Source organism: Pseudohaemophilus parahaemolyticus, assembly GCF_938021905.1.
GTDB classification, from domain to species: Bacteria; Pseudomonadota; Gammaproteobacteria; order Enterobacterales; family Pasteurellaceae; genus Haemophilus_A; species Haemophilus_A parahaemolyticus_B.
Genome location: NZ_CALIFA010000020.1, coordinates 1 through 44999, shown reverse-complemented (window position 1 = coordinate 44999; position 44999 = coordinate 1). Strand labels below are relative to the sequence as shown.

Sequence of the window (44999 nt, the reverse complement as noted above, 5' to 3'; positions counted from 1 at the left end):
TTGCAATACCACGATTATTATCAAGCTTTTGCTGATTTCCGCAGTTATGTAGAAACTCAAAAAACCGTAGATGAAAAATACAAACAACGCGACCAATGGATTGAAAGTACCATCCAAAATATCGTGAATATGGGCTTCTTCTCATCTGACCGCACGATTAAAGAGTACGCAGAGAGAATTTGGAAAATATCATCTATCCAAGCGAAATAACGCTTTTTTCATTCTAAAAATTAGCCCTATCTAGGGCTAATTTTTTAGGGAGTATTACTACTCTCTTTCTGACTACATTCCACAGCCGTTAGCATTCCTCTTAACAAATTCAATTCATTGGTTTCTAATTCTGCACGTTGATAAAGGCGACGGAGTTTGAGCATCACTGCATCATTACGGATAAAACCAAGTGCTTTATAAAGCCTTTCCGTGTGTTGGTAAAAATGTTCCAATGCTTCGGCATTTGGGTAATCTTTTTCGGCTTCTGCAAGCGGTCGGTGTTTTGCAAAGTTTTGCGTATTTTCGACCGCTTGTTGATTGCTAAGATAAGCCATTCTCACCTCATAAGCCGCTAATTGCACCGCCATAGCTAAATTGAGCGAGCCATATTCAGGATTGGTAGGAAAGTTTAAGTGATAATGACATTTGAGCAATTCTTCGTTAGTTAGCCCAACGCGTTCGCGTCCGAAAACAAGGGCGACCTTGCCTTGTTCAGCACGTTTTACGACTAATTCACCACAAATACGTGGCTCGATCAAACTACTTTGTAAGTGTCGCAAACGGGCACTGGTGCCAATAACTAATTGGCAATCTGCAACCGCTTCATCAAAAGTAGCAAAGGTTTGTGCATTTTCAAGCAGATCTTTTGCACCTGCTGAAAGGGCAAAGGCATTTTCATCAAGTGGGTGTTTTGGCTCAACTAATCGCAAATGGCTAAGCCCCATGGTTTTCATTGCACGAGCTGCAGAGCCAATATTAGCGGGCAGAGAAGTTTCGACAAGAACAATTTGAATGTGATCTAAAATATTCATTTTGATTTTATTTGAAGCATTTTTTATAGTGGCTTATTCTATCAAATTTCACTTTCATTATAAAATTACAGATTTCGTCAAATAATTAAATTGATAGGCATAATTTTTTTACAAATTTGACAAATTTAGTGATAGAGTTATGGCATTTTTTTAAAACCATAGGGGCTACTTTAAAGTAGCTGAAATTATAACCCCAATCCAATACAGGAGTCTTTATGCTTATTGGTGTACCAAGAGAACTGTTAGATGGTGAAACGCGTGTTGCTGCAACACCAAAAACCGTTGAGCAGATTAAAAAACTGGGCTTTGAGGTGATCGTTGAACACGATGCTGGCTTTAAAGCAAGTTTTGAAGATGATGCCTTTGTGAAAGCAGGTGCGTCTGTTGGCACAACACAAGAAATTTGGAATGCAGACATTATTTTTAAAGTGAATGCACCCACTGAACAGGAAATTGCCCTTATTAAAGAAGGTGCAACCCTTGTGAGCTTTATTTGGCCAGCACAAAATCCACAATTGATGGAAAAATTAAGTGCGAAGAAAATCAATGTGTTAGCAATGGATGCTGTGCCTCGTATCTCTCGTGCACAAGCATTAGATGCCCTTTCTTCTATGGCAAATATTTCAGGTTACCGTGCGGTAATTGAAGCGGCAAATGCGTTTGGTAGCTTCTTTACGGGTCAAATTACGGCAGCGGGTAAAGTTCCGCCTGCGAAAGTGCTTGTAATTGGTGCAGGTGTAGCAGGTTTAGCGGCAATCGGTGCGGCGAATAGCTTAGGGGCGATTGTGCGTGCGTTTGACTCACGCCCTGAAGTAAAAGAGCAAGTAAAATCAATGGGGGCAGACTTCTTAGAAATTGATTTTGAAGAAGAAGGCGGCTCAGGTGATGGTTATGCGAAAGTGATGTCGGAAGAGTTCAACCGTCGTGCGATGGAACTTTACGCAGAGCAAGCGAAAGAAGTGGATATTATTATCACGACAGCGGCAATTCCAGGTAAAGCAGCACCACGCTTAATCACAAAAGAGATGGTAGATTCAATGAAACCAGGCTCAGTGATTGTGGACTTAGCAGCAGCAACAGGCGGTAACTGTGACTACACCAAAGCAGGTGAAGTGGTGGTAACAGACAATCAAGTGAAAGTGATTGGCTACACCGATTTCCCAGCACGTTTACCAACCCAATCATCACAACTTTACGGTACTAACTTAGTGAATTTATTAAAACTATTAGCACCGAACAAAGATGGACAAATCAATATTAACTTTGAAGATGTGGTATTACGTGGCGTAACCGTTATTCGCGAAGGCGAAGTAACCTGGCCTGCTCCACCGATTCAAGTTTCTGCACAACCGCAAAAACAAGCGGCAGCAGCACCAGTTGAGAAAAAAGAAGAGAAACCAACCGATCCACGCGTGAAATATGGTGTGATGGCAGGCGTTGGTGCGTTATTCCTTTGGTTAGCTTCTGTTGCACCAGCGGCATTCTTATCTCACTTTACTGTATTCGTTCTGGCTTGTGTGGTAGGTTACTACGTGGTTTGGAACGTTAGCCACGCATTACACACCCCGTTAATGGCGGTAACCAATGCGGTTTCAGGCATTATTATCGTGGGGGCAGTGTTACAAATTCGCCAGCCAACGGGTAATTTCTTCATTGATATTCTTGCCTTTATTGCGATTTTAGTCGCAAGCATCAATATCTTTGGTGGTTTTAAAGTGACGCAACGTATGCTTGCAATGTTTAGAAAAGGTTAAGGAGAAGCAAGATGTCATTTGGATTTGTTACGGCAGCGTACATTATTGCTGCCATCCTGTTTATTATGAGCTTAGCTGGTCTTTCTAAACACGAAACCGCAAAAGCAGGTTGTTGGTATGGGATCGTGGGTATGGCAATTGCATTAGTTGCAACCATCTTTGGCCCACAATCACAAGGCACACTTTGGATCTTAATTGCAATGGCAATTGGTGGTTTCATCGGTGTGAAAAAAGCCCTTAAAGTAGAAATGACTGAAATGCCAGAGCTTGTGGCAATTCTTCACAGCTTTGTAGGTTTAGCTGCGGTATTAGTGGGCTTCAATAGCTGGGGCTTACATGCAGAAGCCGTTGTACCGACTCACTTAGATGAAGTAGCACTTGCTGCATTCCACGCAGAACAAGCAACTCTTGCGAACATTCACAACGTGGAAGTGTTCTTAGGGATCTTCATCGGTGCAGTAACCTTCTCTGGCTCATTAGTTGCATTTGGCAAATTAAGCGGTAAATTATTTGGTCGCAAAGTAAACTCTGCGGCATTAAACCTTCCGCACAAACATAAATTAAACCTTGCGGCATTAGTGATTTCAGCCCTATTAATGATCTCATTCTTAAACAGCCCAGATAATATCTTCCCTGTGTTAATTATGACAGCAATCGCTCTTGCATTCGGCTGGCACTTAGTCTCATCAATCGGTGGTGCAGATATGCCAGTGGTAGTGTCAATGCTTAACTCATACTCAGGTTGGGCAGCAGCAGCGGCAGGCTTTATGTTAAGCAACGACTTGCTTATCGTAACAGGTGCGTTAGTAGGTTCTTCAGGTGCAATCCTCTCTTACATTATGTGTAAAGCAATGAACCGCTCATTTATCAGCGTAATCGCTGGCGGTTTCGGCACAGAGGTAAAAACAAGCTCAGGCGAAGAAGAACAAGGCGAATACCGCGAAACTTCAGCAGAAGAAGTGGCAGAAATGCTTAAAAATGCAAGCTCTGTGATCATCACACCTGGATACGGTATGGCGGTTGCACAAGCACAATACCCTGTAGCTGAAATCACGGCAAAATTACGCGAAAAAGGCGTAAACGTTCGCTTTGGTATTCACCCTGTTGCGGGTCGTTTACCTGGTCATATGAACGTATTATTAGCGGAAGCGAAAGTACCTTACGATGTGGTATTAGAAATGGACGAAATCAACGATGATTTCGAAGATACTGATGTTGTATTAGTTATCGGTGCAAACGACACCGTAAACCCAGCGGCATTAGACGATCCATCAAGCCCAATCGCAGGTATGCCAGTGCTAGAAGTTTGGAAAGCACAAAATGTGGTAGTATTCAAACGCTCAATGGCAGTAGGCTACGCAGGCGTACAAAACCCACTCTTCTTCAAAGAAAACACGCAAATGTTATTCGGCGATGCAAAAGAACGTGTAGACGATATTTTAAGAGCATTGAATAACTAGCTTTAAATTTAACAAAAGATAAGACTGACTTTGATATAATGCAAATGTCAGTCTTTTTTATTTCTTAATTTTATGAAAAATAACTTAATCAAATATAGCGGTTTAGTGATCCTTTTAGTAAATTTAACCGCTTGTGGCACAATAATTAATTTAGGCAAAGGAGATTATACTGCCTATGGTGGAGTCAGAAATGATTTTAACGTCATTCAAGAGGGTGGAGTGTTAGGCGTTTTAGCGGTGATTGATTTACCACTGAGTTTTGTTTTTGATACATTGATATTGCCCGTCACATTAAGCAAATAATGCTAGTATTATATAGCGGTTGCCCAAGATGATTTTTGCACAGATAAGGATATTAAAATGACTTCACCAATTTATTCTATGCGAAATAGGTGTGTGAACCTTACAGTTCACACAACAATGTAAAATAATTTTGTACTCTTAATCATTATTTCTCGTTCTATTCCACAAATCTGCATATTTCACAAATGTGGAATGTGCAGATAATATAGCGAGCAAAAATCCTTGTTTACCATCTAGGAATCCTGCTTTTAATAAATACATTTTTACAAAACAGCCTAATGCGTGAGTAACACCATCCATTAAAGATGCCTTTTTCCCTACATTAGCTCGTTGAATTGCCCAGGCTTTAGCATAACTCGCTGATTTTACTAAGTAATGGTGAATATCCTTATAGGTAAAATGTAATAAGTCCCCTTTAAGTTTCTTAACTTGTGCATTTTTAGGATAATGCACCTTCTCATGCACTAATTCATCACCATATTGTGCAAAATCTTGACGATATAAACGCACAACATAATCAGGATACCAGCCTGAATGTGTGATTTGACGACCAAAAACTTCACTTAAACGGCTTACTTGATAAACGGTATTTTGTTCATTATTTTCGACCGCTTGTAAAATACTTTGCTTCAGCTCTGGTGTTACTCGCTCATCAGCATCAAGCCATAATACATAATCACTGGTCACATATTGTTGTGCTAACTGGCGTTGCTTGCCAAAGCCTTGCCAATCTGTGTTAATGTAAACTTTCGCATCAAATCGCTCAGCAATTTGTAAGGTTTCATCGGTGCTGCCGCTATCTAAAATTACAATTTCATTTACCCAATCTTTTACTGTTTCAAGACAAGCAGCTAAATCTTGGGCCTCATTTTTAACAATCATTGCAACACTTAATGTTGGCATTTTTTTATTCCTATTCATATTGAGTAATGCAGTTATTTTACGTGATATGAAGCAAAATCGCATCTTAAAAACAAGAAAACCTGATCAAGCATTGCTTAATCAGGTTTTTATCGGTTAAAGAAAATTATGCTTCGGTGTTTTTAACTCTAGGCAGTACTAAATTCATTAGAATCGCAGCAATTGCACAAAGACTGATACCTTTAAGTGAAAATTCGCCTACATTGATAAGCATACCACCAATGCCAAAAGTCATCACGACTGAAACGATGACAAGGTTACGAGCTTCTCCCATATCGACTTTGGCTTTGATTAAGGTACTCATTCCTACCGCAGCGATAGAGCCAAATACAAGCATCATAATGCCTCCCATCACCACACCTGGAATCGTTTGTAAGAATGCCCCCACTTTACCACAGAATGAAATGGCAATTGCCCAACAAGCTGCCCAAGTCATAATCGTTGGGTTGAAGTTTTTAGTCAGCATTACTGCACCTGTTACTTCAGCATAGGTTGTATTTGGTGGCCCACCAAGAAATGAGGCTGCAGAAGTGGCGATACCATCCCCCAATAATGTGCGATGTAAACCTGGTTTTTTCAAAAAGTCGTTACCCGTTACAGAGCTGATTGCCATAATGCCCCCCACATGTTCCACTGCTGGAGCAATCGCAATGGGAAGTAAATATAAAATCGCATCTAAGCGGAACTCAGGGAAAGTAATGGTCGGCACGTCAAACCATGACGCATTTTGCACGGGAGTAAAGTCTACAATACCTAGAAAAAGAGATAACAAATAGCCCACAACAATACCGAACATAATTGGCACAAGTTTCATCAAACCTTTAGCAAAGACGGCAACAATGACAGTAGTGATTAAAGTAACCATTGAGACAAGCATTGCAGTATCTTGTGAAATAGCACCATTTGTATTTTTACCTAATGCCATATCCACTGCAACAGGGGCTAATCCTAAACCAATGATGATGATAACCGGACCAACAACAACAGGCGGAAAAATTCTGTCCATTATTTGAGCTCCTTTCCATTTCACCAGGCTACTTAAACAAAGGTAAACCAAGCCCGTACAAGCTAATCCGCCCATAGTAACAGCAATCCCCCACGCTTGCACACCGTATTGAATTGGAGCGATAAAAGCGAAAGAAGAAGCAAGAAAAATAGGTACTTGACGTTTGGTACAAAGTTGGAAAAGGAGAGTACCGACACCTGCAGTAAGCAGAGCGGTGTTTGGATCAAGCCCCGTGATTAACGGAACTAGCACTAAAGCACCGAAAGCGACAAAGAGCATTTGTAAGCCAACAAAGGCTTGTTTCGGTCTGCTAATGGTTTGATTGTTCATGGAAGTTTCTCAGTTGTGATAATAAAAACAAGTTGGTTATCTTTCGACAACTGAGAGTAAATTATACTGAAAATCAGCTAGCTTGAATAGAACTTATCAATGGCTAATAAAAAAAGCGGTCAATTTTGACCGCTTTTTATCATCTAATTATTAACTATAAAGTTAATAGTGAAATTACCATTGGTAACCTACACCTACAGAGCCACCTACTTCACCACGAGTATTCGCATTACCTTGAAGTTTCAAGATAACTTTACCGTTGTCTGAAGCACGAGAGTAACCTACTGCTACAGCACTTTGACCTTTGAAGGTACCTGCTGCTGCTGCTACCATTGATTTACCTGGAATGTAAACTTGTGGTAAGCCTGCTGCGGCATTCGCACCTGCAATACCTGCACGTAAATCTTTACCCATACGGTTCACTTTGTGATCTAAGTGAGCGATGTTTTGAGCATTTTGATTCACACGAACATTCGTTGCATTTAATTGGCTACCATTCACTGCATCTGTAGACGTTGCAGATACAACACCTGCCGCTACGTTTTGGATCTGAGCTTTGCTTGTTGCATTACCTACAGACACCACACGTGTATTCGCATCTTCAGGGTTACCTGCTACATCTGTTGAACCATCAATGCGGTATGCACCAGTGTTCACTTTACCTGCTGTTGAACCTGCACCAATTGCCACAGAACCTTTCGCAGCATTTGTTTCAACTTTAGCATTATTACCGATTGCTACTGAACCTTCTGTATTTGCTACAGAGTTAGGTCCTACTGCAACAGAATTTGAACCTGCAGCCTTAGCTGCTGTGCTACCAGCTGTTGCATTTGCCTTGAGGTAGTCATTACCTACAGTAATTGTACGAACACCTGCAGCATCTGTTGCACCTTTCACAGTTACACCTGTGCCTGCTTCTGCTTTGAAGTCTACACGGTTAGCATTTTTCACGCTATCTGCGTAGTTATTATCACTTGCAGAAACAACCCAACCTAAGTTCTTCGCATCTTCCACTGTAATCGCATTAGATGGATTTGATGAGCTTAAGTCTGCAATGTTACCCGCAGCTTTAGTCACATTTGTTGCCAATGGAGCATTTGCTTGTGTTGACGTTGCCGGAGTTACCGCTGTTGCTGTTGAAATTGGGTTAATTTCAATCGCACCTGTTTGTGGATTCACCCTTGCCGTCACATCACCTGGGCGATAGTACTTACCATCTGCCGCTTTCACTAATGGATCACCATTAACATCCACGTTATATTTATTTGGATCTGAGTTAAAGTTACCGTCTGTCGCTTTGCTTACATTCGTTAACTGTGCTTTACCCATATCTAACTGTGGATTTGCACCAGTACCTGATGTCGTAATATTCACTTGTGGATTACCTGCCGTACCGTTACCGATAGACAATGTTTGATTCACTTGTGCATTTTCAAATGTTACATCTTTAGTCGTTGCAAAAGTAAAGTTTGCACCATCCTGTTTAATTGCAATGTTCTTACCTGCTGTATAAGTCACGGTAGAACCTGCTTTCACTGTCGCATTTGCTTTACCTGCTTGGTTGACAATCCATGCACCTGAGTTTGCAATAGTTGCATTAAATGACGCACTATTGATTGCATTAGCCACTGTTGATGCATTCACTAAGTTATTTCCGTTTGCCGAATTAAAGGTAATAGTACCATTATTATTCGGATGACGGCTTAACTCAGTGGTATTTGCTGCAATGTTACCTTGGCTATCCACCTTAATCGTTGTGCCATCTACTTTCGCATCATAAGTTACATTGATTGCACCATTAGCATCCTTAGTCACATTTGCAACTGTACCTGTACCGTTTACATAGTTCACGGCTTGACCTGGTTTCACCGGAGCAACTGTACCGTTAGAAAGTTTTGTAGTCCAACCAGAGTTGTTAATAGCACCAGCTACTTCTGATACCGTTGCAAAACGGTTACCCTCTGCACCAATAACAAGCTCACCTTTATCATTAATTGCGCCATATTGTGCTTTATAAGTAATATTACTTGCACCTACGTTACCTTTCGCATTTGTCAGTACCGTATTTGTAACTGAAGTAGTATTCACTTGGAAACTTACATTTGCACCACCTTTGTTATTTGCTACAACAAATGCATTCACTGTCGAGCTATTCACAAAGTTGACTTGTTCATCTGGAGCAATACGTTCAACAACAGAAGTTGTATTACCAATTTTCCAACCCGCATTCACATAAGAGTTCAAGTTCTTAATTGCATCTGCCACATTCGTTGCTGCACTTGGTGCCTGATAGTTCTCAGTTGGTTTCAAGGTAGTTGGTTTCGTATCTACTGATACATTGAAGTTTTCAACTTTACCTGTTGTCGTGTTAAAGGTTGCCCCACCGCCGATAATATTCGCCGTTGAGTTACCTGCATTAAACACCTGACCTGAGTTTGCAGCTTGTGTGCTACCATTTGCTAACGTACCATTTGCTACACCATTGATGTTAGTTGGTTCACCTTTCGCATTTGCAATATTTAAACCTTTATCATCTGATGTAATCGTTGTCGCATTAGTACCGTTGCCTACGGTTAGCGTGCTATTCACATTCGCATTCGTAAACGTTACGTTTTCTGTTGTTGAGAACGTAAAGTTTTGGTTATCTTGCTCAATCGCAATGTTTTTACCTGCAATGTACGTAACATTTCCGCCCGCTTTCACTTTAGCTGTCTTCGTCGTTTGCGTTGCAAACTTATCTTCCGCTTTGGTTGATACGCTAAATGAAGCATTGTTCACTAAGTTCGCTACACTGCTTGCATTTAAGAATGATTTACCATCCGTTACTGATACTGTACCGTTTGGATTTACCGAACCTGTCGTGCTATTTACATCGTAAGAAACTGATACAACATCTTTGCCGTTTGCATCTTTCACTGTTGTTACATTCGCTTTCGTGCCGTTACCATTTACATAGTTAACTTGGTCACCTGGGTTAACATTTAATGTTGTACCGTCACTTAATGTTGTGTTCCAACCCGCGTTGTTAATCGCATTTGCAACTGTTGTGCCATTTACATAGTTATTACCATTCGTTACAGCTGTTGTACCGTTTGCGTTACTTGTTAGAGTCGTTGTATTCAATGAGATATTGATATTACGAACGCCATCCGTTGTGTTACCCGTTACTGAAACACCATTCACGCCGTTGAATTTCACTTCTTTTGCGTTAGTTACAGTATCTTTGTAACTATTGCCGTTCGCTGATACTACCCAACCTAAGTTCGTTAAATCACGTACCGTCGCCACTGAGTTCAACACATTTTCAGATAATGGCTTAGTTGTATTACCTAAATCTAATAATGTCTCTGTTGTTCTCGTTGTATCTGTAATTGGGGTTACATTTACCGTCGTTGTATTCAAGCTTGAACCCACACCTTTAATTTGTGTCGGTTTACCATCTGCTGACGTAATATTTAATGCTGAAGTCGGTGCTTCATTGTTTACATTCGCTTCTGTCGCATTTTCAGTCTTCAAGTTCACTACCGGAGATGATGAACCTGTTGTACCGTTACCCAGTGCTAATGTGTTCGTTACATTCGCATTCGTAAACGTTACGTTTTCTGTTGTTGAGAACGTAAAGTTTTGGTTATCTTGCTCAATCGCAATGTTTTTACCTGCAATGTACGTAACATTTCCGCCCGCTTTCACTTTAGCTGTCTTCGTCGTTTGCGTTGCAAACTTATCTACTGCTTGACCTGTCGTTACGTTAAACGACGCATCGTTAATCGCTTTCGCTACAGTTGATGCATTAACTAAGTTAGCTCCATCCTCACCTGTCGCTACAGAAACTGTACCGTTGTTATTTACAGTCGTTGTTAAATTTGATGTTTTTACTGGCTCTGCTTTCGCGGTAATGGTAATCGTAGACACTTTGTTATCTGCATCAGTTGTCGTAACCACATCTGTTGTTGCGTTATTACCTGATTTGAATACCACTGTGTCATACGGTTTCACAAAATCAACCGCACTTACTTCTGCACCTGCTGCTTTTTGACCACGTAAGTTCCAACCCGCATTTAACACATCATCAATCGTTGATGCACGTGCTTTATCTGCCGCTGTAAATGTTGGAGCCGCTACTTCAGTTGCAGTCACGGCATTACCTTTGTAATTCGCTGTACCTGGTAAGAAACTTTCTACATTGTTAATTGCAACTGGTGCCGTACCATTCGTCAAGTTTAAGCCTGCTGTCGTTGAAGTAATATTCACTTTCGGACTCGTCGTCGTACCATTACCGATCGTTAATGTACTGTTAACTTGTGCATTATTAAACACTACGTTTTCTGTTGTTGAGAACGTAAAGTTTTGGTTGTCTTGCTCAATCGCAATGTTTTTACCTGCAATGTACGTAACATTTCCGCCCGCTTTCACTTTAGCTGTCTTCGTCGTTTGCGTTGCAAACTTATCTTCCGCTTTGGTTGATACGTTAAACGATGCATCGTTAATCGCTTTCGCCACAGTTGATGCATTGACTAAACTTGTACCAGCTTCACCTGTCGGCACAGAAATAGTGCCATTGTTGTTTACTTGAGTCGTTAAACCAGCTGTTTTCGCTTCAACTTTATTTGTCTTCGCATTTACCTGAATTGTCGTGTCATCCGTATTAATGCTAAATGAAACATCATTTTGACCATTCGCTTCTGCTGTTACCGTCGCATTTACACCTGTACCGTTAACAAAGTTTACTTGGTGACCCGCTGATACATTGTGTTTCACCGCTTTCGCGTTGTCGCCTACTTTCCAGTACGCTGCGTTAATTGCTTCTGCAACATTTTTCGTGGTAGCTACGCCATCTGTTGTTGAAGTTACATTTAATGCACCTGGTGATGTCGTATTTACGGTTGTCGTATCAATGGTTTGGTTATTTACATTAAAAGTAACATTAGCACCCGTACCTTTACCTGAAGCATTTGCAGTCACTACGGCTGTAGTAAAGTTACCATTATTAAAGTTCACTACGTCACTTGGTACAATACTGATATTATTCGCTGGTTGGGTATTACCATCTTTATCGACAATAATATTTCCCGGTACATCCTTATCATTATTTTTTACACGGAAACCGGTTTCAACACGATGCATTACCGCATAAAGTTGTGAACCATTGATCGCATCTGTTGAACTTTGGTTAATAGCCCCAGCTGCCAAGTTTTTAATTTGACGCTCGTGACCTACAGCACCAATACTTACATATTGTCCGCTGTTAATTGGTTGACCGGCAAAACCTTCATATGAGAAGAAGCCATTTGTTGCACGCACTGAGGCATTATTTACTTTTTGAACCGGGTCAGAAGCACCACTAAAGGCTAAACTATCTGTAGCTTGTGTTGAACCATCTACATTGGTTGTTACGCCCCCTACCACATCTGATGAGTTAAAGCCTAACACCACAGAGTTATTGGTACGTACTGTCGTAATGTTCGAGCCCAATGCCATAGAGGTAATACCTGTTACGTTAGAGTGTGCCCCTAACACCACAGAAGCTCTACCCGTTACACAAGATTCTGAACCGATGGTAATTGCATTAACCGATTTTGCATGCGCACGCGTACCAAGTGCCGTTGCAGCACGTCCTGTTGCTAACGCATAATAACCAATCGCGTTTGAATTATCTGCGTGAGCTTCTGCCACGGTACCCATAGCAATAGAGTTTGTTCCGTTAGCACGTGAAATAACCCCTTGTGCAATAGAGGATTCCCCTCTCGCTAAAGCGTTAACACCGAGAGCTTGTGAACCTGTACCACCTGCTTGTGATGAGGTACCCAATGCCATAGAAACATCACCAATTGCTGCGGTACGAATGTTATTGTCAGACTTGCCATCGTTAGATAAAATCAATGCCGTCACGTTATGCGTTTTATTAATCACATCATTACGTGCACTTGCTGTACGACCACCAGCCACCCAAGTTTTATATTCCGCGACTTCAGCATCTGTAATCCCTGCTTGCTTATATGCTTGATCTAACAAGTTAGGCAATTTTGCCAAATTAATACCATTTTTGCGAATCTCAGGGATATACTGGGTAAGTTTTGCTTTCGCTTTATCAATGTCGTCACCACCCAATGATACAGACGAGTTACCCATTGCTGTAGAGTCTGCACTTAGTGCACTCGCTTGGTCGCCCCATACGAAAGCACGAGAACCCACTGCGGTAGATTGACCAATTTGGAATTTTTGCCCCAAGTTATTGGTTGCATATGAACCTAGAATAGTATCACCGGAAGTACCTGCAGATTCCGCTTTTGAACCAACTGCTACGGAAGATAAAACCCCCCATTTGCTATCGTTTTTATTTAAGCCGTTATAATTGCTCTGTTTAATGATAGCACCAGAACCAATGGCAATATCTGATGTTTGTTCAACATATGAGTTTCGACCGATAGCAATCGCATCTTGTGCACTTGTCCATGTTACACCACTACGGCTTGTTGCAGTTGCATTATCACCAATAGCGATCTGACCAATTGCCCGAGTATTTGGTGTACCATCTGTTGCACCACGTGAGCCGTTCGAAGATGAAGTAAAGGCTTTAGCACCATTACCAATGGCAATAGCACGATGACCAGCTCTAGCACCATCACCTTGAGCAATCGAATTATTACCTACAGCTGCTGCACCCGAACCAATTGAAATCGTACGAGAACCTGTAGCTTCAGCTTTCTCACCAATTGAAATCGAACGCTCACCAGTACCTTGAGCACCCGCACCAATTGAAATACCAAAGTTACCCGTTCCAGTACCGCCCACATTCACCGTATCATCACTGCTTTTAGAGCCAATGGTAATAGATTTATTCGATCTCGTATTAACCGCTGACTGTACATTATCAGCAACAAGAACGACTGACGTTCCAGTTCCACTGACTAAAACAGCAGCATCTGAACTTGTTGCCCAGAGTGCACTTGATACTGCAAGGGATACCGCAGCAACTTTGTTTGTTTTTGATTTCGTTTTGCCTTTTGCAGACGTTAATTCAGATACTGCCACCCAAGATTGCGTAGCGTGGTTCCAAATTACCTTAAAGACTTTATTCATTCATTTTTTCCTTTTAGATATGCTATATAATGAAAAAGGGGAATACAACGCCTCTCCTCATATTCAATATAGAGATAGGTTTATATTCTCCTTCGTTATACATATTGATTACCTAATAAACAAGATAACCATATTGGTTATAATACATTTTTTCGATAAACAAAAAAACTATATTTACATAACATTACAATAAAGTACGTAAGTTAATCTATTTCTAGATAAACCTTCATCATAATATCATAAAAATAAGATAAGTGATGAAAAAACACTAATTAATTCTCGGTATTATGTCGTCGCTGTACAAGATGATTTTTGCCCCCTCACAAGAACGACTATAAAGACTTATCCTAGCCACGACTCAACAAGTTCATGGGTTGTTTCTTTATGCACCCACATACTGCTTAACTCTGGTTGCGGGAATTTTGTATGGTTGTAGCCAACCAATTGCTGAAAATCAAATACTGCGTGTGGGTAGCCATTAAGCAATAAAAAGGCTTGACAGCCATCTTCAGACCAACAAATTTCTAATCGGCGTGGTTCTTTTAGGCTATTTTGCTCAATATCACTCACGTTGTAAACGAACAAACTATCAACAATCGGTTGCTCGGCTTGGTGTAAATCCATTGCATAGAAATAGCCTGTTTCGCCATCATCTTCAAACATAACGACTAAATGTTCGTGTTGAGTGGAGTGAGCTCCATTACGATAGCCTTCGCCTAATAATATTTGATCAGTTAATACGGAATATAACATTCGGTTTTCCTTACCATAGCAAAAAAAGATAGAAAAAATGCCACAGAAATCTGTGGCATTCTTATAAAGCTAATCAGCTTCAATCATCGCAAAAATTATGCTTGACCTTTCACCGCTTTTAAACCTAAGAATGGTGCTGGCGTACCTGCACGTTCTAATGCTTCTTCAATACGGATTAATTGGTTGTATTTCGCAATACGGTCTGAACGACTCATCGAACCTGTTTTGATTTGACCTGCTGCTGTACCCACCGCTAAGTCAGCAATAGTTGCATCTTCAGTTTCACCAGAACGGTGTGAAATTACTGCTGTGTAACCTGCATCTTTCGCCATTTTGATTGCGGCTAACGTTTCAGTTAATGAACCGATTTGGTTGAATTTGATTAAGATTGAGTTTGCGATACCTTTTTCGATACCTTCTTTTAAGATCTTCGTATTAGTTACGAATAAGTCATCACCCACTAATTGGATTTTATCGCCTAATACTTGAGTTTGGTATGCGAAACCTTCCCAGTCTGATTCATCTTGACCGTCTTCAATAGAGACGATTGGATACTCTTTGGTTAAGCCTTCAAGGTAGTGAGTGAACTCTTGAGAAGTAAAGGTTTTGCCTTCGCCTTTTAACTCATAATTACCCGTTTCTTTGTTGTAGAACTCAGAAGATGCACAGTCCATCGCTAAAGTAACATCTTTACCTAACACATAACCTGCTTTTTCTACTGCTTCTTTAATACATGCTAAAGCGTCTGCGTTAGAAGCTAAGTTTGGAGCGAAACCACCTTCATCACCCACTGCGGTATTTAAACCTTTAGATTTTAATACTTTGGCAAGATTATGGAACACTTCAGCACCGATGCGTAATGCTTCACGTAATGTTTTTGCACCTACTGGCTGGATCATAAATTCTTGGATGTCCACGTTGTTATCTGCGTGTTCACCGCCGTTGATGATGTTCATCATTGGTAATGGCATTGAATATACGCCTGGTGTGCCATTTAATTCCGCAATGTAAGCGTAAAGTGGTAAACCTTTAGATGCTGCGGCTGCTTTCGCTGTTGCTAATGAAACGGCTAAGATTGCGTTTGCACCAAATTTAGATTTGTTTTCTGTACCATCTAAATCGATCATAATTTGGTCGATTTCAGCTTGTGCAGAACCCTCTTTACCAACGATAGCGTTTGCAATTTCATTGTTTACCGCAGAAACCGCTTTTAATACGCCTTTACCTAAGAAACGTGATTTATCGCCATCACGTAATTCTAATGCTTCGCGAGAACCTGTTGATGCACCAGATGGAGCTGCTGCAAGACCGACGAAGCCACCTTCTAAGTGAACTTCAGCTTCAACTGTTGGGTTACCACGAGAGTCGATGATTTCACGACCAATTACTTTTACAATTTTAGCCATTGTTGATATTCCTCTAATTGAGATTGAAAAAATTGAGATTGAAAAAAGCGGTATTATGTAGCAGTTGTACAAATAGATTTCTATATAAATATCGTAGCAACCGTCTTGTGCTTGTGTACTTGTGTACTGCTTGCGTGCTTGTATAGGGGCGGGGTTTATCCCCACCCAATACATTTTACCGATTTCGGGAGGGGATACCCCCTACATCAAGTTAATTATGCAATTGCTACATAATACCGAAAAAGAATTAAAGATATAGTAAAGAGATCTGCTGAATTTGTCTTGCAAAAAGATGATTTAGTTCATTTTATTTGCCACTAATTTGATCTAATACTATAAATCAGCAATATTATAGCAACTTTTCTGCTTTTTCAGTAAGCCTACCAAAAAAGAGTAAGATAAAATTCTACTTTTTAACTAATAACGTTAGCACCTCATAATGGGCTGTGTGTGGGAACATATCAAAGAGTTGTACCTTGCATAATGAATAGTTCGTGAATGCCTCAAAATCTTTTGCCATGGTTTGAGCGTTACAGCTGGAATAGATAACATAGGGCGGAGCAAGTTCATTTAAATATTCACTTAATACTTGTCCAATTCCTCGTCTTGGCGGATTAACAATGACTAAATCGGGGCGGTTTTGTTCTTCACTCGAATGAATCGCAAATTGAGCCGAGTCAAGTGAGGCAAACGTGATGTTGTTCAGCCCTAATTTTTCAGCCGATTTGGTAGCACTCGCAATGGCAGATGCAGAAATTTCAATCCCCGTGAGTGAAACGCTTGGATTTTTTGCTTGCAATGCGTTGGCACAATGCAATCCAAACCCTCCCACACCACAAAACAGATCCCAACAGTGCTGAATCGGCAACTCTTTTACCCACTCTTGAGCCGTTTTATATAATTGGCTTGCAACAAGCGGGTTGGTTTGAAAGAAACCTTGCGGACGAATAAAGAGCGGAATGCCGTTAAAATTTTCTTCAATTGTCGTTTGTTCCGTCAGAAAAATTTCCGTTTCACCTTCTAAAATCGCAGCGTGTTGCGGTTGGATATTTAAACTCACCACTGAATTTGCAGGTAGTTTCGCTAACAATGCAGGTAATTCCCGCTCTACAAGCGGTTGTTTTTGCGTTGAGCGAAGCACAAAACGCAACATAACCGATTGATTAGCCTGGCTTTGCGTAATGAGGATATATTTCAACTCGCCTTTTTTCTTTGCAATGTTATAAGGCACTAATCCCGCCCGCCCGATAAAATCTTTTAACATTGGGAACAGTGTTTCAATTCCTTTGGCATACAAAGGGCAGTCGGTTAAATCTACTCCACTTTGTGGATCGTTCTGATCTTTCAGTAAGCCTAAAATCGGACGTTCTACGCTGCCACTGACGACCATTTTGGCTTTATTACGAAAGTGTGAAATCTCTGACATTACAGGCGGTAGAATTTCCGTCTGATTTTGCAAAATAAAAGGTGAAATCAACCGCTTGAGTGCTTCTTCTTTTAGGAAAATTTGCTCAGATAAATCCTTTTCCAGCGATTGGCAAGAATGGCATTGCTGTTGATTAAAGTGTTGGCAATTTAATTTCATCATCAATGATTGAGTGCTTTCCATTCTAGCCATTTTTGTTGCCATTTGCTCAAACGTGCAGAGGCTTGTAAATAGTCCCGATTTTTCTCTAAATCAGACCAGTTGATATATTTGCGTTTCATCAAACTTAGATGGCGTTCTTTTTGTGCTTGAGTAGGCTGATAGTTTAAATTATCTAACACTTGCACCACACCTTCAGGTTCATTACAAAGCAGTAACAAATCACAACCAGCACGAATCGCTTTTTCTGCACGCTCAACAACATTACCCATAAATCCCGCCCCTTTCATGCCTAAATCGTCAGAGAAAATCACGCCATTAAAACTCAATTGCTGGCGTAAAATCTCTTTTAACCAATAACTTGAACCGCTAGCAGGTTGGCTATCACATTGAGTATAAATCACGTGAGCGGGCATAATCGCAGAGAGTTTATTTTTCGCAATCAGCTGTTTAAATGGCTGAATATCTTGCTCAAAAATCACCGCTTTCGGGCGATCATCAAAGGGAGTTTCTAAATGAGAGTCGGCTAAAACATGTCCGTGTCCTGGAAAATGTTTACCTGTCGTTGCCATTCCAACGGCTCTCATTCCATCAATAAAGCATTCAGCAAGCGGTAGTAATTCATGGAGATGTTGCGAAAAAGCACGATCACCAATTGCCTGACTTTGATGTCCTAAATCCAACACTGGGGCAAAACTTAAATCAATATCTAAAGCAAACATTTCACTCGCCATTACCCAACCTGTTTCATAAGCAAGCTGTTTTGCCTCTTGTTCATTTTGAGCAAGCTGAGCAAAAGATTGCATTGCGGGTAGCGATGTAAACGCCTCACGGAAACGCTGTACTCGCCCGCCTTCTTGATCAACAGTAATCAGCAGTGGCTTTTTTACACGTTGGCGAATTTCTTTAATGAATGCCTGAATTTGCGGTTTATCGTAAAAATTTCGGCTAAACAAAATTACACCCGAGACGAGAGGATGTTCGAGTAATTCGACTTCTTCTTGAGAGAGCACTTTGTCTTTTAAATCAATCAGTAACATAATTTATCTTTAAATGAATTTTAGATCGTCGTTATATTTTTCCAACCTAGTCTGTATTGCTTTTGCGTGGGGGATACTCACCCTTTATATATATTTATATGATTTTGGGCGGGGATAAACCCCGCCCCTACATTCAAGAGATACGACTATTTATATAAATATGGCTTTGTACAATGGCTACATGATGCGAGGAATTCCCCTTCTTAATATGCAAACACCATTAACTTGTCAGCAGAAATTTCTGCAAGATCTGTCGAGTAAATTGCTTTCTTAAATAAAAGCCTAGAGGCAAGGATTGGATTGGCTGCCCTTGTTCATTTACCGCATTGGCAAGTGCCTTGCTATTTCTGCCTTTAGGACGAAGCTGTAGCACTTCTCCCAATGTAGCATTAATTTGATGTAACTGCCCTAATACGATCAACTCCATCAACTCTTCCCAATCTCGTTGGAGTTGTCTCTCTTGCTCTAAAGAGGGTTGCCACAGAATCGGTTGCCCAATATGCCGTTCTGCAAGCGGAATCTGACGACTTCCTTCAATGGGCATCCATAATACTTTTTGCAACTTATGTCGAACGTGCGAGCTTTGCCAGGTAATACCATTATTTTGCACTAGCGGGGCAAGGCTTACAAACGTTGTTTCTAACGGTTCACCTTGCTCGTTAATCGGGAGGGTTTTGAGTTCTATGCCTAAATGAGCAAAATCTTGTTCGGCTTTCGAACCCGCTTTTGCCCCGAGAGCCGTTTCAATCAGCTGCCCAACCCACCCTTTATCGTGCTTTAAATCTTTCGGCACAGGTATGTTTAGCATTTCAGCAATTTCACCTAATCGAAAACCAGCTAACCAATGGGCATTGGCTAATAGTTCAGCTTCAGAAACAGGAAATTTAGCTAAATTCATTTTATCAGAAATAATTAGGGGGAAATTACATCCAAGCGTTGCTACGAATTACCCCTACGGCAATGCCTTCAATCTCAATATATTCAAAACGCGGATCAACGACAATCGATTCTAACTCATCATTTTCAGGATGAAGATAGATTAAATTACCTTTTTTCTCCAAGCGTTTAACGGTTACTTCATCATCCACACGAGCAACAACTACCTGCCCATTTTTGGCAACTTTCGTTTTGTGCACCGCTAATAAATCACCATCTAAAATGCCGATATTTTCCATTGAATTGCCGTTTACGCGAAGCAGATAATCCGCGGTTGGGTTAAACATAGTCCCACTGACAGGATAGTGATCTTCAATGTGTTCGATTGCCTCAATTGGCGTGCCTGCTGCTACGCGACCAACCAACGGCAAGCTGTCTTCATTTGCCGCTTCTTCATCATTCACTAAGATACGAATACCGCGAGATGTACCTGAAAGCATCTCAATATAGCCTTTACGAGCTAAGGCTTTTAAATGCTCTTCTGCCGCATTAGGCGATTTAAAACCGATTTCACGAGCAATTTCCACACGGGTTGGGGGCATACCAGTCGTTGAGATATGATTTTTAACAAAATCAAAGATTTCTTGCTGGCGCTCAGTTAATTGTTTACGTGCCATTTTATCCTCTCTGGTCTTTTATACATAATCTTTGGTATTATATACAGTAAGTTATGATTTGTAACTAATTTTTTCGAAATTTTGTGATACCATATGCCCGTTTGACAAAATAAATAAAGGATAATCCAATGTCAATTTTGCTTAATTTATATCGTAAATTGCTGAATTTACCACTTTCTTTGCTAGTAAAATCACGATCTATCCCGACAGATCCCATTACCGAATTAGCACTTAGTCGCGAACAGCCATTAATTTACGTTTTACCTTATACGTCACAATCAGACCTCCTGATTTTGCAACGAAACTGCCGTAGTTTGAACTTACCTGACCCGTTAGAACAAAATGTGATTAACGGTGTTTCATTGCCTCGTTTTGTCTTTTTAAACGAAGATCGCCGCATTTTTAAATCAAAAGAGGCAAAAAGCGAAACCGTTGCTTCCATTCATCGCTATTTAGATTTACACAAACAAGATCCCAATTTAGATGTGCAACTCATCCCAGTTTCTGTTCTTTGGGGAAGAGCACCAGGTAAAGAGAAAGCCCCCAATTTACGTGCGTTAGGTACATTTTCGCGTATTTTCTCGATCATTTGGTATGGTCGTGATAACTTCGTCCGTTTCTCACAAGCGGTCTCTTTAAATGAAATGGTTGCAAATCACGATGTCGATGAAAAACTCGCACATAAGTTGGCTCGTATTGCTCGTATGCACTTTGCAAAACAACGCTATTCAGCGATGGGTCCACAATTGCCTGATCGCCAAGCAATGTTCAATAAATTGTTAGATTCTGACGTATTGAAAAAAGCGATTGCAGATGAAGCAGAAAATAAAAAAATGCCGCTTGAAAAAGCACGTGCTGAAGCCGCCAAAATACTTGATGAAATTGCAGCCGATGTAAAACACGATAGCTTGCGTATGGCAGATCGTCTGTTAAGCTGGCTTTGGAATAAGCTCTATCAAGGTATCAATGTTGAAAATAGTGAGCGAGTGCGTAAACTCGCCTTGGAAGGACACGAGATTGTCTATGTGCCTTGTCACCGTAGCCATATGGACTATTTGTTACTTTCCTATTTACTTTACCATCAAGGTTTAGTTCCGCCTCATATTGCAGCAGGAATTAATCTAAATTTCTTTCCAGTTGGTTCACTTTTCCGTAGCTGGGGAGCATTTTTCATTCGTCGTACATTCAAAGGCAATCGCTTATATTCCACTATTTTTCGTGAGTATTTAGCCGAACTTTTCTATCGTGGCTATTCAGTTGAGTATTTTATTGAAGGTGGGCGTTCTCGTACAGGTCGTTTACTTGAACCTAAAACGGGCATGATGTCGATGACTATTCAAGCCCTACAACGTGGCTTAGCTCGCCCAATCAGTATTGTGCCTGTTTATATCGGTTATGAACACGTGCTAGAAGTGGATACCTACGCAAAAGAATTACGTGGAGCGACAAAAGAGAAAGAAAACGCAGGCTTAGTGCTTCGCGTGATCAAAAAATTGAAAAACCTAGGGCAAGGCTATGTAAACTTTGGCGAGCCAATCCAAATCAATCACTACCTAAACCAACACTTCCCAGCATGGCGTGAACCAAGCGAAGATGGGCGTGCAAAATGGCTCAATGAAGCGGTGGATAACCTTGCTAAAAAAGTGATGGTTAATATCAACAAAGCAGCAGCGGTCAATGCGAAAAACCTGATTGGCTCGGCATTGCTTGCTTCTCGCCAACGTGCATTAACACGTGAGCAGTTGATTGAACAAGTAGAAAGTTATTTGCAACTTTTCCAAAACGTTCCTTATTCTCAAGAGATGACTCTCCCAACCGTCTCAGCAGAGGCGATGCTTGAACACGTATTGAAATTACCTCGTTCAGGCGTAACCGCTGAAAAAGATAGTTTTGGCGAACTCATCCGTTTAGATCGCGAATCTGCCGTGTTGATGACCTATTATCGCAATAACATTCAACATCTGTTTGTATTGCCTTCACTCGTAGCAAGCGTAATTTTACACTTAGAAGCGGTTTCAAAAGATTTAATTATCAAAATCGTGCAACAGATTTATCCGTTCTTGAAAGCAGAGTTATTTCTACATTTTAATGATACGGAACTTCGTAACCAAATAGAGCTAATTTTAAACGAATTTATTCGCCAGCAATTAGTAAAAAGTGAAAGCGATGTATTCAAACTGAACAATGCTCATCTGCGTTCATTACAGCTACACAGTAATGGCGTGCGTGAATTGTTGCAACGCTATTTTATCGGTTTAAATATCTTACTCGATCGCCCTGATATTTCACGTGGAGAACTTGAAAAAGAGAGCCGTTCAATTGCTCAACGCTTATCTGTTTTGCACGGCATTAATGCACCAGAATTTTTTGATAAAGCATTATTCTCTACCTTCACTTCAACCCTAAGAACCGAAGGTTATTTCGATGATGAAGGAAAAGGCGATCAAACAAAAGTAAAAGTGATTGAAGATTCAATCTCAAGCCTGATTTCAGCAGAGATCAAAATGACGATTCGTAGTGCAGTGAAGTCGATTGAATAGTAATTCATCTGATTAAACATCCAAAACTGAAGTGTATGTGGTTTAACCGCATACACTTTTTTTGTTCTTATTTTAGACTTATTTTTAAAATATACGACTTTAAGATATAATGCAGAAATTTTTAATCTAAATGATTTACGTATACGTGGATTAAAATAGTTTAATTTTAAAGGATAACGAAATGACTCCAGTTGTTGCCCTTGTGGGCAGACCGAATGTGGGTAAATCCACGCTCTTTAACCGCTTAACTCGTACGCGTGATGCGTTAGTGGCAGATTTTCCAGGTTTAACCCGTGACCGTAAATATGGTCACGCTAATATCGCAGGCTATGATTTTATCGTGATTGACACGGGCGGTATTGACGGCACCGAGGAAGGTGTTGAAGAAAAAATGGCGGAACAATCCCTTTTAGCCATTGAGGAAGCTGATGTAGTCCTTTTCTTGGTAGATGCACGTGCAGGACTTGTTCCCGCTGATGTAGGCATTGCACAATACCTACGACAACGTGAAAAAACGACTGTTTTGGTAGCAAACAAAACAGATGGTATTGATGCTGATTCACACTGTGCAGAATTCTATCAATTAGGCTTAGGCGAAGTAGAACAAATTGCTGCAGCACAAGGTCGTGGCGTTACGCAGTTGATTGAGCAAGTATTAGCTCCATTAGGTGAGCAATTAAATGCAGATAAAGCGCTCGAAAATGGTGAAGAATTTGCAGAAGAAGAGGAAACCTCGCAAGACGAATGGGATCACGATTTCGATGTAGATAATGAAGAAGATGCGGCATTATTAGACCAAGCATTGGAAGAAGAAATCGAAGAACGTATTGAAGATAAAAATATTAAAATTGCGATCGTTGGACGTCCGAATGTCGGCAAATCAACGCTAACCAACCGTATTCTCGGCGAAGAGCGTGTGGTGGTTTACGATATGCCAGGCACAACCCGCGATTCTATTTATATCCCGATGGAACGCGATGGTCAGCAATATACCATTATCGACACCGCAGGTGTGCGTAAGCGTGGTAAGGTAAATTTAGCTGTCGAGAAATTCTCGGTAATCAAAACCTTGCAAGCGATTCAAGATGCGAATGTGGTGCTATTGACCATTGATGCCCGTGAAGGGATTTCCGACCAAGATTTATCACTCTTGGGCTTTATTCTCAACGCTGGTCGCTCATTAGTGATCGTGGTGAATAAATGGGACGGCTTATCACAGGATATTAAAGATCAAGTGAAATCAGAGCTTGATCGCCGTTTAGATTTTATCGACTTCGCTCGTGTGCATTTTATTTCGGCATTACACGGCTCTGGCGTGGGTAACTTGTTCGATTCAGTGAAAGAGGCTTACGCTTGTGCAACACAAAAAACATCGACTTCAATGCTGACTCGTATTTTGCGTATGGCAGCAGACGAACATCAACCGCCACTCGTAAATGGTCGTCGTGTGAAATTGAAATATGCCCACCCAGGTGGTTACAACCCGCCAATTATCGTGATTCACGGTAACCAAGTGGAAAAATTAGCGGATTCGTATAAGCGTTATTTATCGAACTATTTCCGTAAGAGCTTGAAAATTATTGGTAGCCCAATTCGCATTCAGTTCCAAGAAGGGAATAACCCATTTGCGGGCAAACGTAATAAACTTACGCCAAGCCAATTGCGTAAACGTAAACGTTTGATGAAGTTTATTAAGAAATCGAAGAGATAGCTTGTGGACTCCCCTCTTTAGCAAAGAGGAGATGGGGGAGATTTGGCAGAAGCTAAAACGGAGTTCATTGTTGAATTTTATATCGCGATCAAATCTCCCCTACCCCCTCTTTTCTAAAGAGGGGGACTAGCTAGTTTTAAATCCCAAATGAAGAATAAAAATTATGATGATGCAATACTCTCCAAAATTTAACCAAGCCAAAGTGTTGGTGTTGGGCGATGTGATGCTTGACCGCTACTGGTTTGGGGCAACTAACCGTATTTCACCAGAAGCACCTGTGCCAGTGGTAAAAGTGCAAGATATTGAAGAGCGTGCAGGCGGTGCGGCAAACGTGGCAATGAACATTGCCAGCCTGAATGTGCCTGTGGCTTTGCACGGTTTAATTGGGCAAGATGATGCAGGCAATGCGTTGGATAAATTATTGAACGCATACAATATCGAAAACCATTGTGTGGCAGTTGATACTCACCCAACCATTACTAAATTGCGTATTCTTTCTCGCCATCAACAATTATTACGCTTAGATTTTGAAGAGGGCTTTCATAACGTGGATAGCCAACCACTTCTTGCAAAACTATCTCAAGAAATCACCGCTTACGGGGCGTTGATTTTATCAGATTACGGCAAAGGCACGTTGGAAAGCGTACAACAGATGATCCAAATCGCACGCCAAGCGAACGTACCTGTGTTAATCGACCCGAAAGGCACAGATTTTGAACGCTACCGTGGAGCAACTTTGCTCACGCCAAATATGTCTGAATTTGAAGCTGTGGTTGGGCATTGCAAAGACGATGAGGACATCGTGGCAAAAGGCTTAAAAATGATCGCTGATTTCGATCTTTCTGCGTTATTGGTGACCCGTTCTGAAAAAGGAATGACCTTGCTTCGTCCAAATCAGGCTCCTTATCACTTACCGACTCAAGCTAAAGAGGTATATGATGTAACGGGTGCAGGCGACACGGTAATTAGCGTGTTGGCAACGGCGATTGCTGATGGTCGCCCTTACGAAGAGGCGTGCTATTTAGCCAATGCCGCTGCAGGCGTGGTTGTGGGTAAACTAGGCACTTCAACCATTACGCCTGTAGAATTAGAAAATGCAATTCACCAACGTGCAACGACAGGTTTTGGTGTGGTCTCTGAAACGGAGTTAAAAGAGATCGTGCATGATGCCAAAAAACGTAGTGAGAAAATTGTGATGACCAACGGTTGCTTTGATATTCTTCACCCAGGACACGTTTCTTACTTAGAAAATGCACGAAAACTGGGCGATCGTTTAATTGTGGCTGTTAATACGGATGAATCAGTAAAACGTTTAAAAGGTGAAGCCCGACCAATTAATCATTTAGCTGCTCGAATGGCTGTACTTGCTGGCTTAGCTTCAGTAGATTGGGTAGTGCCGTTTGATGAAGATACGCCTCAACGCTTAATCAGCGAAATTTTGCCAGATTTGTTAGTGAAAGGTGGCGATTATAAACCTGAAGAGATCGCAGGTAGCCAAGAAGTCTGGGCAAATGGCGGTGAAGTGCAAGTATTGAACTTTGAGAATGGTTGCTCTACCACCAATGTGATTAAGAAAATTCAATCTTTGGCATAGTTGAACCTTTTGTGTTTAGCTTGCTCTAAGATCCCGTTATTTAATGATTATTATAGGGAACATAAAATGAAAATGACTTCCGCAAAATCTATTTTAGTGGCATTGCTTGGTGCGTTATTTGTGGCTCAATCTGCAATGGCTGAAGAGCGTGTTGTGGCAACCGTTGATGGCAATATGATTATGGAAAGCCAAGTGGTACGTGCATTAGGTAAAAAAGCCAACAATGCCGCAAACCGTAAAGCAGCGCTTGAAAGCGTGATTGATGAAATGTTAGTGCAGCAAGCGGTGAAAAAAGCAGGCATTAAAATCGATTACCGCCAGGTTGATCGTGCAATCGAAGACATTGCTGCACGTAATGGCTTAACCTATGGTCAATTATTGGATGCGTTGGATTATCAAGGTATTACCCTTAATCAATATCGCCAACAAATTGCTCAACAAATGATGATGGAAGCTGTACGCCATCAAAGTATTGGTCAAGCCATTCAAGTACAACCAGAGCAAGTACAAGCACAAGCAAAAGCAATGCTTGAAAAAGATAAAGCGGCAGGCAAGGTAAAAGCGGTAACAGGTCAAGAATATCGTATCAGCCATATCCTTATTAAAACCAACCCTGTATTAAATGATGCTCAAGCTAAAGCAAAATTAAACCAACTGGTTGCAGATATCAAAGCAGGAAAAACCACCTTTGAAGAAGCGGCAAAAGCAAATTCGGTTGATTATGTTTCCGCAGCGGATGGCGGGGATTTAGGTTTTCAATTCTTAGATACCTTTGATCCCGCTTTTGCTAACGTGGCAAGCCGTGCGAAAAAAGATCAAATCACTGCACCATTTAAATCACAGTTCGGTTGGCACGTTTTGAAAGTGACTGATACACGTCAAGGCGATAGAACTCAAGATGCCTATGCTCAAAAGGCCTATGAAAATTTAGTGAATAAACAAGCCGAGGAAGCCTCAAAAGATTGGGTAAAAACCTTACGTAAAGGGGCAAATATCCAATATGTAGACGCTAAATAATTCGAGCTATTTCAGAGAACCTCGCTTAAGCGGGGTTCTTTAATTTCAAAAACATTCTTCACATATTTAAATATAATGAGTACAAATTCAAAAAAACATTTAGGTCATACTGCTCGTAAACGTTTCGGGCAAAATTTCTTACACGATATGAATGTAATTCATAATATCGTATCAGCAATTAACCCGAAAAGCGGTCAATTTTTATTAGAAATTGGCCCTGGTTTAGGTGCATTAACAGAGCCTGTTGCCGAATTAGTAGATAAACTCACCGTCGTAGAACTTGACCGTGATTTAGCTGAGCGTTTACGCCATCATCCTTTTATCAACCAAAAACTCACTATCATAGAACAGGATGCGTTACGTTTTAATTTCCGTGAATATTTTGAAAGCCTAAACTTACAAGATAGCGAAGGCGTACGCGTGTTCGGTAACTTACCTTATAACATCTCTACGCCATTAATGTTCCATCTGTTTAAGTTCCACGACTTAATCCAAGATATGCATTTTATGTTGCAAAAAGAGGTAGTAAAACGTTTATGTGCAGCCCCAAATAGCAAGGCTTACGGACGCTTAACCATTATGGCACAATATTATTGTCAAGTCATGCCTGTGCTTGAAGTGCCACCAACAGCATTCAAACCCGCACCCAAAGTAGATTCTGCAGTAGTTCGCTTAGTGCCATACAAAACTTTACCGTACCCAGTAAAAGATATTTACTGGCTTAATCGCGTAACAACTCAAGCATTTAACCAGCGTCGCAAAACCTTACGTAACGCATTATCAACACTCTTCACTGCAGAACAATTAGAAGCATTAGGCGTAGATTTAATTGCTCGAGCCGAAAATCTTAGCATCTCAGATTATGCTCGCTTGGCAAACTGGTTGTGCGATAATCCGCCTGTAGAAGTAAATCGTGAAGAAGTATTAGAAGAATTTTTTGAAGATTAAAATTTAACAAACTGTCATTTAGAAGTAATTACAAATGATTGTTTTGTTATTAAGCACTTAATCAATAAAATTTCATCAAATTGTTTGTTTTTTTATTTTTAGATGTCAGTGCATAGATTAGAATATGCACGACTTTTATTTTATTGATACAAGGAAAACATATGACAACAGTAATTCACACAGAAAACGCACCTGCAGCAATCGGTCCTTACGTACAAGCGGTTGATTTAGGCAACCTTGTTTTCACATCAGGTCAAATTCCAGTTAATCCTAAAACAGGTGAAGTATCTGCAGACATTACCGAACAAGCTCGCCAAGCACTCGAAAATGTTAAAGCGATTTTAGAACAAGCTGGTTTGAGTGTTGCTAACATCATCAAAACAACGGTTTTTGTAAAAGATTTAAATGACTTCGCAACGGTAAATGCTGAATATGAAAAATTCTTCCGTGAAAATAATCATCCTGCATTCCCTGCTCGCTCTTGCGTAGAAGTCGCTCGCTTACCAAAAGATGTTGGCTTAGAAATTGAAGCGATTGCCGTTCGCTCATAAAACTAAAAAGGGAATGGGAATGAACGCAATTTATCCAAATTGGCAAGCACCGAAAAATATTAAAGCCCTTACGACAGTAAGAATGGGAGGCGTGAGTCTTCCACCCTTTGATAGCTTTAATTTAGGTGATCACGTTTGCGATGATCCAAAAGCAGTGCAGCAAAATCGTACTTTACTCGTGGATAAATTTGACTTGCCCCATTCTCCCCTTTTTCTCACGCAAATCCACAGCACGAAAGTTATTGAGCTACCTTTTACGGGAAGCAATATTGAGGCTGATGCGGTTTATACGCAACATTCTTGCCAAGTCTGCTTAGTGATGACTGCAGATTGCTTACCTGTACTATTTTGTAATAGAGAGGGCACAGAAGTTGCTGCAGCCCATGGGGGATGGCGGGGCTTATGTGATGGCATTTTGGAAGAAACTGTTGCAAAATTTAAATGCCCGACTTCCGATATTATTGCTTGGCTAGGCCCAGCCATTGGCCCAACCGCTTTTCAAATAGGTGAAGAGGTCGTCGAGCAATTTTGTGCCTTCGATCCCAATGCAAAACTCGCTTTTACGCCTGATCTCACTACAAACGGTAAATTCCTCGGCAATCTTTACTTACTCGCGACTCAACGCTTAAACAAGCTTGGCATTACAGAAATCTCAGGCGGAAAGCATTGCACTTATACCGAGCAAGATAAGTTTTTCTCTTACCGTCGAGATAAACAGACAGGCAGAATGGCCTCTCTTATTTGGATAGAATAATTGTTTGTTTTTTACACAAACAATCTGGGAAAGATAGACGAAATCAGCACTTTATTCTATAATTTAGCTCTATTTTATCCCCCCTTAGCTCAGTCGGTTAGAGCAGGCGACTCATAATCGCTTGGTCACTGGTTCAAGTCCGGTAGGGGGGACCATTCGACTTGTCAAATAACGTCTTTTCTGTCAAAAAACATCATAAAAACAGCATTTTAGAATCAACCTTATTGTTGTTTTCGTCTTTTATTGTTTGTCATTGTTCGTTTTTATTGTTCCCTTAAATGTTCCCTCTTTATGAAGGAACAAAAACGAGGGAACAGAAGAACGGTAAATTTTTATTTATTAGGGTTTGAACAATGGCTAGAGACTTTTCAAAAAAATTCACTGATTCTTATATTCATGGAATTAAACCAACCGATAAAGAGCAACTATTTTCTGATAGGGATAAGGCTCGTATATGGTGCGGGCTATTGGCACAAGGTATAGATCCTGCTGAAGAAGAATGTATGCAGCAAGAGGAGAAAGAGAAGAAATCTGTGACCTTTAAAGAGCTTGCTATGCTATGGCGTGATAAACGATTAAAGAAGGGTGAGTTAAAAGAAAATAGTATTGAGAAAGTTTATAGAAGAGTAGAGCTTTATTTGTTTGATAGATTTAATTTTTCTAGATTGTTAGCTAAAAATATTAATTTGAGATCTTTTGATAATGCTCTACTTCCCATAGAGGGAACAGGTATATGCGATAAGTTATGCATTGCAATAAAACAAATATTTGATAATGCGATTGATGAAGGCGTGTTAGAAAATAATCCTTTTACAAGATTATCCAAAAGATTTAAAAAGCCAATTACTAAGAATTTTCCATCAATACCGCCTAAGGAATTAATGGCGTTCTAGACAAGAGATTATGCAGACGTGGGGAAATTATGTTGAGCAGTGCATTAGTCAATCTTGATGCGAAACAGCTCAACAGCCAAAACGGCGCGCCAATCACCGCACAAAACCTGATTGGCGGACTCCGTGCAATTTCCGCACCTTTCTTTCCGGCAGACTACATTTTAATTACAACGTTTTCTAACCTTGCGATTTACTTCAAGCAAAACACCGCTCGCTTGTTCTTCAAACAAGAACCGAGACAAAATAACGTGCAAATTTATTTCTCTGTGATGCTTGATTACTTGCTAGAAAATCACCGCCATGCGGTACTAATTGAAGGCATTGATGAGGTGCAATAATGGAACAGATAACTCCTGAAGAATGTGCTAGTAAATTGCTTGAAGCCGTGCATTTATTTATCAATTACAGCGTGCAGGATTATATTTCACGTGGAATCATACAGGCGAATGAAAAGCCTCGATTTATGCGTGAATTATGGGGGCAGCTTGAACAAAGTGCGTTAGAAAACAACCGCACTTTCAACAATAAAGCCACCGCGTCCGCTTGTTTTACGTTTGAATAGGGGGAGCAATGCGACAAACTCACGTAAATAACAAAATGAGAAAAGAAGATATATTCAAGCAGCTGGATTCATTTTCAGACCGAGGGGGCGATATTATGAAGGCGGAATTTATAGCGCACCTTTGCAGCACTTACTGAACGCGAAGCCATAGACCTCACAACTGAATATATCAAACGATGCAAAAAACTCGAACGCAATCACCACTAATCAAGCCCCGAAAAGGGCTTTTTTGTATCTTTTAAAAGGTTTTTAGTGGTGTTATCATATCGTTAAATTAAACACTAAAAGGGGCATTATATGGCATTACATCAAATACTGGCAGAACAAGCGGCAAGCATTACAGACTTAAAACGAAACCCAATGGGCGTAATTCAAGAAAGCGAAAGCGGAATAGTCGCAATATTGAACCGAAACCAACCCGCATTTTATTGCATCACCCCCGAATTATTCTCTCATATGCAAGAATTAATCGAAGATTTAGAGCTCGGCAGAATGGCAAATGAACGGCTAGCCACCCTAGAACCAGTAGAGGTTGATCTAAATGACTTATAAACTCATTTTTGATAAACGCGCATTAAAAGAATGGAATAAATTGGGGGAAACCTTACGCCAACAATTTAAAAATAAATTAGCCGAAAGAATGATAAATCCACGCATTCAAGCCGACAAATTAAAGGGCGAAAATGATTTATATAAAATCAAATTAAGAAGCGCTGGTTATCGATTAGTTTATCAAGTAAGAGATCAGGAAATCACTATTATTGTTGTATCTGTTGGAAAAAGGGAACGATTAGAAGTCTATAAAACCGCAGAACAAAGAACAGCCCACTAAACTGGGCTTTATTTTTACTTAGGATAAGAAAAATTATGGCAAAAAATAAAGCAACATTACCCCCTAGAAAATGGTATAGCTTGCAACAGGTAGCGGATAAATTGACAAGAGAATTTGGCGAGCCAGTAACAGTAGATGATTTATTGCATTATTATCAAATTGATTTATTGCCTTTTTCAATTTATATAAACCACAATGTAGAAAGAACATGTATTAATGATCTTGTATTTAGTGCCCCCAAAAGTCGGAAAATTCCATGCCGATTAGCATACTTAAATTCGACATATTAAACAAATTAGAGGAATTAATTATAGGAAAAATTCTATATATAGAATTCCCGAAAAAAGAAACGGAAAGTTTAATTTTAGATAGCTATAAATTTAAAAAAAGCCTTCATCATGTGGGCAATTAAACGCCAATTTTGTCGGGCAGATTAGTAACATTAAAAGGGCGGTTTATGTGGATTGCCCCGAAGCGAACAACTGGGATAAAACCGAAAAAGAAACTTTGCAGGAAAAAGGCATTAAGCCGATGACGAATGAAGAACGATTAGCACAGTTAAAAGGGCAAGATAAAGTGCAAGGCAAGTTGTTTTAAGCCGTGCACTGACTTGGGGGCAAAAAAGCCCCGCGAGGCTTGGACTTGGTTGGCGCGGGGACTTAGGAAAAAAAACCATACAACGAAAGATTTATTATGAAATTTAGCCAAAAACTAAACGGGCATATTATACCGAAAAACAAACACTTATCACAAAACGAACAAAAATATTCGCTTTTTGTTTATTTCACGCTTGACAGATAAAACGAAATTAAACGAGAATTAAAGATTAATAAATTTTCTAACTTGCCAAATAATTCCCAAATAATTCCCAAATAATTCCCAAATAATGACATCAAAAAAGACCATTTTTTATAGTGATGTTCCCTGTTTTGTTCCCTTTTTAGATACTAACACTCTTATTTATTTTAGGTATGACAAGGGATAAGTTCAAAAAATGGAAGTAGGTAGAGACCATTTTTCCAGCAAAAAATTTCTTTTTTATCAAAATCTTATTTCAATATTGTCTATTTTATTTGCCTTGTGACTACAAACAAATTTTTACAGATAAATCAGCGAGTTTAATCCACACTTCATCACTAAATTCTTGTTTAGCAAGGCGTTCAATATTGGCAAGCTCTTGGATAATTTCGTAGAGAGTCTGGTAAGTTAAACGTTGAATCGCACTTAAAAAGAGCGGTCGGCGATTTTGCCAGATTTTTAGACGGTCAAATTCAGTCTTAATTTGTTGAGTTGGAAGTTTTTCCGTTGTCACAATACGTTGCTGTGGTTTTGTGAGTTCAAGCAACGTAAATAATTCTCGCTGTAGTGTGCGTAATAAAATAACAGGTTGCACATCTTCAGCTTGTAAACCTTTTAAAATACGTTTAGCACGATTTGCTTTTCCCATTAGCAAAGCATCAATCCATTGAAATGGTGTAAAAATTGAAGATTGTTCTACTACGCTAATAACACGATTGTAGTTAAGTTTATGGTCAGGATAGAGCAAATCTAAAAGCTGCAGAGCTTGTTTGAGTGCGAGCAGGTTATTTTCGTAACTATAACAAAGTTGTTGAATTGCTTCATTGTCAGCGTCTAATCCCATTACTTTGGTACGATTTTTTACCCAACGTGGTAAGTTTTCTACCGTCGGTGTTTGACAATTTATCAGTATTGTATTTGGTTCATATTGATTAAGTATAATAAACCACGTTTGCTTTTCAATCGCTTTAGTCAATTTTGCTACCTGTAAAATAAGCAAGACATCTTTATGCAATACGGATATAAGTTCTTGCAGATTTTTCTGCAAAAGTGCGGTGAAATTTTCAGGTAAATTCAAGCTTAGTATTTGTTTACTAAAAAACAACCCTATAGATTGACAAGATTCTATAAGTTGCGCCCAATCAGTTTGGCTATCAACTTGAATAGTATTTTTTTCATCAAAACCTTGCTGGTTTGCCACTTGACAAATAGTATCCTCAGTTTCACTAAGTAATAAAGGATCTTGCCCTTGCAAGAGATAAACTCTAGCCAAGCCTTGCGCAAGATGATGATTTAGTTGCTCTGGAAAAATGCGGTTCATTATTTCCTTTTTATTTGATTTTGTAACGCAATTATTTTTACGATTAATTGACGTGCTACTTGCTCGCGCATATCATTCCAAATTACCTCTCGTTCTTCTGATTTGGCTAATGCTGCACGTGCATTATCAAAGAAAGTACGGTTTACTTTCGCATTGATTGGATAGCTTTCGCCATTAGCAAGGCGGAAAGTGGCTTCTACTTCCAACATTAAAAGTTTTTCTGCCTCACGTCCGTGCTTAAAAATAGACGCGACTTGATCTGAAGTAATCTGTTTATTAATACGTAAAATGGGAATATTTTGTTCTAAATTGACGACATTAACCTGATTTTCCTGCAATTTGCGACGCATAATAACAGTAAAATCATTATAAGAGTCATCACTTTCAAGGGCTAATGTTCGCCATTCACTTGGCATAGTAACCGACTGTTGAAAATGCCAACCGCAAGCAGAAAGAATTGCTAATGTTGCGATAAGCAGTAAAGTCTTGATTGAGTTGATCATAAAAATTACCTTTATTGTAGGACGTGTAAAATGTAAATATTTCACATACCTATAAAAAATGGTGCGTGAATTTTAAATCCACACACCCTATGTATTATGGTTTCACTACCACGTTTAATAATTTACCTACGACATAAATCACTTTGACAATGTGTTGATTATCAATAAATTTCTTCACATTTTCATCCGCAAAAGCAATCGTTTTGACTGTGTCTTCATCTGCATCTGCCGCAACAGTAACTTTGCCACGAACCTTGCCATTTACTTGCACAACAATCAGTTTTTCATCTTCTACCATTGCGGCTTCATCGGCTTTTACCCATTCTGCAGTATCAATAGCACTTTCATTGCCAAGAGCTTGCCATAATTCAAAACAGATATGTGGCGTAATTGGATAAAGCATACGAACAACTGCACTTAATGCCTCCGCCATAACTGCACGATCTTGCTCGCTATCAAGCGATGCCTTAGTCAGTTTATTCATCAATTCCATCACTGCAGCAATCGCAGTATTAAATGTTTGACGACGACCAATATCATCGCTCACTTTCGCAATGGTTTTATGAACTTCACGGCGAAGCACTTTTTGTTCTGCGGAAAGTGCGGTCAAATCTAGGCTAGTTTTTGCTGGATTTTGTTGATATTGATATACCAAATTCCAAACACGCCCTAAGAAACGTTTCGCACCTTCTACGCCAGATTCTTGCCATTCCAAGGTCATTTCTGCTGGAGAGGCAAACATCATAAAGAGGCGAACAGTATCGGCACCATATTTTTCTACCATTTCTTGTGGGTCAATACCGTTATTTTTGGATTTCGACATTTTTGTCATGCCACTGTGGACTAATTCACGCCCTTCAGGATCAGTCGCTTTAATAATTCTACCTTTTTCATCACGTTCAAGAGTTACCTGTGTTGGACTCACCCAAATACGCTCATTGGTTGGACTTGTGTAGTAGAAGGCGTCTGCAAGCACCATACCTTGACATAATAATTTATCGGCTGGTTCGTCACTGGTTACAAATCCTGCATCACGCAATAATTTGTGGAAGAAACGGAAGTAGAGCAAGTGCATTGTTGCGTGTTCGATACCGCCGATATATTGATCCACTGGTAACCAATAGTTTGCTTCTTCCGCATCAAGCATGCCATTTTGATATTGTGGACAAGTGTAGCGCGCGTAATACCAAGAGGATTCCATAAAGGTATCAAAGGTATCCGTTTCTTTTAACGCTGGTGCGCCGTTAAGGGTTGTTTTGGCCCAGTTAAGATCTGCTTTAATTGGACTTTTTACGCCATCCATTACCACATCTTCAGGCAGAATAATAGGTAAATCTTCCATTGGTGCAGGTACTACATCGCCATTTTCAAGGGTTAGCATTGGAATTGGTGCACCCCAATAACGTTGGCGAGAAACGCCCCAGTCACGTAAACGGTAATTAACTTGACGTTTTCCAACACCTAATTTTTCTAATTTATCCGCGATACCGTTGAATGCACCATCAAAGTCTTTACCATCAAATTCAGCTGAATTAACGAGTTTGCCGTGTTCAGTAAAGGCTTGTTTAGTTAAATCAATTTCCTCATCAGCAATGGGTTCAATAACTTGCTTGATTTGTAAACCGTATTTTTGAGCAAATTCAAAGTCACGTTGGTCGTGAGCTGGAACCGCCATTACTGCGCCAGTGCCATAGTGCATTAATACGAAATTCGCAACCCAAATTGGTAATTTTTCACCCGTCAATGGATGAATAGCAAATAATCCCGTTGCCATTCCTTTTTTCTCCATTGTCGCAAGATCAGCTTCTGCCACTTTTGCGTTTTTCGCTTCTTGGATAAAGGCGGCTAATTCGGAATTGTTTTGAGCTGCTAAACTTGCTAATGGATGTGCTGCCGCAATGCCTAAATAACTTACGCCATAAAAGGTATCTGGACGCGTGGTGTAAACTGCTACTTTTTCGTTGGTATTTGCAACATCAAAGGTAATTTCTACCCCTTCAGAACGACCAATCCAGTTACGTTGCATGGTTTTTACCATGTCAGGCCATTGTGGAAGGGTATCTAAACCACCTAATAATTGCTCTGCATAGTCAGTAATTTTGATAAACCATTGTGGGATTTCTTTTTGTTCCACAGGTGTATCACAACGCCAGCAACAACCTTCGTGTACTTGCTCGTTTGCGAGCACTGTTTCATCATTCGGGCACCAGTTTACGGTTGAGGTTTTTTTGTACACCAAGCCTTTTTTGTAAAGCTCAGTGAAGAACCATTGCTCCCATTTGTAGTAGTCGGGTTTACAGGTTGCGATTTCACGATCCCAGTCGAAACCAAAGCCTAAAAGTTGAAGTTGTTTTTTCATGTAGGCAATGTTTTCGTATGTCCATTTAGCAGGCGCAGTTTTATTTTTGATCGCCGCACCTTCTGCTGGTAAGCCGAAAGCATCCCAACCAAATGGTTGCAATACGTTTTTGCCTAGCATGCGTTGATAACGAGAAATGACATCACCAATAGTGTAGTTGCGCACATGCCCCATATGCAGGCGGCCAGAAGGATATGGGAACATAGAAAGACAGTAATATTTTTCTTTAGATTCGTCTTTGATTGCTTTGAAAACTTTATTTTCTGCCCAATATTGTTGAACCTTTGGTTCGATCATATCGGGGCGATATTGTTCTTGCATAAAATCACCTTAAATTTTAACCGCACTTTTGCAGCATTTTGACAATAGAAAATGTGCCATAGAATACCGTAAAATGGCAAAAATTAATAGGGAGAGAAATAAAAAGTGCGGTGGTTTTTTTAGTTGTTTTTTACAATAAATTTTCAATTTTTACAGAACAGATTAGAACAAAGGAATTCATAGCAAGCCAATATAACTTATGATATAGTTTACCACCAAATTTATAGAGGTCTCTCAATAATAAAAATAATGATAGAGTTGGATCAAACAAATATACCAAAACACGTTGCCATTATTATGGATGGTAATGGTCGTTGGGCAAAACAGAAAAATAAAATGCGAATTTTCGGACACACCAATGGCGTTACTGCGGTACGCAAAGCAGTGGCTTATGCACGACAAATCGGTGTGGAAGTACTCACACTTTATGCCTTTAGTAGCGAAAATTGGAGTCGCCCAGAACAAGAAATCAGCGCGTTAATGTCGCTTTTTATGCAAGCCTTGGATCGCGAAGTGAAAAAATTACATAAAAATAATATTTGTCTGAAAATTATTGGCGATGTATCTCGTTTTAGTGAAACTTTACAAGAAAAAATCAAAAAAGCGGAAAATTTAACAGAAAAAAATACCGCGCTTACACTCAATATTGCGGCAAATTACGGCGGTTGTTGGGATATTATTCAAGCCGCTAAACAAATTGCAGAAAAAGTTAAAAAAGAAGAAATGTCAGTTTCAGATATTAATAACTCGACTTTTCAACATCATCTTGCAACCCAAAATGCACCACCTGTGGATTTATTAATTCGCACCAGTGGAGAACAGCGCATAAGCAACTTTTTATTATGGCAAATTGCCTATGCGGAATTATATTTTTCCGATGTGCTTTGGCCTGATTTTAATCAATTAGAATTTAATCGCGCGATTGCAAGTTATCAACAACGTCATCGCCGTTTTGGCGGGACTGAATAGTTAAACGGATTAAAATTATGCTTAAACAACGAGTTTTATCTGCTATTGTGTTAATTGCTGCAGTTTTATGTGCACTATTTTTATTCACACCTTTTTATTTTGCCCTCGCTTTAGGGGCGGTAGCGATTTTAGGCATTTGGGAATGGACTCAATTTGCTCGCCTAAAACAACCTTTGATACGTTTTTTTGTGACTACCTTTTTAGGCGTATTTATCTTCTTATGGCTCTATACTGAGGGCAACTATTTAGATGCAGGGCGTGTGTTTGAACAACATCTTCAGCTTTTATTGATAAATGCTGTTAGCTGGTGGGGTTTAGCTTTGTTACTTGTGATCAGTTACCCTAAATCAGCTAAATTTTGGTCTAAAAATCCACTTTTACAACTTTTATTTGCCTTTTCTACGTTGATTCCATTTATCGCAGGTGTATTACGTTTACGTTTAGAACACTATACCCATGATCCTTATCACGGCTTATTTTTATTACTTTACGTATTTGTACTTGTTTGGGCGGCTGATTCTGGTGCTTATTTTAGCGGACGCGCCTTTGGCAAACGTAAACTTGCCCCTAAAGTATCGCCAGGTAAAAGTTGGGAAGGGGTTATTGGTGGATTAATTACAGCATTAGTGCTTGCTTTTATCTTTATTCATTTCTCTAACAATACTTTAGTAGGCAATCGAAATATTACTGGATTTATCATTCTTTCTGTAGCGACAGTTGCAATTTCAGTATTGGGCGATTTAACTGAAAGTATGTTTAAACGTGAGTCAAGAGTTAAAGACAGTAGCCAATTGATTCCTGGTCATGGCGGTGTATTAGATCGCATTGATAGCTTGACTGCCGCGGTACCTTTTTTCAGCTACTTCTATTTCTTTGTGTTATAAGGATTTTGAATGTCATTTTTGTGGTCACTAGGTTCTTTTATCATTGCTATTGCTGTATTAGTATCCGTTCACGAATATGGTCACTTTTGGGCAGCGAGAAAGTGCGGTATAAAAGTCCATCGTTTTTCCATTGGTTTTGGAAAAGTAATTTGGAAACGCATTGACAAATATGGTACAGAATTTGCGGTTTCAATGATTCCTTTAGGCGGCTATGTAAAAATGCTTGATGGACGTAATGAAGTAGTTCCTGCTGAGCAAAAATCACAAGCATTTGACAGTAAAAGCGTATTACAACGGTCATTTGTAATTATTGCAGGCCCTTTAGCTAATTTTATTTTTGCAATTTTTGCTTATTGGGTCATTTACCTTTATGGAATGCCAACGGTTAAACCAGTGATTGAATCAATAACACCAAACTCAATCGCAGCACAAGCCCACATTGAACCCAATACGCAAATTCTTACAATTGATGGCGAAGAAACTCAAGATTGGGAAACCATCAATATGCTACTTGCAACAAAAATGGGGGAGCTTAATGTTAAGATTACCCTTTCTCCTTTCAATTCTAATATTGAACAACAACGGACTTTAAATCTTACAAATTGGATATTCGATCCCGCAAAAGAAAGTGCTTTTGAGGCATTAGGGATTATGCCTATGCGTCCTCAAGTTGAAATGGTGCTTTCTAAAGTTGTTCAAAATTCTCCCGCTGAGAAAGCTGGTTTACAAATCGGTGATAAAATTTTAAAAGAAAATTTAACCGCACTTCCTTGGCAAGATTTTATAAAACAGGTCGAACAAGGCGAAACTTTTACTATAAAAATTGAACGTAATGGAGAAACATTTGACAAAATCCTAACTCCAGTGCGTAATCAAAATGGCAAATGGTTTGTTGGGGTTAGCCCAACCTTGACAAAATTAGCGGATGAATACCGTACTGAATTAAAATATGGTATTCTTGAATCTTTACAAAAAGGCATTGAAAAAACAGGACAACTTTCCCTTTTAACCTTGAAAATATTAGGGAAATTACTTACTGGCGATTTGTCATTAAATAATTTAAGTGGGCCAATTTCTATTGCAAAAGGTGCTGGTGCATCAGCAAATATTGGATTGGTGTATTTTTTAAGTTTTATGGCATTGATTAGTGTAAATTTAGGGATTATGAATTTATTTCCATTACCAGTATTAGATGGCGGTCATTTAGTTTTTTTAACAATGGAAGCTGTTAAAGGAAAACCTGTTTCTGAGCGGGTGCAAAGCATCTGTTATCGAATTGGCGCAGCACTGTTATTAAGCTTAACGGTGTTTGCATTATTTAATGATTTTTTACGTCTATAATTTATATAGGATACAATCGATGAAAAAACTTCTAATCGCAAGTTTATTATTCGGTACGACAACGACTGTGTTTGCCGCACCTTTTGTGGCAAAAGATATTCGTGTGGATGGTGTTCAAGGTGACTTAGAACAACAAATCCGAGCAAGTTTACCTGTTCGTGCTGGTCAGCGTGTGACTGACAATGATGTGGCTAATATTGTCCGCTCTTTATTCGTAAGTGGTCGATTCGATGATGTGAAAGCGCATCAAGAAGGCGATGTGCTTGTTGTTAGCGTTGTGGCTAAATCGATCATTTCAGATGTTAAAATCAAAGGTAACTCTGTTATTCCCACTGAAGCACTTAAACAAAACTTAGATGCTAACGGGTTTAAAGTTGGCGATGTTTTAATTCGAGAAAAATTAAATGAATTTGCCAAAAGTGTAAAAGAGCACTATGCAAGTGTAGGTCGCTATAACGCAACCGTTGAACCTATTGTCAATACGCTGCCAAATAATCGTGCTGAAATTTTAATTCAAATCAATGAAGATGATAAAGCAAAATTGGCATCATTAACTTTCAAGGGGAACGAATCTGTTAGTAGCAGTACATTACAAGAACAAATGGAATTACAACCTGATTCTTGGTGGAAATTATGGGGAAATAAATTTGAAGGTGCGCAATTCGAGAAAGATCTGCAGGCAATTCGTGATTATTATTTAAATAATGGCTATGCCAAAGCACAAATCACTAAAACGGATGTTCAGCTAAATGATGAAAAAACAAAAGTTAATGTAACCATTGATGTAAATGAAGGTTTACAGTATGACCTTCGTAGTGCACGCATTATAGGTAATCTGGGAGGTATGTCTGCCGAGCTTGAACCTTTACTTTCAGCATTACATTTAAATGATACTTTCCGCCGTAGTGATATTGCAGATGTAGAAAATGCAATTAAAGCAAAACTTGGGGAACGAGGTTACGGTAACACAACAGTAAATTCTGTACCTGATTTTGACGATGCAAATAAAACATTAGCGATAACCTTTGTTGTTGATGCTGGACGACGTTTAACTGTTCGCCAACTTCGCTTTGAAGGAAATACCGTTTCTGCTGATAGTACTTTACGTCAGGAAATGCGACAACAAGAAGGAACTTGGTATAATTCACAATTAGTTGAGTTAGGAAAAATTCGCTTAGATCGTACAGGTTTCTTCGAAACAGTTGAAAACCGAATTGATCCTATCAATGGTAGCAATGATGAAGTGGATGTCGTATATAAAGTCAAAGAACGTAACACGGGTAGTATCAACTTTGGTATTGGTTACGGTACAGAGAGTGGTATCAGTTATCAAGCAAGTATTAAACAAGATAATTTCTTGGGAACAGGGGCGGCAGTAAGTATAGCTGGTACGAAAAATGATTATGGTACGAGTGTCAATTTGGGTTATACCGAACCCTATTTTACTAAAGATGGTGTAAGTCTTGGTGGAAATATTTTCTTTGAAAACTACGATAACTCTAAAAGTGATACATCCTCTAACTATAAGCGTACGACTTATGGAAGTAATGTTACTTTAGGTTTCCCTGTAAATGAAAATAACTCCTATTATGTAGGATTAGGCCATACCTATAATAAAATTAGTAACTTTGCTCTAGAATATAACCGTAATTTATATATTCAATCAATGAAATTTAAAGGTAATGGCATTAAAACAAATGACTTTGATTTTTCTTTTGGTTGGAACTATAACAGCCTTAATAGAGGCTATTTCCCAACTAAAGGGGTTAAAGCAAGTCTTGGTGGACGAGTTACTATTCCAGGTTCTGATAACAAATACTACAAACTAAGTGCAGATGTACAGGGTTTCTACCCATTAGACAGAGATCACCGCTGGGTTGTATCTGCAAAAGCATCTGCAGGATATGCAAATGGTTTTGGAAACAAGCGTTTACCGTTCTATCAAACTTATACAGCGGGTGGCATTGGTTCATTACGCGGTTTTGCTTATGGTAGTATTGGGCCTAATGCAATTTATGCCGAACATGGTAATGGTACTTTTAATAAGATAAGTTCTGATGTGATTGGTGGTAATGCAATCACAACTGCGAGTGCAGAACTTATTGTACCAACTCCATTTGTGAGTGATAAAAGCCAAAATACAGTCCGAACCTCCCTATTTGTTGATGCGGCAAGTGTTTGGAATACTAAATGGAAATCAGATAAAAATGGATTAGAGAGCAAGGTCTTGAAAGACTTACCTGATTATGGCAAATCAAGCCGTATTCGCGCCTCTACAGGTGTCGGATTCCAATGGCAATCTCCTATTGGACCATTGGTATTTTCTTATGCTAAACCAATTAAAAAATATGAAAATGATGATGTCGAACAGTTCCAATTTAGTATTGGGGGTTCTTTCTAATAAATTGAACTTTTTTCGTCATCAGAACTCAAAAACAACGTTCTCTGCCTAATTGAATTGGGCAGAGAAAATATTAAACCCATCATTTAATTAAGGATATTTATCAAATGAAAAACATCGCAAAAGTAACCGCACTTGCTTTAGGTATTGCACTTGCTTCAGGCTATGCTTCCGCTGAAGAAAAAATTGCTTTCATTAATGCAGGTTATATTTTTCAACATCACCCAGATCGCCAAGCGGTAGCAGATAAACTTGATGCTGAATTTAAACCTGTAGCTGAGAAATTAGCAGCAAGCAAAAAAGAAGTTGATGATAAAATTGCTGCTGCTCGTAAAAAAGTAGAAGCAAAAGTTGCGGCTTTAGAAAAAGATGCACCTCGCTTACGTCAAGCTGATATTCAAAAACGCCAAGAGGAAATTAATAAATTAGGTGCGGCTGAAGATGCTGAATTACAAAAATTAATGCAAGAACAAGATAAAAAAGTTCAAGAATTCCAAGCTCAAAATGAAAAACGTCAAGCTGAAGAACGTGGTAAATTATTAAATAGCATTCAAACTGCGACAAATAATTTAGCAAAAGCAAAAGGTTATACTTATGTGCTTGATGCAAATTCAGTTGTATTTGCGGTAGAGGGTAAAGATATTACTGAAGAAGTATTAAAATCTATTCCTGCTTCTGAAAAAGCACAAGAGAAAAAATAATAGGTTCTCATAATGCAAAAATCCTATTCTTTACAAGAATTGGCAACTCAAATCGGCGCTACCGTTCGCGGTAACGCCGATGTTGTTGTTGAGAATATCGCTCCTCTCGATAAAGCCCAATCAAATCAACTCACTTTTATTTCTAACGTAAAATTTCGTGCATTATTGAAAGATTCTAAAGCAGGGATTTTGGTTGTTTCTGAAGAGGATGTTGAACACTGTTCTCCAGAAAGCAATTTACTTATTGTTAAAGATCCTTATGTGGCTTACGCAATTTTAGCGCAATATATGGATAGCACGCCAAAAGCGGCACAAGGAATCGCAAAAAGTGCGGTCATTTTTGATGGTGTTTTATTGGGCGAAAATGTATCTATTGGTGCGAACGCAGTGATTGAAGAAGGTGTTGTACTAGGTGATAACGTGATCATTGGTGCAAATTGCTTTGTTGGTAAAAATACCAAGATAGGTTCAGGCACTCAGCTCTGGGCTAATGTCACTGTTTACCATAACGTTGAGATTGGAGCTAATTGCTTAATTCAATCAGGAACAGTTATCGGTAGTGATGGTTTTGGTTATGCAAATGATCGTGGTCGTTGGATTAAAATTCCACAAGTAGGGCAAGTAATAATTGGTAATAACGTTGAGATTGGTGCGAATACCTGTATTGACAGAGGCGCATTAGATGCCACGATTATTGAAGATAACGTTATTATCGATAACCTTTGTCAAATTGCACATAATGTTCATATTGGCACAGGTACAGCGGTTGCGGGTGGCGTTATTATGGCAGGTAGCTTAACTGTTGGTCGCTATTGCTTAATTGGCGGTGCGAGTGTGATTAATGGTCATATGGAAATTTGTGATAAAGTAACCATTACTGGAATGGGAATGGTTATGCGTCCAATTACAGAGCCTGGCGTATATTCCTCTGGTATTCCATTGCAAACGAATAAAGAATGGCGTAAAACAGCAGCTCTAACATTAGGCATTGATGGCATACATAAACGCCTAAAAGCATTAGAAAAGAAAATTTCTTAATTGATACCCCATCATTTAATCTGCATTTTACAAGTTTAATAACTGATTAAAATGCAGATTTTTATGTGTATAAAATTTACTTAACGAAATAAGTTGAAATTCTTTTAAAAATAAATAAGCCCAACTTTAAATTGGGCTTACAAGCATACATTTTTTATCGTTAAAGAATTATGCGTTACCGCCAGTGATTTTTGCAACTTCAGCAGCAAAATCTTCTTCTTTTTTCTCAATACCTTCGCCTACTTCTAAACGAATGAAGTTAGAAACTGAAGTATTTACTGATTTTAAGAAATCCCCTACAGATACAGAAGGATCCATTACAAATGCTTGACCTGTTAATGAAACTTCACCAGTGAATTTCTTCATACGACCTTCAACCATTTTCTCTGCGATTTCTTTTGGTTTACCAGAGTTGATCGCAATATCGATTTGGATTTGGCGTTCGTGTTCAACCACTTCAGCAGATACATCTTCTGGGTTCACGAATTCAGGTTTAGATGCAGCTACGTGCATTGCTACTTTTTTCAGTTCATCAGCAGAACCTTCGCCCGCAACTAATACGCCAATTTTTGCACCGTGTAAGTATTGAGCAATTACTTGACCATCTAAGTAAGCAACACGACGAATATTCATGTTCTCACCGATTTTAGCAACTAATGCAGCACGTTTTTCTTCAAATTGCGCTTGTAATGCTTCGATAGTTGTACCTTTGTTTGCTGCTGCGAAATCAGCCACTTCGTTTGCTAAA

Annotated in this window: 38 protein-coding genes and 1 tRNA gene; 25 read left to right on the top strand and 14 right to left on the bottom strand. The window is 39.5% G+C overall.

The annotated features are described in order from the left end of the window. Positions 1-210, top strand: a 210-nt coding sequence (locus tag QMF79_RS01495) for a glycogen/starch/alpha-glucan phosphorylase (protein ID WP_281772478.1), incomplete at its 5' end; no start/stop codon positions are given. A 44-nt stretch (positions 211-254) separates the two neighbouring features. Here the strand turns inward: QMF79_RS01495 and trmJ are convergent. Beyond that, positions 255-1022 carry a tRNA (cytosine(32)/uridine(32)-2'-O)-methyltransferase TrmJ gene (gene trmJ / locus QMF79_RS01490; protein WP_281772477.1) on the bottom strand — a complete coding sequence of 256 codons (768 nt, stop codon included), beginning with the start codon at positions 1020-1022 and terminating at the stop codon, positions 255-257. A 215-nt stretch (positions 1023-1237) separates the two neighbouring features. On the opposite strand from trmJ, the gene pntA reads away from it, so the two are divergent. The 3 genes from pntA to QMF79_RS01475 all read left to right on the top strand — a co-directional run bounded on the left by pntA (position 1238) and on the right by QMF79_RS01475 (position 4539). After that, on the top strand, positions 1238-2776 hold the full coding sequence (gene pntA, locus QMF79_RS01485; protein WP_281772476.1) for a Re/Si-specific NAD(P)(+) transhydrogenase subunit alpha: 1539 nt from the start codon (positions 1238-1240) through the stop codon (positions 2774-2776). An 11-nt stretch (positions 2777-2787) separates the two neighbouring features. Next, positions 2788-4236, top strand: coding sequence for a Re/Si-specific NAD(P)(+) transhydrogenase subunit beta (pntB, locus tag QMF79_RS01480; protein WP_281772475.1), 1449 nt, complete (start codon positions 2788-2790; stop codon positions 4234-4236). A gap of 72 nt (positions 4237-4308) precedes the next feature. Then, a complete protein-coding gene (locus QMF79_RS01475) occupies positions 4309-4539 on the top strand; it encodes a YceK/YidQ family lipoprotein (RefSeq protein WP_281772474.1) in 231 nt (76 codons plus the stop codon). A 138-nt stretch (positions 4540-4677) separates the two neighbouring features. On the opposite strand, the gene QMF79_RS01470 is transcribed toward QMF79_RS01475, so the two are convergent. The 9 genes from QMF79_RS01470 to lexA all read right to left on the bottom strand — a co-directional run bounded on the left by QMF79_RS01470 (position 4678) and on the right by lexA (position 20213). Beyond that, positions 4678-5442, bottom strand: a complete 765-nt coding sequence (locus QMF79_RS01470; protein WP_281772473.1) for a glycosyltransferase family 2 protein — start codon at positions 5440-5442, stop codon at positions 4678-4680. Positions 5443-5566: 124 nt separating this feature from the next. Then, a complete protein-coding gene (locus tag QMF79_RS01465; RefSeq protein ID WP_281772472.1) occupies positions 5567-6796 on the bottom strand; it encodes a uracil-xanthine permease family protein in 1230 nt (409 codons plus the stop codon). Between the two features lie 174 nt (positions 6797-6970). After that, the gene (locus QMF79_RS01460) at positions 6971-13876 is read right to left on the bottom strand and encodes a YadA-like family protein (RefSeq protein WP_281772471.1); all 6906 of its coding nucleotides are present in this window, start codon (positions 13874-13876) and stop codon (positions 6971-6973) included. A 342-nt stretch (positions 13877-14218) separates the two neighbouring features. Continuing rightward, entirely contained in the window at positions 14219-14629 is a 411-nt protein-coding gene (locus QMF79_RS01455; protein WP_281772470.1) for a DUF2251 domain-containing protein, read from the bottom strand. A 95-nt stretch (positions 14630-14724) separates the two neighbouring features. Then, a complete protein-coding gene (gene eno / locus QMF79_RS01450) occupies positions 14725-16035 on the bottom strand; it encodes a phosphopyruvate hydratase (protein WP_005706543.1) in 1311 nt (436 codons plus the stop codon). 406 nt (positions 16036-16441) lie between these two features. Beyond that, positions 16442-17620 (bottom strand): 23S rRNA (uracil(747)-C(5))-methyltransferase RlmC, encoded by a 1179-nt coding sequence (gene rlmC, locus QMF79_RS01445; RefSeq protein ID WP_281772480.1) that lies wholly within the window; start codon positions 17618-17620, stop codon positions 16442-16444. Positions 17621-17622: 2 nt separating this feature from the next. Then, complete coding sequence (nagZ, locus tag QMF79_RS01440; RefSeq protein WP_281772469.1) at positions 17623-18660, bottom strand: beta-N-acetylhexosaminidase; 1038 nt, start codon at positions 18658-18660, stop codon at positions 17623-17625. Positions 18661-18880: 220 nt separating this feature from the next. Further along, on the bottom strand, positions 18881-19558 hold the full coding sequence (mutH, locus tag QMF79_RS01435) for a DNA mismatch repair endonuclease MutH (protein WP_111427526.1): 678 nt from the start codon (positions 19556-19558) through the stop codon (positions 18881-18883). Between the two features lie 25 nt (positions 19559-19583). After that, positions 19584-20213, bottom strand: a complete 630-nt coding sequence (lexA, locus tag QMF79_RS01430) for a transcriptional repressor LexA (RefSeq protein WP_005706552.1) — start codon at positions 20211-20213, stop codon at positions 19584-19586. Between the two features lie 128 nt (positions 20214-20341). On the opposite strand from lexA, the gene plsB reads away from it, so the two are divergent. From plsB to QMF79_RS01355, 15 genes are all read left to right on the top strand, one after another. Next, on the top strand, positions 20342-22753 hold the full coding sequence (gene plsB / locus QMF79_RS01425) for a glycerol-3-phosphate 1-O-acyltransferase PlsB (RefSeq protein WP_281772468.1): 2412 nt from the start codon (positions 20342-20344) through the stop codon (positions 22751-22753). Between the two features lie 181 nt (positions 22754-22934). Further along, on the top strand, positions 22935-24464 hold the full coding sequence (gene der / locus QMF79_RS01420; protein WP_281772467.1) for a ribosome biogenesis GTPase Der: 1530 nt from the start codon (positions 22935-22937) through the stop codon (positions 24462-24464). A gap of 163 nt (positions 24465-24627) precedes the next feature. Further along, positions 24628-26058, top strand: a complete 1431-nt coding sequence (gene hldE, locus QMF79_RS01415; RefSeq protein WP_281772466.1) for a bifunctional D-glycero-beta-D-manno-heptose-7-phosphate kinase/D-glycero-beta-D-manno-heptose 1-phosphate adenylyltransferase HldE — start codon at positions 24628-24630, stop codon at positions 26056-26058. 66 nt (positions 26059-26124) lie between these two features. Next, complete coding sequence (locus QMF79_RS01410) at positions 26125-27075, top strand: peptidylprolyl isomerase (RefSeq protein ID WP_281772465.1); 951 nt, start codon at positions 26125-26127, stop codon at positions 27073-27075. A 72-nt stretch (positions 27076-27147) separates the two neighbouring features. Further along, entirely contained in the window at positions 27148-28023 is an 876-nt protein-coding gene (rsmA, locus tag QMF79_RS01405) for a 16S rRNA (adenine(1518)-N(6)/adenine(1519)-N(6))-dimethyltransferase RsmA (protein ID WP_281772479.1), read from the top strand. A gap of 161 nt (positions 28024-28184) precedes the next feature. Beyond that, the gene (locus QMF79_RS01400; RefSeq protein ID WP_111312393.1) at positions 28185-28574 is read left to right on the top strand and encodes a RidA family protein; all 390 of its coding nucleotides are present in this window, start codon (positions 28185-28187) and stop codon (positions 28572-28574) included. Positions 28575-28593: 19 nt separating this feature from the next. Further along, entirely contained in the window at positions 28594-29328 is a 735-nt protein-coding gene (gene pgeF / locus QMF79_RS01395) for a peptidoglycan editing factor PgeF (RefSeq protein ID WP_281772464.1), read from the top strand. 78 nt (positions 29329-29406) lie between these two features. Next, positions 29407-29483: transfer RNA gene (locus tag QMF79_RS01390), tRNA-Ile, on the top strand. Between the two features lie 198 nt (positions 29484-29681). Next, positions 29682-30221, top strand: a complete 540-nt coding sequence (locus QMF79_RS01385) for a hypothetical protein (protein WP_005659144.1) — start codon at positions 29682-29684, stop codon at positions 30219-30221. Between the two features lie 29 nt (positions 30222-30250). Continuing rightward, the gene (locus QMF79_RS01380) at positions 30251-30559 is read left to right on the top strand and encodes a P2 family phage major capsid protein (protein WP_005659142.1); all 309 of its coding nucleotides are present in this window, start codon (positions 30251-30253) and stop codon (positions 30557-30559) included. Continuing rightward, the gene (locus tag QMF79_RS01375; RefSeq protein WP_005659141.1) at positions 30559-30783 is read left to right on the top strand and encodes a hypothetical protein; all 225 of its coding nucleotides are present in this window, start codon (positions 30559-30561) and stop codon (positions 30781-30783) included. Before QMF79_RS01380 ends, QMF79_RS01375 begins: the two co-directional genes overlap by 1 nt. 297 nt (positions 30784-31080) lie before the next feature. Further along, the gene (locus QMF79_RS01370; protein ID WP_005651514.1) at positions 31081-31335 is read left to right on the top strand and encodes a type II toxin-antitoxin system Phd/YefM family antitoxin; all 255 of its coding nucleotides are present in this window, start codon (positions 31081-31083) and stop codon (positions 31333-31335) included. After that, complete coding sequence (locus tag QMF79_RS01365) at positions 31325-31615, top strand: type II toxin-antitoxin system RelE family toxin (RefSeq protein WP_005651512.1); 291 nt, start codon at positions 31325-31327, stop codon at positions 31613-31615. Before QMF79_RS01370 ends, QMF79_RS01365 begins: the two co-directional genes overlap by 11 nt. A gap of 35 nt (positions 31616-31650) precedes the next feature. Continuing rightward, a complete protein-coding gene (locus QMF79_RS01360) occupies positions 31651-31905 on the top strand; it encodes a hypothetical protein (protein WP_235444313.1) in 255 nt (84 codons plus the stop codon). 169 nt (positions 31906-32074) lie between these two features. Next, complete coding sequence (locus QMF79_RS01355; protein ID WP_005659136.1) at positions 32075-32212, top strand: hypothetical protein; 138 nt, start codon at positions 32075-32077, stop codon at positions 32210-32212. Between the two features lie 487 nt (positions 32213-32699). Here QMF79_RS01355 and holA read toward each other — a convergent pair whose 3' ends face one another. The 3 genes from holA to leuS form a co-directional block, all read right to left on the bottom strand. Further along, positions 32700-33734, bottom strand: a complete 1035-nt coding sequence (gene holA / locus QMF79_RS01350; RefSeq protein WP_005659128.1) for a DNA polymerase III subunit delta — start codon at positions 33732-33734, stop codon at positions 32700-32702. Continuing rightward, positions 33734-34237, bottom strand: coding sequence for an LPS assembly lipoprotein LptE (gene lptE, locus QMF79_RS01345; protein WP_005659127.1), 504 nt, complete (start codon positions 34235-34237; stop codon positions 33734-33736). The genes holA and lptE overlap by 1 nt, the downstream gene beginning before the upstream one ends. A 94-nt stretch (positions 34238-34331) precedes the next feature. Further along, positions 34332-36917 (bottom strand): leucine--tRNA ligase, encoded by a 2586-nt coding sequence (leuS, locus tag QMF79_RS01340; RefSeq protein ID WP_005659126.1) that lies wholly within the window; start codon positions 36915-36917, stop codon positions 34332-34334. Between the two features lie 249 nt (positions 36918-37166). Between leuS and uppS the strand changes: the two genes are divergently transcribed. The 6 genes from uppS to lpxD all read left to right on the top strand — a co-directional run bounded on the left by uppS (position 37167) and on the right by lpxD (position 44251). Next, positions 37167-37886, top strand: coding sequence for a polyprenyl diphosphate synthase (gene uppS / locus QMF79_RS01335; RefSeq protein WP_005655860.1), 720 nt, complete (start codon positions 37167-37169; stop codon positions 37884-37886). A gap of 17 nt (positions 37887-37903) precedes the next feature. Beyond that, positions 37904-38770, top strand: a complete 867-nt coding sequence (locus QMF79_RS01330) for a phosphatidate cytidylyltransferase (RefSeq protein ID WP_005686182.1) — start codon at positions 37904-37906, stop codon at positions 38768-38770. Positions 38771-38779: 9 nt separating this feature from the next. Beyond that, positions 38780-40111 carry an RIP metalloprotease RseP gene (rseP, locus tag QMF79_RS01325; protein ID WP_005659123.1) on the top strand — a complete coding sequence of 444 codons (1332 nt, stop codon included), beginning with the start codon at positions 38780-38782 and terminating at the stop codon, positions 40109-40111. A gap of 19 nt (positions 40112-40130) precedes the next feature. Next, a complete protein-coding gene (bamA, locus tag QMF79_RS01320; protein WP_048950713.1) occupies positions 40131-42512 on the top strand; it encodes an outer membrane protein assembly factor BamA in 2382 nt (793 codons plus the stop codon). A gap of 107 nt (positions 42513-42619) precedes the next feature. Further along, positions 42620-43213, top strand: a complete 594-nt coding sequence (locus QMF79_RS01315) for an OmpH family outer membrane protein (RefSeq protein WP_005655852.1) — start codon at positions 42620-42622, stop codon at positions 43211-43213. A gap of 12 nt (positions 43214-43225) precedes the next feature. Beyond that, entirely contained in the window at positions 43226-44251 is a 1026-nt protein-coding gene (gene lpxD / locus QMF79_RS01310; RefSeq protein ID WP_005651483.1) for a UDP-3-O-(3-hydroxymyristoyl)glucosamine N-acyltransferase, read from the top strand. A 168-nt stretch (positions 44252-44419) separates the two neighbouring features. Here lpxD and tsf read toward each other — a convergent pair. Continuing rightward, the coding region (gene tsf / locus QMF79_RS01305) for a translation elongation factor Ts (RefSeq protein ID WP_281772463.1) at positions 44420-44999 on the bottom strand (580 nt) is incomplete at its 5' end.

What these genes read in the sequence shown, in the direction of transcription:
- QMF79_RS01380 (WP_005659142.1), top strand. Translation starts at nt 30,251, where the DNA reads ATGTTGAGCAGTGCATTAGTCAATCTTGATGCGAAACAGCTCAACAGC.
- QMF79_RS01360 (WP_235444313.1), top strand. Translation starts at nt 31,651, where the DNA reads ATGGCAAAAAATAAAGCAACATTACCCCCTAGAAAATGGTATAGCTTG.
- QMF79_RS01400 (WP_111312393.1), top strand. Translation starts at nt 28,185, where the DNA reads ATGACAACAGTAATTCACACAGAAAACGCACCTGCAGCAATCGGTCCT.
- pgeF (WP_281772464.1), top strand. Translation starts at nt 28,594, where the DNA reads ATGAACGCAATTTATCCAAATTGGCAAGCACCGAAAAATATTAAAGCC.
- pntA (WP_281772476.1), top strand. Translation starts at nt 1,238, where the DNA reads ATGCTTATTGGTGTACCAAGAGAACTGTTAGATGGTGAAACGCGTGTT.
- QMF79_RS01385 (WP_005659144.1), top strand. Translation starts at nt 29,682, where the DNA reads ATGGCTAGAGACTTTTCAAAAAAATTCACTGATTCTTATATTCATGGA.
- QMF79_RS01455 (WP_281772470.1), bottom strand. Translation starts at nt 14,629, where the DNA reads ATGTTATATTCCGTATTAACTGATCAAATATTATTAGGCGAAGGCTAT.
- QMF79_RS01470 (WP_281772473.1), bottom strand. Translation starts at nt 5,442, where the DNA reads ATGCCAACATTAAGTGTTGCAATGATTGTTAAAAATGAGGCCCAAGAT.
- QMF79_RS01330 (WP_005686182.1), top strand. Translation starts at nt 37,904, where the DNA reads ATGCTTAAACAACGAGTTTTATCTGCTATTGTGTTAATTGCTGCAGTT.
- leuS (WP_005659126.1), bottom strand. Translation starts at nt 36,917, where the DNA reads ATGCAAGAACAATATCGCCCCGATATGATCGAACCAAAGGTTCAACAA.
- QMF79_RS01465 (WP_281772472.1), bottom strand. Translation starts at nt 6,796, where the DNA reads ATGAACAATCAAACCATTAGCAGACCGAAACAAGCCTTTGTTGGCTTA.
- lptE (WP_005659127.1), bottom strand. Translation starts at nt 34,237, where the DNA reads ATGATCAACTCAATCAAGACTTTACTGCTTATCGCAACATTAGCAATT.
- plsB (WP_281772468.1), top strand. Translation starts at nt 20,342, where the DNA reads ATGTCAATTTTGCTTAATTTATATCGTAAATTGCTGAATTTACCACTT.
- QMF79_RS01375 (WP_005659141.1), top strand. Translation starts at nt 30,559, where the DNA reads ATGGAACAGATAACTCCTGAAGAATGTGCTAGTAAATTGCTTGAAGCC.
- QMF79_RS01475 (WP_281772474.1), top strand. Translation starts at nt 4,309, where the DNA reads ATGAAAAATAACTTAATCAAATATAGCGGTTTAGTGATCCTTTTAGTA.
- QMF79_RS01460 (WP_281772471.1), bottom strand. Translation starts at nt 13,876, where the DNA reads ATGAATAAAGTCTTTAAGGTAATTTGGAACCACGCTACGCAATCTTGG.
- uppS (WP_005655860.1), top strand. Translation starts at nt 37,167, where the DNA reads ATGATAGAGTTGGATCAAACAAATATACCAAAACACGTTGCCATTATT.
- hldE (WP_281772466.1), top strand. Translation starts at nt 24,628, where the DNA reads ATGATGATGCAATACTCTCCAAAATTTAACCAAGCCAAAGTGTTGGTG.
- QMF79_RS01315 (WP_005655852.1), top strand. Translation starts at nt 42,620, where the DNA reads ATGAAAAACATCGCAAAAGTAACCGCACTTGCTTTAGGTATTGCACTT.
- nagZ (WP_281772469.1), bottom strand. Translation starts at nt 18,660, where the DNA reads ATGTTACTGATTGATTTAAAAGACAAAGTGCTCTCTCAAGAAGAAGTC.
- QMF79_RS01370 (WP_005651514.1), top strand. Translation starts at nt 31,081, where the DNA reads ATGGCATTACATCAAATACTGGCAGAACAAGCGGCAAGCATTACAGAC.
- rseP (WP_005659123.1), top strand. Translation starts at nt 38,780, where the DNA reads ATGTCATTTTTGTGGTCACTAGGTTCTTTTATCATTGCTATTGCTGTA.
- QMF79_RS01410 (WP_281772465.1), top strand. Translation starts at nt 26,125, where the DNA reads ATGAAAATGACTTCCGCAAAATCTATTTTAGTGGCATTGCTTGGTGCG.
- mutH (WP_111427526.1), bottom strand. Translation starts at nt 19,558, where the DNA reads ATGAATTTAGCTAAATTTCCTGTTTCTGAAGCTGAACTATTAGCCAAT.
- rlmC (WP_281772480.1), bottom strand. Translation starts at nt 17,620, where the DNA reads ATGAAATTAAATTGCCAACACTTTAATCAACAGCAATGCCATTCTTGC.
- lexA (WP_005706552.1), bottom strand. Translation starts at nt 20,213, where the DNA reads ATGGCACGTAAACAATTAACTGAGCGCCAGCAAGAAATCTTTGATTTT.
- lpxD (WP_005651483.1), top strand. Translation starts at nt 43,226, where the DNA reads ATGCAAAAATCCTATTCTTTACAAGAATTGGCAACTCAAATCGGCGCT.
- pntB (WP_281772475.1), top strand. Translation starts at nt 2,788, where the DNA reads ATGTCATTTGGATTTGTTACGGCAGCGTACATTATTGCTGCCATCCTG.
- der (WP_281772467.1), top strand. Translation starts at nt 22,935, where the DNA reads ATGACTCCAGTTGTTGCCCTTGTGGGCAGACCGAATGTGGGTAAATCC.
- trmJ (WP_281772477.1), bottom strand. Translation starts at nt 1,022, where the DNA reads ATGAATATTTTAGATCACATTCAAATTGTTCTTGTCGAAACTTCTCTG.
- eno (WP_005706543.1), bottom strand. Translation starts at nt 16,035, where the DNA reads ATGGCTAAAATTGTAAAAGTAATTGGTCGTGAAATCATCGACTCTCGT.
- holA (WP_005659128.1), bottom strand. Translation starts at nt 33,734, where the DNA reads ATGAACCGCATTTTTCCAGAGCAACTAAATCATCATCTTGCGCAAGGC.
- bamA (WP_048950713.1), top strand. Translation starts at nt 40,131, where the DNA reads ATGAAAAAACTTCTAATCGCAAGTTTATTATTCGGTACGACAACGACT.
- QMF79_RS01365 (WP_005651512.1), top strand. Translation starts at nt 31,325, where the DNA reads ATGACTTATAAACTCATTTTTGATAAACGCGCATTAAAAGAATGGAAT.